This is a genomic window from Nocardia heshunensis, from assembly GCF_054782115.1.
This window is the reverse complement of record NZ_BAAGTC010000004.1, coordinates 796,117-853,787: the sequence shown is the minus strand read 5'-3', so window position 1 is coordinate 853,787 and position 57,671 is coordinate 796,117. Positions and strand designations below refer to the sequence as shown.

Sequence of the window (57,671 nt, the reverse complement as noted above, 5' to 3'; positions counted from 1 at the left end):
TCGTCGGCACCCCGGACGAGGTCGCCGAGCAGATCCAGTCCCGCGTGCTCGATCACGGCATCGACGGCATCATCGTCAATATGGTCACCAACGGCCACGAGGAGGGCTCGGTCGAGCTCGCCGGTCGCGCGCTGTCCCCGCTGGTCAAGGGCTGAGCCCAGCCCCGTCATTCCGGCGTGTAGTTGGCCGGAATCCACACGGGCAGTGTGGATCCCGGCCAAAAGCACGCCGGGATGACGGGCTACTGCTGCGGCTGGAAGCCACCCTGCTGCGGCGGGTAACCGCCCTGCTGGGGCGGCTGCTGCTGCGGGTAGCCCTGCGGCGGGAAGCCTTGCGCGGCAGCGTGATAACCGAAGTCGTCGGCCACCATGGCGGCCAGCTCCAGCAGTGCGCGCCGGGTCGGCTTGCCGACCAGTTCCAGGTCGATCTCCGCGCCCTCGGCCAGGTGATCGTCGAACGGCACCACCTGCACCGCGCGGGTGCGATCCAGGAACAGCTTGCGCAGCTGATCCAGGTCGACCGTGGACGAGCCCTTGCGAGAAGCGTTGACCACCACCACGGTTCGCTCCACCAGCTTGTGGTAGCCGTGGTGGTCGAGCCAGTCCAGCGTCGCCGAGGCGCTGCGCGCGCCGTCGATGGCCGGGGAGGTGACCAGCACCAGCGAGCTCGCCATATCCAGCACGCCGGACATGGCCGAGTGCATCAGGCCGGTGCCGCAGTCGGTGAGGATGATGTTGTAGAACTGCTGCAGGATGCCGATGGCCTTGCGGTAGTCGGCTTCGGAGAACGCCTCCGAGACCGCCGGATCCTGTTCGGAAGCAAGCACTTCCAGGCGACTCGGGGCCTGCGAGGTGTGCGCCCGCACGTCCGAGTACCGGCTGATGTGCCCGTCCTCCAACAGGTTTCGCACCGTGGAGCGGGTCTGCCGGGGTACCCGGTGCGCCAACGTCCCGAGGTCCGGGTTGGCGTCGATGGCGATCACCCGGTCACCGCGCAGCGAGGCAAAGGTGGAGCCGAGACCGACCGTGGTGGTGGTCTTTCCGACGCCGCCCTTGAGCGACAGGATGGCGATCCGGTAGTCCCCGCGCACCGGCTGATTCACCCGGTCCACCAGCTGCCGGTACACCACATCGGCGGCCGACTCGCCCGGATTGATGGAACCGCCGGACGCCTTGTGCACGGCGCGACGCCAGCCGCTGCGCGGCGCGCGCTTGGCCCGCTTGAGCAGGTTCAGATCATTGACCGAATGTCCCGGCGGCAGCTGCTGGCCGAAGCCCGGCTGCTGCCCGAACCCGCCCTGCTGCTGCGGCGGAAAGCCTTGCTGCTGCGGAAAACCCTGCTGCGGCTGCGGATTCCAGCCGGGCTGGAAGCCGACCTGCGGCTGCTGCTGTTCCTGCGGCGGCGCGGCGGGCGGCGGCGACCAGCTGTAGATCGGCCCGCCGGGCTGATCATTGGCGGGCGCGAACTGTCCCGGCTGCCCGGGGCCACCGAAATGTCCCGGCTCCATGGGGTTTTGGCCGTCGACCGGCGCGCCGTTCTCGGCGAACACGCGCCGGACCATGCCGTCGCTGCCGATCTCCTGACGGATCTCGCCGTAGGGGGTGTGATCCACCACCTCGCCCATGGGCGCCCCCGGCGGCGGAAAGCCGTTCGGGGCACCGGGATTCGGCGGCGGCGCGAACTGTCCGGCATCCGGCGGCGCGAAACCGCCGGGCCCCGGGAAGCCGGGTCCGCCGTACGGTCCGGGACCGCCCGGCGCGAAGGGGTTGACGCCGTCCGGCCCACCCGGGAACGGGCCGGGCGCGGCGAACGGGTTGTGCCCGCCGGGCGCCGCGAACGGATTGGGTCCCGTGCCCGGCCCACCGGCCAGGTGCACGGTCTGGTCGATCGAATCCGGTACCGGCGGGAAGAACCCGGCCGCCTGGTCCTCGGAGTCGTTCGCGCCCTTGACCTCGGCGTGCCCGTCCGCCTGCGCCGCGTCCTGCTCGGCCTCGACGTCGGCCACCTTCACGGGGTCGTCGGCGTCCCCCGCGCCCTTGACAGGCTTCGAGGTCGAATTCTGATCGTTCGTAGTCACGTGTCCCCCATCTGCTCGACAGCTCGAACAGAGAGCTCGGCGGCGCTATTGCGTCCCAACGCTAGCATTTCCGAGCCCTCCGGACGCGGTGAGCCCGCCTCGACGAAGTCGAGACGGGCTCTCCTACCTGCGGTTTCATTCAGGCCTTGCGAGCAGCGCGGTTGACCGCGGAGACAACCGCGCGCAGCGAAGCGGTGGTGATCGAGGTGGCGATGCCGACACCCCACGTCACCTGGTCGCCGATCGCGACCTCGACATACGCCGCGGCCTGGGCATCATCGCCCGAGGACATGGCGTGCTCGCTGTAGTCCAGCACCCGCACGTCGTAGTCGATGGTGGCCAGCGCATCGACGAAGGCGGCCAGCGGGCCGTTGCCCTCACCGGAGATGCCCTGCTCGACACCGTTCACCTTGACCACGGCCTCGATGTGGTCGACGCCGCCGTCGATCTCCGAGGCGGTGACCTTCTGGCGCATGCGCTCCAGCGGCAGGATCGGGGTCAGGTACTCCTCGGAGAAGACGTCCCACATCTCCTTCGGGGTGACCTCGCCGCCCTCGCCGTCGGTGATCTTCTGCACGGCCTGCGAGAACTCGATCTGCAGGCGGCGCGGCAGCACCAGCCCGTGATCGGTCTTCATGATGTAGGCCACGCCGCCCTTGCCGGACTGCGAATTCACCCGGATGACAGCCTCGTACGTGCGGCCGACGTCCTTCGGGTCGATGGGCAGGTACGGGACCTCCCACACGATGTCGTCGACATCCGCGCCCTGCGCGTCGGCGGCGGCCTTCATGGCGTCCAGACCCTTGTTGATGGCGTCCTGGTGCGAGCCGGAGAACGCCGTGTACACCAGGTCACCGCCGTAGGGGTGGCGCTCGGCGACGGGCAGCTGGTTGCAGTACTCGACCGTGCGGCGGATCTCGTCGATGTTGGAGAAGTCGATCTGCGGGTCGATGCCGCGGGAGAACATGTTCATGCCCAGCGTGACCAGGCAGACATTGCCGGTGCGCTCGCCGTTGCCGAACAGGCAGCCCTCGATGCGGTCCGCGCCGGCCTGGTAGCCCAGTTCCGCGGCGGCCACGGCGGTGCCGCGGTCGTTGTGCGGGTGCAGCGACAGCACGATGGAGTCGCGTCGCGCCAGGTTGCGGTGCATCCACTCGATGGAGTCGGCGTAGACGTTGGGCGTCGCCATCTCCACGGTCGCGGGCAGGTTGATGATCAGCGGCTTCTGCGGCGTGGGCTGAATGATCTCGGAGACCGCATCGCACACCTCGCGGGCGTAGTCCAGCTCGGTGCCGGTGTAGGACTCCGGGCTGTACTCGTAGCGCCAGTTGGTGTCCGGGTAGCGCTTCTCGACCTCCAGGCACAGCGTGGCGGCGTCGGTGGCGATCTTCTTGACGGCGTCGCGGTCGGCGCGGAAGACGACCTTGCGCTGCAGGATCGAGGTCGAGTTGTAGAAGTGCACGATCACATTGGTCGCGCCGGCGCAGGCCTCGAAGGTGCGCTCGATCAGCTCGGCCCGCGACTGGGTCAGCACCTGGATGGTGACGTCGTGCGGGATCGCGCCGTCCTCGATGATTTCGCGGACGAAGTCGAAGTCGGTCTGCGAGGCGGACGGGAAGCCGACCTCGATCTCCTTGTAGCCCATCCGCACCAGCAGGTCGAACATGCGGCGCTTGCGGGCGGGGCTCATCGGGTCGATCAGCGCCTGGTTGCCGTCGCGCAGGTCCACGGCACACCAGCCGGGGGCGACATCGATGATCTTGTCCGGCCAGGTGCGGTCGGTCAGCGTGACCGGCTCGACCTCTTCGGCGAACGGGCGGTACCGGAACACCGGCATCGACGAGTTCTTCTGCGTGTTCCAGGCGGGCTGGTCGGCGGGCGCGGGCTTGGACGGCGCGGTGATGGTGCGCGTACCGGATACGAAAGCGTCAGCGGGTGACATGGCGATTTATCTCCGAGGGTGTGGCTGGATCCCAGGTGTGGGGTAGACCGGCACGGCAAAGCCCCGCGACGGGAAGCCGGTCCGTATCAGAACCCGTCGCGGCGGCCGAGGAGAAGAGCCCGCTGCATGATGATCGAAAGTTTACAGGGCCGAAATAGCAGCCCGGAAGGTGGGGAGGCGGGAGCCACAGTCCGAGTGTGTCACCCATGCCCGGCGGCCGCGCAGAGTTCGTGAATGAAGCGCATTTTGTCCAGTACCGGATCGGCCAGCACGAAGGGATACGGATCCCGGTGGCCCATGGCCCGATTCATCATATTGAGGGCCCAGGCCAGCGGCAGCCACAGTTCGACGAGGCGATCGAAGGCGGCGTCGCCGATCGGGGGACGCTCCAGGGTGGCGCCGGCCGGGGCGAATCCGAAGGCGGCCGCGGTGTCGAGGGTGTCGCGCATGTGCAGGTAGTGGGCGAAGGTCTCGGCCCAGTCCTCGGCGGGGTGCATGGTGGCGTAGGAGGAGACGTGGGTGTTCTCCCAGCCGGGCGGCGCGCCCTGGGCGTAATGGCGGTCGAGGGCCTGCTGGTAGTCGGCGAAGGGGTCGCCGAACAGGTCGCGGTAGCGGTCCAGGGCGGGATCGGTGACGAGGACCCCGAAGTAGTAGTGGCCGATCTCGTGGCGGAAGTGGCCGAGCAGGGTGCGGTAGGGCTCGGCCATCTCCAGGCGCAGGCGTTCGCGGTGCAGGTCGTCGCCCTCGGCCAGGTCGAGGGTGATGACGCCGGAGTCGTGACCGGTCATGACGGCGTCCTCGGCGCTGGAGAGCAGGTCGAAGGCCAGGCCCCGGTCCGGGTCGGACATCCGGTCGGTGAGCGGCAGGCCGAGCTCCGTCAGTTCGAAGACGAGTCGGCGCTTGGCGGCCTCGGCGTCGCCGAAGGCGCTGAGCCACTTGTCATCCGAGTCGGCCGGGCGGCGGCGGGTGAGGCGGCAGGATGCGCAGAGCTCGTGTTCGGCGCCCTCCGGCGGGGCCGGGACCAACCAGTTGCATTGCGCCGGGTACTGATTCGCGCACATAGCCTGTTCGGCCGGATCGACGAGCAGCAAAGCCCTTGCGGCCAGGCTGAATCCGATCTCGCCGCCGCAGCCGAGGCAGACGGTGTTCTCGAAGGCCAGTTGCTGGCCACAACGGGGGCAGGCGAAATCGCGCATGATCAGACCTCTACCGGGGCAACGTCCACGGAGACCGCGATGGTGGATTTCTTGGCGTCGGTGTAGATGATGCCGCGCAGCGGCGGCACGTCGGCGTAGTCGCGGCCCCAGCCGACGGTGACGTAGCGATCGTCGACGAACTGATTGTTGGTGGGGTCGAAGCCGATCCAGTGGCCGGGCTCGCCGTCGGCGCCGTGGCCGCCGGGCAACCAGACGGCGGCCCAGGCGTGGGTGGCGTCCGCGCCGACCATGCGTTCCTTGCCGGGCGGCGGGTCGGTGGCGAGGTAACCGGAGACATAGCGGGCGGCCAGGCCGCGGGAGCGCAGGCAGGCGAGGGCGAGGCGGGCGAAATCCTGGCAGACGCCGCGGCGGTCGGCGAAGACGTCGGCGACGCGGGTGCTGACGGTGGTGGACCCGGATTCGTAGGTGAAGTCGGTATTGATGCGCGCGGTCAGTTCCTTGACCGCCTCCAGCAGGGGACGGCCGGGCGTGAAGGTTTCGGCGGCGTAGTCGGCGACCTCGGGAATGATCTCCGGCGGCGTCAGATCCAGGGCGAATTCGACTGCGAGCGGGCCGTTCTCGCTGGTGGGCCGGGCCTGTTCCCAGGCGGGCTGATCGGCGGGGGCGGCCGGTGGCGCGATCTCGACGAGGGATTCACCGGTCACCTCCAGGCGGCGGTGTTCGGCGGTGACGTGGAAGTAGAGGGTGGTGTTGCCGTACACGTCGATGCCCACCGAGCGGTCCGAGGGCACCGGGTCGACGCGGATGTCGTGGGTGAGCAGCCGCTGTCCCGGGAACTCGCGCGGCGTGAGATACGCACGGCCGTAAGAGCTGTTGACCACATCCGAGTACACGTAGACGGTGCGGTGCAGCACCCGGAGCCGACGCATGAGCTATCCCACCACCCTGGTGGAGCCCCACAGCGGCTGGATGTCGCGGGGCACCGCGAGCCGGGTCGCCTCGAACGAATCCGACAGTTTGCGCAGCCGCAGGTGCACGCCGTCGAGCAGTTCAGCTAGGTCGGCGCGGCGGCCGGCCGCGTCGGTGGCCTCCAGGTCCGCCGGGTCCACACGGCGCAGCATGCGCTGGGCATCGGCCAGGAGTCGTTGCGGCCGTGAGGATCCCGAGGCGCCGGGCAGGGACAGGAAGTCGTCGTCCAGGCGGTCCAGCTGATAGGCCAGCGAGCGCGGATTGTGCTCGTCGAACAGCAGCAGTCCGGCCACCGCAGCGATGCGGACCGAATCCCGGTGGCGGCGACGGTAACTCACCGCGGAAACGGTGGCGCCCAGCACGGCGTCTGTCACCACCCGGCCGACCTCGGGCGGGTAGGTGTCGGTGAGGGCCGAGGCGAGCAGGGCCGAGAGCGCCAGCGCCCGTTCGATGCGACGACCGATATCCATGACGTGCCAACCGGTGTCGCGGACGGTGGACTCCGCGTCGATGCCGGTGAGCGCGAGCAGACCCGACAGCGTCCTGGAGTGCACGGCCGACAGCGCCGCGCCGCGATCGCCGCGCCCGCCGCGGTATTCGGCCAGCGCACGGTCGATGGCGCCGAGCACCATCCAGGTGTCGGGTGAGAGCTGATCGCGCACGGCGCGTGCGGCTTTGGCGTAGCGCTCCACGGAATACGCGACGGAACCGGCGAGTTCGCGGTCGATGGTCAGCGACACCAGGTAGTCATGATCGCGGCGGGACGCGCCCGGCAGGGCGATCGGGACGGTCGGCTCGTCGGAGTACTCGCGGCGGCGCGACGGCTGTGCTTGGGACTGGACCTGCGACCCCTGCGATTGCGATTGACTCTGCGCCTGACGCCGCCGAGTGCGTCGCCGCTCCGCCTGTTCTCGTTGCGCCACACTCCGCTTCGGCGCGGGCAGGGGCGCTCCGGTCATTCTGCCCAGGGCGGCCATCAGGATCGGCATGGCCTCCGCGCCCTCCATCCACGGCCGGTAGCGGTAGTCCTGGTGGCGGTCGTGGATGGCGCTGAGCAGCCGCACGGTCACCTCGGCGCGCTCGCCGTAGCGGCCCAGCCAGAACAGGTCGTTGAGTACGCGCGGGGAGCTGACGACGTCCACGGGGGTGAGAGCCACGACGCGACGCTCCCGCTCCTCGGGCACCTCGACGGCGGGCACGGCCGGGACGGTGGCGGGGGCGGCCCGCACCCAGACATCCTTGGCGGCGGCCTCACCGATCATGCCGTCGGGTCCGCCACGCTGATGCAGCTGCCCCAAACCGCCCTGCATGACCCGGTATCCGACGCGACCGGCCAGCGAGAAGAGCCGGACCTCGACGGGTGCGGCAGCCAATCCGCCGACGGCGTCGACGGCCGGGGTGACCGAGAATCTGGCCGGATCCTGGCCGACCCACCTCCAACCCTCGGCCTCGATGCGGGCCCGCCACTCCGCCCGCTGGACCGCGGTGAGCAGCGGGCCGAAGACGGTGGTGTCGTCGACCGCGGAACGCAGGATCAGCCGGTGCAGATTGGCGATCAGGTGCGAGCGTTCGGAATCGTCGCCACCCCAATAGGATTCGATGCTCGGCAGGGTGAGTTCCTCGTCGAGCAGCCGGCGCGAGAGCCGGGGCAGGAACGCCGACAGCGCGGGGTTCTCCAGCAGCCCGCTGCCCAGCGTGTTGACGACGGTGACCGCGCCGCGCCGCAGCACCTCCACCAGGCCCACCACGCCCAGCCGCGAATCCGGCCGCAGATCCAGGGGATCGGAGAATTCGGCGTCCACCCGGCGCAGCACCACGTCGACCCGTTTCAGGGTGCCCAGCGAGCGCATCCACAGGCGGCCGTCCCGCACCACCAGGTCGGCGCTCTCGACCAGCGGGAAGCCCAGCACCGAGGCCAGATACGCCTGATCGAAGGCGGTTTCGGAGTGCACGCCCGGGCTCAGCACCACCACCACGGGCTCCTCGTCGGCGGCCTGCGGGGCGGCCTCGATGAGCATCAGGCGCATGGCCCGCACGAAGGGGGTGAGCGGGCGCGGGCTGGCCAGTTCGAAGGCCTCGGGAATGGCGGCGGAGACCACGCGACGGTCGGCCAGCGCGTAGCCCGCGCCGGAGGGGGCCTGCGCCCAGTCGGCGAGCACCCGGAAGCCGCCGTCGCTCCAGCGGCTCACATCGCAGGCGTGCAGGAACAGCTGATGCCGCCCCGGCAGCGAGATGCCGTGTGCCGCACGCACATACCCGCGATGCGCGAACACCACCTGCGGGGGCAGCAGGCCTTCGACGAGGGTGCGGCGCGGGCCGTAGATGTCGGTGAGCAGCTTGTCCAGCAGCCGGGAGCGTTGCGTCACACCGGATTCCAGCGCGGCCCAGTCGGTGTCGGACAGCAGCAGCGGGATCGGGTCCAGCCGCCACGGCGACGGGGTGGCGGGGTCCTCGCCGGTGGTCAGTTCGGTGTAGGTGATGCCGTCGTCCTCGATGAGGCGGCGGACCTGGTTGTCGATGCGGTGCAGGCCCTCGCGGCCCTGATCGAGGAAGTCGGCGGACAGGTCCGCCCACATGGTGCGCAGGCGGCCGTCGCGATCGACGAGCTCGTCGTAGAAGCCGCCGGTGGGAATGCCGCAGGCATCGCGGGCGCCGGTATCGGCCGCGGCGGCACGGTATTTCGCGAATTCGCCGAGCACTTCGCGACGGGCGTCCCCGGGCGGCACCGCGTCGAGCACTGTCACCGCAACCACTTCCCCGGGTATGCCTATCGATCGCCGACGATGCCCCACACGGTCCGCGCCCTACGCAGATCGAGTATCCCGGGCGCACCGATGTCTGTCGCCTGTATAGCCATTTTGGCACGCAAATCCGCGATATCCACCGGACCCGGGGTGTGGCCGGTGGATTCGAAGCGGCGATTGCGCCGCGATTGCGCCACCACCGAATTCACCGGTGGCCCGGCGTAGAACATGCCGCCGGGATGGCTCACGTGATAGGTGCAGCCGCCCCGGGACAGACCGGTCTCGAGTTCGATCACGTCGAAGACCAGTGGCGCGTCGACGGTGATCGTCGGATGCAGGGACTCCGGCGGCTGCCAGGCCCGATAGCGCACGCCCGCCACCTGCACGTCCGCGCGACCGGCCGCGACCAAGGGCAGCGGAAAACCGTTGCAGGTCACCACGTAGCGGTCCCGGTCGGCCCCGGTCACCCGGACCTGCAGGCGTTCCACCGAGGAGTCGACATAGCGGGCGGTCCCGGCGGCGGTGGTCTGTTCGCCCAGGGTGTTCCACGGCTCGATCGCCCCGCGCAGTTCGATTTCCATATCCCCGAGTACCACCGTGCCGAAGCGCGGAAAACGAAACTCGGAGAACGGATCGAGCCAGCTGGTATCGAATTCGATACCGTGCGAGCGCAGATCGGCCGCGACCTCGGCAATATCGGCCTGCAGGAAATGCGGCAGCAGATACCGGCCGTGCAGATTCGCGCCGTGCCGAATCAGCGGTGCGGTGTACGGGTGCTCCCAGAAGCGCAGCACCAGCGCACGCACCAGCAGCGACTGCACCATGGCCATGCGGAAGTGCGGCGGCATCTCGAAGCCGCGCAACTCGACGAGACCGAGGCGGCCGCGCACCGAATCGGGACTGAAGAGCTTGTCGATGCAGAACTCGGCGCGGTGGGTATTGCCGGTGAGATCGGTGAGCAGGTGACGCAATGCGCGGTCCACCGCCCAGGGCGGGGCGACGGGTTCGCCCGACTCGCCCGCGGCGGCGCGGCTGAGCCGAGCAATCTCGGCGAAGGCGATCTCCAACTCGTACAGCGCGTCTTCGCGCCCCTCGTCGACGCGCGGCGCCTGCGAGGTCGGGCCGACGAAGCGGCCGGAGAACAGATACGACAGCGCCGGATGCCGCTGCCAGTAGGTCAGCATCGAGACCAGCAGATCCGGCCGCCGCAGCAGCGGCGAGCGCGCCGGGGTGGCACCGCCCAGTGTGATGTGATTGCCGCCGCCGGTGCCCCGGTCGGTGCCGTCCACATCGAAGGACTCGGTGCTCAACCGGGCCAGCCGGGCCTGCTCGTAGAGCGTGTCCAGCAGGTGCGACTGCTCGCCGAAACCCGTGGTGGGCTGGACGTTCACCTCGATCACGCCGGGATCCGGGGCGATGGACAGCGTGTGCAGCCTGCCGTCCGCGGGCGGCGGATAGCCCTCCAGCACGACGGGCCGCCCGAGGGCGACGACCGCGTCCTCCACCCGGCGCACCAGATCGCAGTAGGCGTCGAATTCGCCGATGGGCGGCAGGAATACGAACAGCCGGCCGTCGCGCACCTCGGCCACCACGGCGGTGATCGGGGCGCGCTCGGCGGATTCCACCACCGCGGGCGGCTCGTCGGTGCCCAGCGGCCGACGCGGCGCGAACGGGTCCGCCTCGGGGCGTGGCGGTGGTGCGTTCCAGGCGATCGACCCCAGTGGTAGGCGTAGACCGGCCGGAGAATCGCCTTCCGTCAACAGGATTCGGCCCCGGCGCAGCCGCCAGTCGGCACTCGCCCAACCGGCCTCGTCGTCGCGGCGGTAGAGCGACAGCACGTAGGCGGCGGGCTCGTCGACCGCGGTGTCCAGCCGCGCCAGCAGATTCCGGCGCGCCGAGAGCGAATCCTGGCCCGCTTCCAGATCCTCGTCGGCCCGGACCGGATCACCGTGCGGGACCGCAGCTTTCGCCGCCAGACGCAGCAGCGCATCCTCGTAGGCGGGGCGCACCTGGCTGTCGGGGAGGCCCAAACCCTGGGCGAGGTGGGCGATTATCGCGCGCGCGGCCTGCGCGTCGGCGGTCTGGGGCAGGTCCTCCACCGTGGTCGCGGAGACCGACAATCCGGACGTAGCGACCCGTTCGACCGGGTCCGCGGCGGTACTGCGCGGCCCCGGCGCATCGCTCGCACCGCGCATCGGCGAGGCATCGATGCGACGGCCTTGCACGCCGTTCTTGCGCCGCCGCGTATCGCCATTGCCCTGTGCCACCGGGCCGTCGGTCGCGATCGGCCCGGCCGTATCGGACGTGTCGGGCTTCGGCTCGGGGTCGATCGAGAACGGGTGGGTGAGCAGTTCCGGATGCCGCCACAGCGGTTCGGCGTCGTCGCGCCAGAGCATGGCGATTTCCCAGCGCGGCAGGGGTTCTCCCGGATACCACTTGCCCTGTCGGTACTGCACCAGCCCGGTCGGGGCGTAGATGCGGCGCAGTCGTTCGGCCAGATCGGCGGCGCGTTCGCGCTTGTGCGGGCCGTCGGCCTCGGTGGTCCACTCGGGGCCGGTCTGATCGTCGAGGGAGACGAAGGTGGGCTCGCCGCCGACGGTCAGGCCGATCCCGGCCGCCTCGGTACGCGCGTCCACGGCCGCGCCCGTGACCTGGATGCGCTCCCACTGAGAATGGGTGTAGGGCAGCGTGACTCGCGGATCCTCGTGGATGCGGCGCACGGTATTGGAGAAGTCGAGGGTGGAGGTGACCGGGTCGGTGGAGCCGGTGATCGCGGCCGAGGACACCGGATGCGGAGTCGCGGCCAGCGGGATGTGGCCCTCCCCCGCGAACAGTCCCGAGGTCGGGTCCAGGCCCACCCAGCCCGCGCCGGGCAGATATACCTCGGTCCAGGCGTGCAGGTCGGTGAAGTCGGCGGGCGGGCCGGAAGGTCCGTCCAGAGACGGGACGTCCTGGGCCAATTGGATGAGATAACCCGAGACGAAGCGTGCGGCCAGGCCGAATTCCCGCAGGATGGAGACCAGCAGCCACGCCGAATCCCGGCACGAGCCCAGGGCGCTGCGCAAGGTGTGGTCGGGTGTCTGCACACCCGGTTCCATCCGAATGGTGTAGCCGACGTCCTGGCGCAGCGCCTGATTCACGGCGATCAGGAATTCGATGGTGCGCGGGCGATCGACAGGGGTGTGGCGGCGCACCCAGTCGAGCACCAATTCGCCGGGGCCGGAACCGTCTTCACCTTCGTCCACCGGTCGCAGATACGGCTCCAGGTCGGAGAGCAGCTGCAGGGAGTAGCCGAACGGGAAGTATTCCGACTGCTCCTCGACGAAGAAGTCGAACGGATTGATGGCGTCCATATCGGCGATCAACCCGACCACGATGGACAGTTCCGGCGTGGGCTCGTGGAAGACCAAGCGCGCCAGGAAGTTCCCGAATGCGTCCTGTTGCCAGTTCACCCAGTGGTTCTCCGGGGTCACCCGCAGCGAGTACGCCTCGATGGCGGTCCGGGTGTGCGGGGCGGGGCGTAGCCGGACCACGTGCGGATGGACGCGCACGGGATGGTCGAAGGAATAGGTGGTGCGGTGCTCGAGGGAAACCTTGATCCCCATCTCTCCAGTTCACCACGGCGAGGGCCTGCCATGCGGGTGTTTTTCCGACAGATCGGACGACACGCGGTGAGCTCCCACAGTTGTCGCACGCGGGTGATATCACCGTAACGACGCGTGAAGGAGGCAGCGGTGCAACCGAACGGATGCGCACTGTGTGAATCGGCCCTCGATCACTGCCACGGGACGTTGATCGTGCACGCCGCGGGCTCGGTGGAATGCACCGAACCGGAGTGTTTCGACACCGGCCGGACACGACACCTGTTCGTGGCCGATTGCTCGGATGTCGCGGGCGGTTGCGACTGCGCCACCCCCGACCTACGGACCGGTCGGCAGCACCGCACCGGCTGACCACTAGCCTGGCCGGGTGAGCTACGACCTCGTTCTCCTGCCCTCCGGTGCCGCCGCGTCCCCGAACGAGGTGGACGACTACCTGACCGCACAGGACGGTCGCCCGGCCGAAGCGGTTGTCGCCGAGATCGCGGCCGAGCTCGACAAGCGCAATGCGGAACTGCCGGAGCTGGACAGCTTCCTGGGCGCCCCCGCGGCCGACGGCGTGCTCGGCGCGGCGCTGTTCGTGTCGACGCCCTACGACGCGATCGGGCACACCCGCGGGCTGTTGTTCGAGCTGGGCACGCCGCACGGCTACGCGGTGTGGGATCCGCAACTGGCCTGGCTCGTCGACCCGGCCGAATCGGTGACCGCGGCGGTCACACACGGCGGCGCGGGGGAATTTCCGTACCTGACAAGGCAACTCGTCGACGAATGGATTCCCGATCTGGGCCAGCCGGGGCCCTATCTGATCGTGGAAACCGGCGATCAGGTCTACATCCAGACCTATCGGCATCCGGACGGGCATTACGACCTGGAATACCGGGACGGTTCTGCGGATAAGCATTTCGCAGCCGCGGCTACGGACTCGCGAATTGTCGCCGATCTAATCTGGGGATGGGCGACCGGAGATCGTTCGGGCTTCACCGCACTCGAATGGCAACAGCTCACGTTCTGAGCCTCGAATAACAGAGAGATTTCAATTTCGGCTCGCCCGCCCATGCAATGAAGGCTACGCGCGTGCAGGAAAGCTAATGTTCAGTTATGAAGCTACGCCCGACATTGAGCGCAGGAACCATGCGTAAAGGGTTGGCAGTAGTGGCCGGATTGGCGGCCACCTTCGCCATCGCGGTGGCTTTGCACGCCAGCGGTGCGGGCGCGGATATCCCCCGGAATGTGCAGCACATCCCGTGCCCCAGGCCGGCGGCGCTGCCTGCACCGCCGACCTGGACGTAGCTTTTACAGTGCCCGGCGGCCGGAAAGTGCCCGGCCCAGGGTCAATTCGTCGGCGAATTCGAGGTCGCCGCCCATCGGGAGGCCCGAGGCCAGGCGAGTCACGCTCAGGCCCGGGAAGTCTCGCAACATCCGGACCAGATAGGTGGCCGTCGCCTCGCCTTCGGTATTCGGGTCGGTGGCGATGATGACCTCGGTGACATCCACCCCGTCGTCCTGATTTCCGATGCGGGTCAGCAGTTCCCGAATGCGGAGTTGATCGGGGCCGATACCCGACAATGGATCGAGCGCGCCGCCGAGCACGTGATAGCGGCCGCGGAATTCGCGGGTGCGCTCGATGGCCTGCACATCCTTGGGCTCCTCGACCACGCAGATCATGGTGCGGTCGCGGCGCGGGTCGGCGCAGATGCGGCACAGTTCCCCGTCGGAGACCGTGCCGCAGACGGCGCAGAACCGCACGCCGTCGCGCACCTTCTGCAGCGCCGCCTGCAGGCGGTCGATCTCCGGCGGCTCCACCGTCAGGAAGTGGAAGGCGATGCGCTGCGCGCTCTTCGGACCGATGCCGGGCAGCTTGCCCAGCTCGTCGATGAGATCCTGAACCGGACCCTCGTACACCTACGCCGCCCGCTCAGAAACCGGGAAGCGCGCCGCCGCCGAAACCGCCCGCGAGCGGACCGAGCCGCTCGGCAGCCAGGTTCTGCGCGGACTCCATGGCGTTGTTGAGCGCGCCGATGACGAGATCCTGCAGGGTCTCGATGTCCTCGGGGTCGACCACCTTCGGGTCGATGGTCAGGGCGAGCACCTCGCCGGTGGCCTTGATCCGGGCCCGCACCAGGCCGCCGCCCGCCTCGCCCTCGACCTCGGATTCCGCGATCTCCTGCTGCGCGGCCATGACCGCCTGCTGCATCTGCTGGGCCTGGGCCATCAAGGCCTGCATGTCGAAACCTTCACCGGGCTGCACGGCGCGTCCTTCCTGGGGGATGGTGATCGCGCTCCAGCCTAGTCGCCGACGCGCGGCGCACCTGTTGACTCTCCCCTCGCTGGAGGGTGTTCGCTAAGGGCATGACAGCGACGGTTCCCATCGGCGAGTTCTCCCGGCTCACCTACCTGACCATCAAGACGCTGCGCTACTACCACGAGATCGAGTTGCTGGAGCCGGTCACGATCGATCCGGGTTCGGGCTATCGGTTCTATTCGACCGAGCAGGTGGACCAGGCGCATCTGATCAAGCGGCTGCGCGAGCTGAACATGCCGCTGCCGGAGATCAAGGCGGTGATGGCCGCGCCGGATCAGACGGCGCGCGACGAGGCCATCCGCGTGCATCTGCAACGCATGCAGGCGGAGCTGGTGCGCACCCGCGACGTGGTGGCCTCGCTCGAGGCACTGTTGCTGCCCTCGGCCGCGATCGCCGTCGAATACCGTTCCATCACAAGTCATCCCGTACTGGCCATGACCACCGAGGTGGCCCGCGACGACTGTGATCAGTGGTGCGAGTACAGCTTCGGGTCGCTCTACGAGCAGTTGGGGGCCGCCGGTCTCGCGCCCGCCGGGCCCGGCGGCGCGACCTACGCACCGGAGTTCTTCGAGTACGACCGCGGCGAGGTGGTCACCTTCGTGCCCATCGAGGCCCGGCATCGGGAGCGCTTCGACTCCGTCCTCGACCTACCCGCCCGCCGCTTCGCCATCACGGTGCACGCGGGCCCGTTCACCGAGTTCGACCGCACCTACGGCGCCCTGGGCAGCCATGTGGCAGAACACGATTCCGCGCTCGCCGAACCCGTTCGCGAGCTCTACCTGGTCGGTCCCGGCGACGCCGAACCGGCCGATTACCGCACCGAAGTCTGCTGGCCGATCGGCCGGCTCTGAAAAGGAGAGCACCATGGCACTGTCCCTCGGCAACATCACCTTCGACTGCCAGAACGCCGCCGCACTGGCGGGTTTCTACGCGCAGCTGTTCGAGCGTCCGGTCGACGAAGGGGCCAACGAGCACTTCGCGACCATCGACAATGACGCCGCCACACCGACATTCATGTTCGTCGCGGTGCACGACAAGAACCCGGGCAAGAATGTGGTGCACCTGGACCTGCATTCACCCGACCAGCCCGCGGAGATCGCGAAGGCGGTCGCCCTCGGGGCCAAGCACATCGCGGACTTCGACGAATACGGCGTGAAGTGGGCGACGCTCAGCGACCCGGAGGGCAACCTCTTCGATATCGCCCAGGATTGAGCGATACCGGGAACTACGCGAGTTCCTTCTTCAAATTCTCGAGCACCTCGGCCTGGATCTTCTTCAGGCCGATCGGTGCGAAGATGCCCTCGAAGATGCCGCCGATGCCGCCGGCGCCCTTCCAGGTGGTGCGCACGGTGACCAGCGAGCCGGCGCCCGACGGGGTCACCGTCCAGGCGGTGACCATCGAGGAGTTCGAATCCCGTTCGGTCACCATGGAATCGGAGACCGAGACCGCGGCCCGCACATTGCGCTGGCGGGACTCGGTGGCCTGCAGCGTCCACTCCGCGACCGTGCCCGCGCCCTGCCCACCCTCGACCACCTTGTAGTCGCGGTAGTGCGAGGAGAGGATCTTCGGCCGGACTGTCTCGTAGTCGGCGATCGCGTCGAGTGTGCGCTTCGGATCCGCCGCGACGACGATCGAACTGGAGGCGCTGACCTGTCCCACCATGTGCTCCTTACTGATTTCGGGCTGACCGGCACTTCTGCCCTGTTACCGCTCGGTCATGCTACGCCGGATCCGGCTCGCCCGGTTCGCTGCGCGACGTCGGGTCGGCCACTTATCCTTGGGGTGCATTACGGGGGAGGACGCCATGCTGATGCGCTTCGCCACCTGGCTGCGGCTCAATATCGACGGGGTCGTGACGCTGGTCATCGCGGCCACGGTCATCCTGCTCGAGGTCCTGGACAAGACCAATGCCAGCTCGAATCTGGTGAGCGGCGCGATCCTGCTGGTGTTGAGCCTGCTGGCGGTGACGATCCTGCGGGACCGCAATCGCGTCACCCGGCTGGTGCAGGAAACGGCGGCGGTGCGGCTGCTCTACGGGGCCGAGGTCGATCAGGCGCAGGCGCGTGCTCGACGCACCTCGAATCGCTGGATCTCCAAGGGCGGCACCGGAACCTCGCTGCGGGTGACCACGCTGAAGTTCTTCCTCGACCGCGCCCGCGCGGAACATCAGCTGATGAATCTGCAGGTGGAGATTCTGGACCCGGGCAACGAGCAGCTCTGCCAGGCCGAGGCGCTGTACCGCAATTCACTGCAACCGGGCGGGGACGCGAACGGGCGGCCGTGGACAGCGGACCGGATCCGCAAACAGTCCTACGGCAGCGTGCTGGCGTGTGCGTGGTACCGCCAGCAGTCGGAGTTCCTCAGCATCGATCTGGCGCTGTCGCCTGCGTTGACCACGTACCGGTGGGACATGTCCGACGAGATCGTCATCGTGAATCAGCGCGGCTCCAACACCCCCGCGCTGATGTTCGAGCACGGTAAGACCCAATACTCGGATCTGGCACGGGAATTGGCGGTGAGCTTCAAACAGGGGCGGCACATCCCGCTGGGCCGCGACACCGAACTGCGGCCGCCCGCCGAACCGACCATCGTGCAGACCCGCCACCTGCTCGAGCAGCTGGGAGTAGGGCTGCCCGTCATGTACACCGACGAGGATGTCACGGAGATCGTGGAATACGCGCTGCGGCCGGTGAATACGTTCTAGCCGGTGAGCAGCAGGCCCGCGGTGGCCGCGCCGGTCGCGGCCACCCCCAGCACCAGGCCGGTGAGCACGAACTTGCGCATCGGCACCCGAACCTCGTGACTGCGGCAGAACTCCAGGCACAGCAGGGTCGCCAGCGAAGCCCACGGGGTCACCACCGGGCCCACATTGGTGCCGATCAACAAGGCCAGCAGCTGATTTCGCTCACCGGTGCCGATCACCGTTTCCCCCGCCGTGTAGGCGGGCAGGTTGTTGAGGACGTTGGACAGCGCCGCACCGGCGCCCGCCGCCCGGAAGATGCCCGGACCGCCGGTGTCCTCGCCGATCAGATGATCCATCAGGGTCGAGAGACCGTGCCGGGACAGTGTGGGCACCACCAGGAACAGCCCCGAGACGAAAACCAGTAGCTGCCAGGGAAACAGCGACCAGCGCAGCGCCGACCGATCACAGGCCGCGAAGACCGCCACCACCAGAACCGCTGCCCCGGCGGCCGCCAACCCGATGCGATCCCCCACGAACGGAATCGCGAGCACGAACAGCAGGCACGCGCCCCCGGCGGCGTACAGCAGCACCCGCTCCCGGGTATCGGCCGGACGGATCGGTTCCGGCACCACGTAGCGGTCGGTCCCGCGCTGGTCGCGCCGCCAGTACCACCACCACAGGCACACCATCGTGACGCCGATCGAAAGCAGCTGCGGCAGCCACATTCTGGCCGCGAACCCGGTGGCATCCAACGCCACCCGATCCGCGGCCAGCAGATTGGTCAGATTCGACACCGGCAGCAGCAGACTCGCGGTGTTCGCCAGCCACAACGTCGTCATGGCCAGCGGCAGCGGCGGAATCCGCGCCGGAACCGCGAGCGCGAGCATGACCGGCGTCAACAGCACCGCGGTGGTATCCAGATTGAGCACGGTCGTGGTCGTCGACGCGAACAGCACACAGAGCAAGAACAATCCGACGTAATTCCCGCCCGCCATGATCGCCAGCCGATGCGCGATCACATCGAACACCTTGGCCCGCCGCGCCAGATTCGCCAGCACGATCACACTGCCCAGAAACAACAACAACGGCGCGATCCGCCGCATGTTGGCCTCGGCTTCGGCCCGCGGCAGCAGTCCCGTTGCCACACACAACAACCCGGCGACCAGCAATCCGATCCGCACAGCATCCAGCCCGCTCGGTCGCCAGCGCATGGCCGATCGGGCCCCCTTTCGGGTCCGGGCGTCCGGAAAATGATCGCAGCGGATCATCCGATCGCGGGATACTGGTGGAGTGACGCTGTGGGGTGGGCAGTCTCGGATCGTATTCCTAAGTTATTCGCCGGCCGATGAGCGGTGGGCGATTTGGCTGGCTTGGCAGTTGGAGCATTCCGAGGCCCGGTATCGGACGGTGCTGGCGGCGTGGGACTTCGATCCGGCCACCAACTACGGGGACTTCGTGCAGCGGGGGGTGCGGGAGTCCGATCTGGTCGTGGCGGTGGTGACGGACAACTACGTGTCGTCACGGCATGCGAATCGGGAGTGGCAGGCCGCCTTGGAGGTGGATCCGGGGAAGCTGCTGGCGATTCGGGTCGGCGAGTGTTCGCTGGAGTGGCTGCCGACGGGCATCGGCTTCCTGGACGGGTACGGGCTCGGCGAGGCGGCACAGTTGCGGCGGCAGGTCGTCGAGCGGGTGGAGCGGCTGCTGTCGGAGCGCTGGACCCCGCGGCGGGCGATCGACGCCCGAGCCGACGACGTCTGGTCTCCGGCAACGGATTCCGATGCGGTCCGGCGACGGCCGCTGTCACCACCGGATTTTCCCGGCGACACCGCGGCACAGCGGTCGCACGCCGGACTGTCGATGCTGCATGTCTCGGGTCCTCGGTTCGGGCGCGGGCTGCCGTCCGCCGACGTCCCCAGCGATCCGGAGGGGCTGCAATCCCACCTCTACGGCGCGGTCACCGATCTGGTGGACGCAGGCGCGCCGCCGCCGGATCTGATCGTGGTCAGCGGTGACCTCACCGAATCCGCGCATCCGACCGAATTCCGCAAGGCCACTTCGTTTCTCAGCGGGCTGCGGGTGCTGCTCAAGCTGGAGCCCGACCGGGTGGTCATCGTGCCGGGCAATCAGGACATCTCCCGGCTCGCCTGCGACGCCTACTTCCGCGAATGCGCCGCCTACGACCGGCTGCCGGTGCAGCCCTACTACGCGAAGCTGAAGCTGTTCGAGCAGCTGTTCACCACCCTCTACCGGGGCCTGGACCATCTCGTCTTCGATGTCGGCCAGCCCTGGACCTTGTTCCCGATCCCCGAATTACGGCTGGTGGTGGCGGGTTTGAACTCGACCATGGCCGCCACCCACGAGGACAAGGACAACTACGGGTGGATCGGCACCCGGCAGAAGGACTGGTTCGCCGGGCAACTGCGCGCCTACGAATCGCAGGGCTGGTTCCGGTTGGGCGTGATCAGCCACGACCCGGCGCCCGGACCCGTGACCTCGCAATACGATCCGCGGGTACTGCGCGACGCGGAGGCGGTCTTCCGGCGGCTGGGCCCGCGGCTGAACCTGCTGCTGCGCGGTCCCAGCCGGGCAGGCCGGTCGGTTGCGCACCACGGCGGCACCCTGCCGGTCCTCTCGGCTCCCGCCCCCGGTCAGGCCGAACTCATCCACCTCACCGCCGACGGACTGACCCGGTATCACCTCGACGACGCCGCCGACCCGCCCGTGCCACAGGCCGTCGACTGGGCGAATTCCGTGGTGGCACTGCGCAGCCGGGCCCCCGTGCGGGAACTCACCGCCCCGCCGCAACCACCGCGGCAGCTTGCCGCCCAGGCGAACGAGACGGTGCGGCCGCACGAGCTGCTGCTCGAACAGGTCACCGAGGTGTGCCAGGTGCGCTACCCGGACGCGCGCATCCGGCGCACCACCTCCGACCCGCCGTACCTGCTGGTCACCATCAATTCGGATCCGGTGATCGAGCAGCTCATCATCGGCGCGCACGTGGGCGAGGTGACCGGGCAGGTCCTCGACGGATTCCTGGGCCCGCAGCCGAAACCCGGCTCCCAGCTCATCTATCTCGGCCCCGATCCCGAGCCGGAGTTGCGCGACCGCGCGGCGGGCGAGGGCGTGCGCATTCGCAGCTTCGCCGACTTCCAGGGCCTCGCCAATCTGGACGGCTATGTGCGCCAGCAGTCGGCTCGACTGCGCGAGGACACCGCGTACGCCGCCGATCTGTATGTGCCGCAGCGTTTCCGGATGCTGGCGCCGCGCGGCCGGGAGGTGCAGACCGATCTGGTCGCCGAACTGCTGCGGCTGGTCGGCGCCGACGACGGCCGATTCGTGCTGCTGCTGGGCGATTTCGGGCTCGGCAAGACCTTCGCACTGCGTGAATTGACCCGGCGCATCACCGAATCCGGCGCGGACCTGGTGCCCATCCTCATCGAACTGCGCAATCTGGACCGCACCAACTCCCTCGACACGCTGCTGGCCGCGCACCTGGCCAACAATGGCGAATCCCGCATCGATCTGCGCGCCCTGCGCTACATGCTCGCGCAGGGCCGGGTGGTGCTGCTGTTCGACGGCTTCGACGAGTTGCTGACCCGGCTGAACTACGACAGCGCCGCCGAGCACATGGCCACCCTGCTGCAGGCCGCGACCGGTCGGGCCAAGGTGGTGGTGGCGGGCCGCACCCAGCATTTCAAGTCCTACGACCAGATCGCGGCGGCACTGCAGACCCAGGACGAACCGCATCCGGACCGCTACATCCTCGGCGTGGAGAACTTCACCCACGAACAGGTGCACGCGTTCCTGGTGAATCGCTATGGCTCCATGCAGAATTCGGGCACGGCCGGTCCTTCGGCCGACTCCCGGATGCGTCTGCTGCGCGGCATCCCCGATCTGCTCGAACTCGCCCGCAATCCACGCATGCTCAGCTTCATCGCCGATCTCGACGAGCAGCGGCTGCGCACCGCGGCCGGGGCGCAGCAGATCATCGGCCCGACCCGGCTTTACCGGGAGATTCTGACCGCCTGGCTGACCTTCGAGATCGACCGCTCCCCCGAACGCGCCAGCTCACAACCCACGCTGCGGATCGACGAACTGTGGCTCGCCGTCACGTATTTCGCGCTGCGGGTCTGGGAGACCGGCCGCCCCTACCTGAGCCTGGCGGAACTGACCGAGGTCGCCAACGCCGCCGTCGAACGCATCGACGCGACCCGCCTCAATGCCGCCCAGTTCGTGCACACCCTCGGCTCCCGCAGCCTCATCGTGCGCGGCGAGGACAACCACTTCGGCTTCATCCACTCCTCGGTGCGGGACTGGCTGGTGGCCGAACACGTGGCCCGGCAACTCGGCGACGGGGTCACCGCGCCCGCGCCGCTGGGCCAGGCCCAATTGGAGCCGTTGGCCGTCGAATTCCTCTGCGATCTGGCCTCGGTCGAATCGCTGCGCACCTGGGTCGAACGGGTGCAGGCGGATCCGGCCGAACACGAGATCACCCGCACCAACGCGGCGCGCGTCGCCGCCCGGCTGCGCATCTCCCCGCACGAGGACCTGCGCGGCCTGAACCTCTCGCGCGAGGACCTGTCGTTCCGCAATCTCGCACGGCTCGACTTCACCGGCGCGGACATGACCGAGACCCGGCTCTCGGGCGCGGTGCTCGACCACGCCGTCCTGCACGGGGTGAAACTCATCGGCGCGCAACTCGACCAGGCGTCCCTGGTGGGCGCCGATCTCCGAGGAGCGGATATGACCGAGGTCCAACTGGTCAGCGCGAATCTGCAGCACGCCGACCTGCGCGGGGCGCGGCTGCACCGGGCGCAACTGGATCAGGCGTCCCTGGTCCGCGCCAATCTCGGGCGCGCCGACCTGACCGGGGCCCGGCTGGCCCGCACCGATCTCACCGGCATGCGGGGGGAGGGCAGCCGCTGGACGCGCGCCGCCCTGCTGGATGTGGTGGGCGTGCCCATCGGCACCGATCTGGCCGGGTCCGGCCGGGTGCCGGGCACCCCGCCGCGCACCGAATTCGCCCCGGCCGCAATCGGTGTCAAGCACGGGGTGGACGCGCAGAGCGGGCGCCTGCCGCGACCGCTGGCCTTCAGCCCCGACGGCGGCACCGTCGCGGTCGGCTGCGATTCCGGCAGCGTGGTGGTCTACGGCGCGGACACCGGACGGACGCTGCGCACCCTGCACGGACATCGCGCCCGCACCTTCGCGGTCGCCTACACCGAGAAGGTGCTCGTCACCGGATCCGCCGACGGCACCGTCCGGATCTGGGACGCCGCCAGCGGCGCGGTGCGAAAGATCCTGTCCGGACACGCGAACTGGCCGTGGCCCCTCGAAACCGACAGCGCCGGAACACTGCTCGCCACCGGCGACGCGGCCGGGACGCTGCGGCTGTGGCAGCTGCCCGACGGCGAACCGGTGCACGAATTCCCGCCGCCGGGCGGGGTGCCGCAACGCATCTACAGCATCGCGCTGGATCGCGACCGGGTGGCGGCCGCGTATCACGATGGCACCGTACGCATCCGGCGGCTCTCGACCGGCCGCGAGATCGGTGGCTTCCAGGGCGCGCCCGGCCCGGTGCGGCGCATCTGCTGGGACCCGGACGGCCAACTGCTGGCCGTCGCGGGCGCGGACGGCGCGCTGGGCCTGTGGGATCCGGACACCGGCACCCTGGTGCACGCGCTGGCCGGGCACCACGACATCGTTTACTCGGTGGCCTTCCACCCGGTCGAGCCGATCCTGGCCAGCGGTGACATTGCCGGGGGAATCCGCCTGTGGGACACCGGAACCGGAGAGCAGCTGACCCACCGCATCGAACACGGCAGCGCCCGCATCCACTGGCTGGGCTTCGACCCCGCCGGGGACATGCTGGCCACCGGCGACACCGCGGGCGCGGTGTACGTGCGCGACGGCCGCACCGGTGCACCCCTGCACCGGCTCACCGGCCATACCGGTTCCATCTGGCCGTTCGCCTTCCGCCCGGACGGTACCCAGCTCGCCGTCGCCGACGACCAGTTCGCGCTACGCATCTGGGATCCCGCGACCGGGGAGAACCTGCACACCCTCAACGGTCACGGCCGCCACGTGCGCGCGGTGTCGTTCAATGCCGACGGCAGCCTGCTGGCCGGGTGCGGCAACGACGGCAGTCTCCGGATCTGGGACGCCGCGACGGGACGGCTCGCGCAACGCCTCGAAGGCAGCGCGGACGGACTGATCACCCTGGAATCCGGGGTGTTCTCGCCGCGGACCGCGAGTCAGCTGGTCACCGTGGGCAATGCCGGGCGGCTACGGGTGTTCGATATCGAGGCGGGCGCCGCCGAGCGCGATATCACCGTCGACTCTGCCCCGGTCTGGGCCATCGCCTACGACCCCACCGCACGGTTCATCGCCACCGCCAACGACGACGACACCGTCACCCTGTGGACCCGTGCGACCGGCGGCGAGCACGCGGTCTGCGCCGAGCATCGCGGCCGGGTGCGCTCCATCGCCTTCGACGCGGCGGGTGAGCGCATGGCCACCGGCTGCGACGACGGCATGGTCCGGGTCTGGGAGGTGGAATCCGGTGAGCTGGTCACCACGCTGTCGGATCCCGAGCCCTCCGGCGGATCCGGCGGGCACCGGGTCTACGGGGTGGTCTGCCACGGGGATCGGGTCGCCGGGATCTCCTGGGACGGCACCGTGCGGATCTGGAGTGTGGCCGGTGGGCCGCCGCTGCATCGGCTGGACCTGCATCGCGGGCGACTGTGGTGCGCGGCGGTGGACGCGGGCTCCGGGCTGCTGGCCACCGCGGGTGACGACCTGGTGATCCACCTCTGGGACATCGCCTCCGGCAAGCATCTGCACACGCTGCACGGGCATCGAAACCGGGTGCGCTCCTTGGCTTTCGACCCCACCGGGCGGCTGCTGGCCAGCGGCGGGAACGACGGCTCGATCATGCTGTGGTCGCTGGCGGAATCGGATATCGCCCCGGAATTGCGGGCCACCCTGCTCGGGCTGCCGGAGGGCTGGGTGGGTTTCACGCCGGACGGACGCTACAAGACCGAGGGGCTGACCTCGGGACAGTTCTGGCACGTGATCGGCATGTGCCGCTTCGAACCGGGCGAATTGGACCCGTATCTCCCCGAAATCTGCCAGGTGGATCTGGATGATCCGCTCTGATCGATCCCTGGGTTCGGCACCGATTGATCCATGGGCACAGCGCAATTGATCATCGCAATCCAATTGTTAGCTGCAGTAAGAATCATCACGACGGGACGGGGAATAGACTCGCAGCACGGCAGGTAGCGCCTGTCGGCACGCATGCAAACTGTGCGTGAAAACCCGCCCCGCCGGTGCTCCCCTGCTGGCCGTACCGGTCGGTGCACGCTAGGTTTCCGAGGGTGGCAGTGAGTCTGTTGGGGAACGGCGGCCGCACACCGGCCGCACATGAATCAGGTTTCGCCGCGCATCGCGCCGGGGTCGATCGGCTTTTGACCTCGTACCGCGCCATCCCGCCGGATGCGAATGTGCGACTGGCCAAGAAGACGTCCAACCTGTTCCGGGCGCGGGCGAGAACCAACGCGCCCGGACTCGATGTGTCCGGATTGACGCAGGTCATCGCGGTGGACCCGGAGGCCCGCACCGCGGACGTGGCGGGCATGACCACCTACGAGGATCTGGTCGCCACCACCCTGCACTACGGGCTGGCCCCGCTGGTGGTGCCGCAACTCAAGACCATCACCCTCGGCGGCGCGGTCACCGGGCTGGGCATCGAGTCCACCTCCTTCCGCAACGGCCTGCCGCACGAATCGGTGCTCGAGATCGACGTGCTCACCGGGGCCGGCGAGATCATCACCGCGACCCGCGACGGCGAGCACGCCGATCTGTTCCGCGGCTTCCCCAATTCGTACGGCACATTGGGGTATTCGACGCGGCTGAAGATCGAGCTGGAAAAAGTTCTGCCCTATGTCGCGCTGCGGTACATCAGATTTCACGACCTGCGCGAACTGGAAGCCGCCATGGCGCAGATCATCGCCGACCGGGCCTGGGACGGCGAAACGGTCGACTACCTCGACGGCGTCGTCTTCACCGCCGACGAGAGCTACCTGGTGCTGGGCCGCCAGACCGACGAGCCCGGCCCGGTCAGCGACTACACCGACATGGACATCTTCTACCGGTCCATCCAGCACGATTCCCGGCAGCCCAAGCGGGATCGGCTGACCATCGCCGACTACCTGTGGCGCTGGGATACCGACTGGTTCTGGTGCTCACGGGCTTTCGGCGCACAGAACCCGAAGATCCGGCGGCTGTGGCCCAAGCAGTACCGGCGCTCCAGCTTCTACTGGAAGCTCATCGCACTGGACCACAAATACGCGATCGGCGACAAGATCGAAGCGCGGCACGGTAATCCGCCGCGCGAGCGGGTGGTGCAGGACATCGAGGTGCCGCTGGAGCGGACCGCGGACTTCATGGAATGGTTCCTGCGCGAGATCCCGATCGAGCCGATCTGGCTGTGCCCCTTGCGATTGCGCGACGATCCCACGAGCACCTCGGATCGCCCCTGGCCGCTCTACCCGCTGGAGCCCGGCCGCACCTACGTGAATGTCGGCTTCTGGTCGGCCGTGCCGACGGTGGCGGGACAGCCCGAAGGTCTGGCCAACCGTGCCATCGAGCACAAGGTGTCCGAACTGGACGGTCATAAATCCCTGTATTCGGACTCCTACTACGACCAGGATGAGTTCGCCGCGCTCTACTACGGCGGCGGCACCTACTCCACCCTCAAGAAGCGCTACGACCCGGATTCTCGTCTACTGGATCTGTATTCGAAGGCGGTGCAACGCAAGTGACCACGTTCAAGGACCGTTCCGATGTCTTCGCCGAGCTCGGAACCAAACTCACCATCGCGGAGATCTTCGAGACCTTGCTCGAGGGTCCGGTCCCCATCCGGCTGACGTGTTACGACGGCAGCAGCACCGGACCGCAGGACTCCGAGTTCGGTCTGGAGATCCTGACCCCGCGCGGGGTCAACTACATCGTGACCGCACCCGGCGATCTGGGCATGGCCCGCGCCTACGTCTCCGGTGACCTCGCCACCACGGGCGTCGAACCCGGCGACCCCTATGAGCTGCTGAAGGCCATGGCGAGCATGAAGTTCCGCCGCCCGACCGCCCTGCAGCTGGTGGTCATCGCCCGGTCACTGGGCTGGGAACTGCTCAAGCCGATCGCCCCGCCGCCGCAGGAGACGCTGCCGCGCTGGCGGCGCATCGCCCTGGAAGGCCTGCGGCACAGCAAGACTCGCGACGCCGAGGCCATTCACCACCACTACGACGTGTCCAATACGTTCTACGAGTACGTGCTGGGCACGTCCATGACCTACACCTGCGCGGTCTACGAGGACCCGGCCTGGACCCTGGAACAGGCCCAGGAGAACAAGTACCGCTTGGTCTTCGACAAGCTGAACCTGAAGCCCGGCGACCGGTTGCTCGACATCGGCTGCGGCTGGGGCGGCATGGTGCGCTACGCCGCCAAGCGCGGCGTCCACGTCATCGGGGCCACGCTCTCGGCCGAACAGGCCGAATGGGCGCAGGCCAAGATCGCCGAGGAAGGACTCTCCGAGCTGGCCGAGGTCCGCCACTCCGACTACCGCGACGTGCGCGAGAGCGACTTCGACGCGGTGTCCTCCATCGGGCTCACCGAACACATCGGCGTCGCCAACTACAAGGCCTACTTCGAGTTCATGCAGTCGAAGCTGAAGGTCGGCGGACTGTTCCTCAATCACTCCATCACCCGGCACGACAACACCCGCACCACCAAGGCGGGCGACTTCATCGACCGGTACGTGTTCCCCGACGGCGAGCTCTCCGGCTCCGGGCGGGTCATCTCCGAGATCCAGAACGTGGGCCTCGAAGTGCTGCACGAGGAGAACCTGCGCCAACATTACGCGCTCACGCTCGCGGAATGGTGCGACAACCTGGTGAAGAACTGGGACGCGGCCGTCGACGAGGTCGGCGAGGGCACCGCCAAGGTGTGGGGGCTCTACATGGCGGGCTGCCAGCTCGGATTCGAGCGGAATGTGGTTCAGCTGCACCAGGTTCTGGGCGTGAAACTGGGCGAGGACAAGGCTTGGACCGTGCCGCTGCGCCCTTGGTGGAAGGCATAGCGTTCTCGTAAAACGAAGCGGGCGTGCGGCTTTCGCCGCACGCCCGCGCTGTCGTGAAATACCGCTTACGAGAGCGGATGCACCAGGGGCAGACCCAGCCGCTCGGTCATCCACGGGAACGACGAGGTAAAGGCCGCGGCGGCGAACTGCCAGGTGTGGCCGCCCTCGGTGGTGTGCACCGTGCAGTTGATGTTCACCTTCTGGCCTTCGGCGCACAGGGCCTCGGCCGCGCCGACCTCACCGGTGTCGTAGACGCCGTCGTGGCCGCCCATGCCCGCGGTCTCGTCGTTCGGGTTGCCCATCATCTGCTGCATGCGCGCCTTGATCTTCGGGTCGTTGGCCATCTCCCGCTGGCGCGCGGGCGGGGTGAGATCGTCGAAGAGGCCGACGGTGTCGGAGTAGTTGCCGTGCTTCTGCATGACCGTGGTGGGATCGAAGTCGGCCCAGGCCTGTTCGCTGCCGCCGAAGAGCCGCTTGACCGTCTGCTCCTTGGTGCCCGCGGTGGGAGCGATGTCACCGGCGATGTCGACGAAGGTGCCGAACAGTTCCGGATGCATGGTGGCCAGGTCGACCGCGCAGGTGCCGCCCATGGACCAGCCGACGATGCCCCACTTGGCCGGGTCCGCGGACGCGCCGAAGGTGGATTCGACGTAGTCGGGCACGTCCTTGGTGAGGTGGTCGGCGGCGTCGCCGCGCGGGCCGTTCACGCATTCGGTGTCGTTGTTGAAGGCGCCGCCGGAGTCGACGAAGACCAGGATGGGGGTCTGGCCGTTGTTGGACGTCGCGAAACTGTCCACGCTGTTCATGATCTGGCCGCTGTTCACCCAGTCCGCGGGCGTGTTGAACTCGCCACCGATCATCATGATCACCGGCAGGGTGGGCGGCTTGTCGCCTTGGAACCAGGCCGGGGGCAGGTACACGTATTCGGTGCGGTGATTGAAATGGCTGCCCGACTCCGGGATGTCCACCGGCACGATCCGGCCGACGTCGGGGTTGGTGTTGCGCAGCGAGGCAAGCGCATCCAGATCGGTCTGATGCGGCAGCGGCTCCGCGGTCAGCGCGGCCCACGCGGCATTGGCCGTCGGGTAGTAGCCGACCCACTGGTTCAGCACCACGCCCACGTTCAGCAATGCCAGCGGCACCGCGATGATCGCCGCGATCCGCTGCCACCAGCTGCCGGTGCGAATGCCCAGCACCGCCGCCGCCAGCACCGCGCCCGCGAGCCCGACCGCGACCCACAGCAGGGCCGGCGCCGGATCCGAGGCCAGGCCCTCGTTATTGGTGTACTCCCACGACGCCCACACCACGCCGAGCGCGAAGACGATGCACAGCGGCACCCAGAGCAGCCACCAGCGGCGGGTGAAGCGGGCGAAGGCCACGATCAGCAGGAATACCGCCGCGAACGTGATGACCTGCGGTAACCAGCCGTGCAGCAGCGAAACTCCGTGATGGAAACCCGGATATCCGGCCTGGGTCTGCTTGGGCATCTGCGGTGCCGGAGGCACGGCAGGTGGGGATTGCAGCATCGACGTCACTGGCACGTCGCGATTCTCGACGGCATTCCTCGAGAAACGCTGTGAATACCCTCAACGCCGTCTGGACACCTCGGTAATACCGACGGAACATCCCGGTAACGCCGCCTGAGATACCGCCCAGTCCGAATGCTCCCGCGGCGCTACAGCAGCGAGTCCAGGAAGCGGCGCGGCAGATCCGAACCGTCCGGGCCACCGGTGTCCAACGGCATCTCGTGGCGCAGGGTCCGCAGGATGTTCAGCACCCCGGGTCCGGCGTCCAGCAGCGGTCGCCGCCAGCCCAATGTGGCGCACCGGATCACCGCCGGGGTCAGCACCGCGATGGATTCACCGAGCCAGCCGGAGGCGGACAGGCATTCGGCCAGCAGCAGCGCGGAATCGAGTTCGGCGCGCGGGCGCTGCTGGTCACGGATGCGCGCGTGCAGCACCCGGGCGCGTTTGACCGCACTGTCGTCGGTACCGAGCGGCGCGAGGTCATCGCTGCCGCGATCCTCACCGCGGTAGTGCCGGGCCAGCAGCGCACGAATGGTGGCGATCTCCTCCGCCTCCGCGGTCAGCGCGGCGGACCCGGTGGCGTGCCGCAGCGGACGGACCATCGGGTCGGTCACCAGCCCCGCCGTCAACGGATCCGCGGGCAGACCCAGGCGCAGCCGCTCGGCGCGCACATGGGCGGCCAGCCGGGTCAGCTTGCGCTCGGCCGCTATTCGCGCACCCTCGGCGAGGCGGGCCGTGGCGGTCTCCAGGTCGCCGCGCACCGCCTTCACCCGGGCTCCGCTCACGAAGATGGTGACCAGGAAATCCACCGGGCCGACCCGGGCGGTGAGCTCGTGGCTCTGATCCAGCAGCCGTTCGGCGCTGTCGAGATCACCGCGCCGGTAGGCGACCTCACCCAGCAGGGCCGCCGCCACCCGCGCCGAATTCGAGCGGGAACCCGCGCGATCGCGCGCGGTCTGCCAGGCCTGCTCGAAACACCGTGTGGCCACCTCGACATCGAGTTGCTCATAGGCGATATCACCCCGGGCGCACAGCCCGAAGACCTCGCCGAGCGGGTCGCCCGACTGCGCGTGGAAGGGCGCGGCAAACTCCTGCATGGCCTGCGCACCCTCGAAGTCGAAGTCGCACAGGCGGACATAGGAAGCCAGATTCGCCGCGGTCGATACCGTCCACGGCGGCAGCTCATCGGCCAGCTTCAGACATTCGGTGAGCTTGTCGAGCACGCCGTCGGTGCGATCGCGCGCCACCTGATCGGCCGCCGCCAGCACCGCGGCCTGACAGCGCTCCCGCACCGCCTCGGTGTCGCCCGGCGAACTGCGCGCCGCCAGCATGTTCGACAAGCGCCCCAGCGCGGTACGGGCCGCGCCCGACTGCTGCAGGTTCACATTCGCCCGCGCCAGCGCCATCAACAGCTTGGAGCGCGAAGCCACCTGCTGCACAGGCAGTTTCGACACCGTGCCGAACAGGGTCGCCAGGCGGGAACTGTCGATCAGATCCATCCCGCCCTTCTCGACCAGATCCAGCGCGAAGTTCAGGTCGGTGGCGACCAGGGCGTGATCCACCGACTGCCGGATCAGATTGTGTGCGGCGAACCAGCGGGAAGCCTTGCCGTGCAACTTCTTCAGCTGCCCCGGGTGGGCGCGGTCGAGCCGGGCGCGCAGATAATCGGCCACCATGGGCTGCATCCGATACCAGCTCGGATCGTCGGAGACGCGGTGCACGAACAGTTCTCGCTGCTCGGCCTGATCCAGCAGATCGGCGGCGTCGCGGGCCCCGGTGAGCGCCTCGGCGAGCGAGGCGTTCACCCGCTCGGGAACCGCTACGGCGGTGAGGAATTCGAGCATGCGCGGCTCGATGGTGCCGAGCATATTCTCGGCGAGGTACTCCCGGATCGCCTTGTTGTCGCCGGAAAGTCCCGCGATGAGCCGATCCACGTCGTGATCGGCGGGCCGCAGCGACAGCCCCGCCAGTTGGATCGCGGCGGGCCAGCCGTCGGTGGCGCTGTGGATCTGTTCGACCTGACGCTCGGTCAACTGCAGACCCATACGCTCGACCAGGATTCGGCGGGTCTCCTCGGCGGTCAGCCGCAGTTGCGCGGAGCCGATCTCCACCAGCTCGTCGGCCACCTGCATGCGGCTCAGCGGCAGCCCCGCCCGCTCGCGGCTGGTGACCACGAAACGCAAATGGTGCGAACAGTTGTCGAGCAGCGACTCCATCGCCCGCTGTGCGCCCGCGTCGGTGATGCGATGCCAGTCGTCCACCACCACAACCACCGGGACGTCGCTGGCCTGCAGCTCGTCGATGATCGCCGACACCGCGTACGGCACCGCCTCGGCGGGCCGTTCCTCCAGCAGCTGCTCGAGCCCAGCGCCGATATCCGGGCGCACCTTGCGGATCGCGGCGACGATGTGCGCCAGCAGCCACACCTCGTTGTCGTCGTCGCGGTCGATGCCGATCCAGGCCACCGCGACCCCGCGGTCGGTCAGCTCGGCACACCACTGCGCGGCCAGCGTGCTCTTGCCGAATCCGGCCGGGCCGTGGATCACCGCCAAGCGGCGGCGGCCACCGGCACGCAGCGTTTCCAGCAGGCGCGGGCGCGGCACCGGCTCCCGGACCGGGGTCGGCGGGCGGAATTTCGTTGTGGCAGTGGGCGGCAGGGTGTTTCCGGTGGCGGGCGGGCGGCTGCTCGGGCCGGTGGACGGCCGCAGGGTCAGCGACGAACTCCGCGGCGGATTCACCACCGTCGAGGTGCGTGGGCGCGTATATGCCTGGGTGGCAGCCGATTCCGAGCCGTCCGCCGGCTGCTCCTCGCCGTCGAGCAACGCCATCTCGTCCGGTACCTGCCCGTGCTCGCCCTGCACCGCGCGCAGCAGGTCACCGAATTCCACGGCGGTGGCGGGCCGATCGCCCGGATCGGGCGCCATCGCGGCCTCGATGGCACCGGCCACATCGGGCGGAATCCGCAACTCCCGCAGGTCCGGAATCGGTTGCCCGGTAATGCGCAGGAACTGCGCGATGACCTTCTCCCCCGCCTGCCGCTCGTAGGCGGCGTGACCGGTCAGCAGGGCGAAGAGAGTGGAGCCCAGACCGTAGACGTCCGAGCGCACCGTCGGCTCGTCGCCCTTGAGGACCTCGGGCGCGGTGAACGCGGGCGAACCGGTGATCAGACTGGTGGAAGTGCGGAAACCACCTGGGATACGGGCGATTCCGAAGTCGGTGAGCTGCGGCTCCCCGTACCGGCTCAACAGCACATTGGCCGGTTTCACATCCCGATGCAGCACCTGTGCGCGGTGCGCGGTCTCGATGGCCCCGGCCAGTTTCACCCCGACCCGCAGCGAGTCCATCCACGACAGCGGCCCACTGTCGTGCACCACCTTCTCCAGGGATCCCCGCGTGGCATAGGGCATCACGATGTATGGGCGCCCGCTCGGCGTCACGTCCACCTGCAGGATGTCGACGATATTGGGATGCCCCGACAACCGGCCCATGGCGTGCTCTTCGCGCAGAAACCGCTCCAGGCCGTCGTCGTCTATCTCGGTGGACAACACCTTCACCGCGACCACCCGGTCCAGGGACCGCTGGGCACAACGGAACACCACTCCGAACCCGCCCCGGCCGATCTCCTCCGCATCGAACAGCCCCATGGCCTCGAGTTCGTCGGTCACGGCGATGGGAACGTATGCCTGCGTAGAGTTTTCGGACGGATCACGGTCTTCGGAGGAGTCACCCGGACGCGCCTGTAGGTTCATCTCCACCACCTCGAACTGCCACCGTCGAACTGGAACGAGCGCGTACCGAACGTACGGGCCGCTTCCGGTGTTCTACCCGCGCACAATCCAACGTAGCGCGGACCAGCACGGCGTGTCCCCGAATCAGCACCCCTGGCGGTAGTCCGTCCCACCCTGTTCATACTTGTTAATCGCCGAAACCCGGGTCGCGTAATCCGCGACCCGGGTTTCGGTTTCAGCTATTCAGCGGTGGGAACCGCCCTGGGTTACTTGCGCAGCGAAGCCGGGACCTCGAAGCGGCTGCCGAACTTGGCGGCCAGCTCGTCGGCACGGGCCACGAAGGCTTCCTGTCCACCCGGGTAGCCCACGATGAACTGGTGGGTGCCACCGGTCCAGGCCGGGAAACCGATGCCGAAGATCGAGCCGATGTTGGCGTCGGCGGTCGAGGTCAGCACGTTCTCGTCGAAGCACTTCTGGGTCTCGATGGCCTCGGCGAACAGCATGCGGTCCTTCAGGTCCTGCAGCGAGACGCCCTCGGGCAGCTCGGTGGAGGTCTTGAAGGTGGAGCGCAGCTCCGACCAGATGCCGGTGGCCTTGCCGTTGACGTAGTCGTAGAAGCCCGCGCCGCCGGCCTTGCCCTTGCGGTCGAACTCGCCCACCAGCTTGTCCAGGATCGAGGCCGTCGCGCCCGAGGCCGCGTCGATCTCGCCACCGGCGGCCACGATGGCCTCGGCGGTCTCCTTGTAGATCTTCTGCATGGTGGTGAAGTTCAGCTCGTCCGACAGCTTCAGCGGCGCGGCCGGGTAGCCCGCCTGCAGACCGGCCTGCTCGATGGTCTGCGGGTCGATGCCCTCACCGAGCATCATGATGGCCTCGTTGATGAACTTGCCGATCACGCGCGAGGTGTAGAAGCCGCGCGAGTCGTTGACCACGATCGGGGTCTTGCGGATCGCGAGGGTGTAGTCGTACACCCGGGCCAGCGCCTCGTCGGAGGTCTTCTCGCCCTTGATGATCTCGACCAGCGGCATCTTGTCGACCGGGGAGAAGAAGTGGATGCCGATGAAGTCCTCGGTCCGCTTCACGCCGTTGGCCAGCAGGGTGATGGGCAGGGTCGAGGTGTTGGAGCCGAGCAGCGCGTCCGCGTCGACGATGTCCTCGATCTCGGCGAAGACCTTGGCCTTCAGATCCGGGTTCTCGAACACGGCCTCGATGACGAAGTCCACGCCCGCGAAGTCGGCCGCGTCGGCGGTCGGGGTGATGCGGTCCAGCAGCGCCTTGGACTTCTCCTCGGTGGTCTTGCCGCGCGAGAGAGCCTTCTCCTCGAGCTTGACCGAGTAGTCCTTGCCGTGGTTGGCGGCCTCGATGGTGACGTCCTTGAGGACGACGTCGATGCCGGCCTTGGCGGTGACGTACGCGATGCCCGCGCCCATCATGCCCGCGCCGATCACGCCGACCTTCTTGATCTCACGCTTCGGCACGTCCTTGGGACGCGAACCGCCGTTGTTGATGTGCTGCAGATCGAAGAAGAACGCCTGGATCATGTTCTTGGCGACCGGGCCGGTCAGCAGGGACACGAAGTAGCGGGACTCGATCAGCGAGGCGTTGTCGAAGTCGACCTGAGCGCCCTCGACCGCGGCGGCCATGATCGCCTTGGGGGCGGGCATGTTCTGGCCCTTGAGCTGCTTGCGCAGGTTGGCCGGGAAGGCCGGGAGGTTGGCGGCCAGGGCCGGGGTGGACGGGGTGCCGCCCGGGATCTTGTAGCCCTTGACGTCCCACGGCTGCACGCCGCCCTCGGGGTTGGCCTTGATCCACGCCTTGGCGGCCGGGACCAGCTCCTCGACGGAGGCGACGGTCTCGTGGATCAGGCCGGAGGCCTTGGCCTTCGCGGCGGTGAACTTGGTGCCCTGCAGCAGGACACCCATCAGGCCGTTGGCGATGCCGAGCATGCGGGTGATGCGGGTGACGCCGCCACCGGCCGGGAGCAGGCCGAGGGAGACCTCGGGCAGGCCCAGCTGCACGGCCTTGATGTCGGCCGCGATGCGGTGGTGGGTGGCCAGGGTGATCTCCAGGCCGCCACCCAGGGCAGCACCGTTGATGGCCGAAACCACCGGCTTGCCAAGGGTTTCCAGACGACGCAGGTCGGCCTTGATGAAGGTGAGCTCCTCCATGATGCCCGCGGCGTCGGCCTTGGTGGTCTGCATCATGTTCTTGAGGTCGCCACCGGCGAAGAAGGTCTTCTTCGCCGAGGTGATGACGACACCGGTGATGTCGTCCTTCTCGGCTACGAGGCGATCGACCGTGGCGTGCATCGAGTCCTTGTAGAGCTGGTTCATGGTGTTGGCGCCCTGGTTGGGGTCGTCCATGGTCAGCACGACGATGCCGTCGGCGTCCTTTTCCCAGCCGATCATGTTCTCAGTCATTGTTTTTCGTTCTCCTGAAAAGTCTCGGGTGGGCGTTAGACGCGCTCGATGATGGTGGCGACACCCATGCCGCCGCCGATGCAGAGGGTGACCAGCGCGTAGCGCGCGTTGCGACGGTGCAGCTCGTCGACCATGGTGCCGGTGATCATGGCGCCGGTGGCGCCCAGCGGGTGGCCCATCGCGATCGCGCCGCCGTTGACGTTCAGCTTCTCGTCGGGGATCTGCAGGTCCTTCTGGAACTTCAGCACGACGGAGGCGAAGGCCTCGTTGATCTCGAACAGGTCGATGTCGTCGACCGTCAGGCCCGCCTTGGCGAGAGCCTTGTGCGCGGCCGGGGTCGGGCCGGTCAGCATGATGGTGGCGTCGGCACCGGAGGTGGCGGTCGCCACGACGCGGGCGCGCGGGGTCAGACCCGAAGCGGCGCCGGCCTCTTCGGAGCCGACCAGCACCAGCGCGGCGCCGTCGACGATGCCGGAGGAGTTACCACCGGTGTGGACGTGGTTGATCTGCTCGACGTAGGTGTAGCGCTGCATGGCGACGGCGTCGAAGCCACCCATGTTGCCGATGCCCTCGAAGGCCGACTTCAGCTTGCCCAGGTCGGCGGCGGTGGTGCCGCGACGCATGTGCTCGTCGTTGTCCAGCACGGTCAGGCCGTTGAGGTCCTTGACCGGGACGACCGAGCGGGAGAAGTAGCCGTTGTCCCAGGCGTTGGCGGACAGTTCCTGCGAGCGGGCCGCGTACGCGTCCACGTCATCGCGGGTGAAGCCCTCGATGGTGGCGATCAGGTCGGCCGAAATGCCCTGCGGGACAATGTAAGCGTTGTACGAGGTCCACGGGTCCATGAACATGGCGCCGCCGTCGGAGCCCATCGGCACGCGGGACATGGACTCCACGCCACCGGCGAGGACCAGGTCGTCGAAGCCCGAGCGGACCTTCTGGGCGGCCAGGTTGACGGCCTCGAGGCCCGAGGCGCAGAAGCGGTTGATCTGCACGCCGCCGACGGTGTCGGGCAGGTTCGCGGTCAGCACCGTGGTGCGAGCGATATCCGCGCCCTGATCGCCGACCGGCGAGACGACACCCAGGATGATGTCCGAGATGCGATCCTCGTCCAGGTTCGGGAACCGGTTCCGCAGCTCCTCGACCAGACCGGTGGTCAGGTCGACCGGCTTGACCGAGTGCAGGGACCCGCCGCGGTTCTTGCCGCGCGGGGTGCGGATGGCCTCGTAAATGTAGGCCTCTGTGGTCATATCGGAGTTTTCCTCTCTTGGGTGCGCCGTCACCGCGTTGTGCGGAACCGTGCCATGGCATTACCTCGCCGACCGGCCAGGACCGGTCGCCTAGACGCTGTACAAACAGCGCCCCGAGCAGGTTTGTCGACGCTCCGGTAACCCGTACGCCTGGGCATACCTTAGAACCTCGCGAAACCGATACTCACGGCCACCCGATCATAGTACCGAAATATGCGAACTCCGGTTAACTTAAGTTGCCCCGCAGGGGAACTGTCAACCCTCCAGAGGTGTGGCGCCCAACTCCGCGCGCAGTAGTGCTAGTGCCACCTCATCCGGGTCGCGGCGCTCTTCCGGAGGCACCGGCGTGGCCGCCTGCTCCAGCATCTCGCGCTCCTCCTCGGGCGTAGTAGCAGGTGGGACGCCGTCATAACCTACCGGTGAGTAGTCCCCCAGCCCGGGATCATCCGGAAGGTCCGGCCCGTCGGGCAGCGGAATGTCGTCCTCCGGCGGGGTATTCCGGACGGCATTCGCCCCCGGCCGCTCCACGGCCGCCGGACCCGGATCCACGGGTGCCGGAGCCGCCGACATGGTGGCGGCGGGCGCCGGACTCCCCCACCCGGTCGCCGCGGGTTCCTCCACGGGGGCCGCGACGGCGGCCTTGGCCTGACTCGGCCGGGAGAACTTCTGCGCGGCCTTCTTCGGCGCGGCGGGCGCACTCGCCGGACCTCCGGTCGCGGCGGCCTTCGCCGGGGCCGCGGCGGCGGCCGAACCGACTTCGAACTTCACCTCGTGGTCGCGGCCCAGCACGGCCCGGACCGCCGACCGCACCGCCTCCAGGTTCTGCGGCTGCGACAGCCGCTGCGCCAGCCCCCCGTTCTGATGCGCGAAGACGATGGTCTGCCCGTCGAGCCGCGACACACTCGCCCCGGACAGCAGTGCCTGCACGGTGGCCCCGAACTCCCGCACCTTGGCACGAATATCGGCCCAAGCCGCCTCGATCTCGGCCAACACGGCGTCATTCCCAGGCGCGACCTCGGCCGCGGCCGCGGAAACCTGCTCAACCGCACCCTGATCCACCTGCGTAGCCGGAGGCACCGGGGTCGCGGGCGCGGCGACCGGGGCGGCCGCGACAGCCTGCTGCGCCGCGGCGACCGGCTCGGGCGCAGCGGCCGATTGCGGTGTGGGCGCGGGGGCGGGCTCGGTAGCAGCGATCGAAGCCGCCTGGTGCGCCACATTGTCAGGTTCGACCGGACCGGCCGCCGGGGCAACGGGTTCGGCCGACACCGAAGGGGGCGCGGATTCAGCGACAACGGGGACCGGTTGTGGCGCAGGACTTCCCGCCACCGGGGCCGACACGGTCTGTGGAGCGGCGGCCGGTTCGACGGTGGCCTCGGGCGCGGCAGCTTCCGACTCGATCGCGGCCGAGACCTGTTGCGCCACAGCACGCTCGGCCGGATGCGTCCCGACCGATTCCGCGGGGACGGCCTGCGCGGGCGTTGCGGCCGGGGTGCTCACCGGCTCGGGCGGGGTGGCCTGCGGCGCAACGGTGTTGGCGATGGGCGACTGGGTTGCGGCCGACACCGGGGCGAGCTCGGGCGGGCGGACGGTCGACCCTCCCACGGCCGGACTACCCGATCCGGCAGCCTCGCCCGGAACGGGCGCAGCGGCCGGAGCAGCCGTTGCCGGGGTCGCGGTTACCGGTGCGGGCGCTGCCTCGGCGGCGGAAGGCGCTGGGTCACCGGTCTTTTCGGCGCGGATCGCGGCCAGGGCCGCGGCGCCGCGACGTCCCGGAGGCGCGGCGGCGGCCGCGGACGAGGCCGGGGTGGCGGGTGCCTGCGGCGCGGGCTGGGCCTGCGGCGGGGCTGTGTGCGCCTGCTGCGGCGCCGCCTGGCCCGGCTGCGGGGCGGCGGGGATTGCGCCGCTTGCGATTCGGCGTTCCAGCTGTTCCAGGCGTTGCAGGGTGGCGGTTTCGGCGTCGGAGGCCGCGGGGAGGAGCATGCGGGCGGCGATGACCTCGAGCAGCAGGCGGGGGTTGGTGGCACCACGCATGTCACCGAGGCCCTCGTGCAGGAGTTCGGCGTGGCGGGCCAGGGTGGCGGCGCCGAGGCGGTCGGCCTGGGCGTGCATGCGCTCGAGCACATCACCGGGGCCGGTGACCAGGTTGCGCTCGGCGGCGTCGGGGACGGCGCGCATGAGGATCAGGTCGCGGAGGCGTTCGAGCAGGTCGGTGGCGAAGCGGCGGGGGTCGTGACCCGCCTCGACCACGCGGTCGATGGTGCCGAACAGGGCCGCGCCGTCGCCGGTGGCCAGGGAGTCGACGGCATCGTCGATGAGGGCGACGTCGGTGACACCGAGCAGCGAGACCGCGCGCGGATAGGTGACGCCCTCCGGGCCCGCGCCCGCCAGCAGCTGGTCCAGCACGCTGAGGCTGTCGCGGGGCGAACCGCCGCCCGCGCGAATCACCAAGGGGTACACCGCCTCTTCGACCTGCACGTTCTCCTGGTCGCAGATCTTGCCGAGCAGGCCGCGCATGGTGGCGGGCGGCAGCAGCCGGAACGGGTAGTGGTGGGTGCGCGAGCGGATGGTGGGCAGCACCTTGTCCGGCTCGGTGGTGGCGAAGACGAAGATGAGGTGGGCCGGCGGCTCCTCGACGATCTTGAGCAGCGCGTTGAAGCCCGCGGTGGTGACCATGTGCGCCTCGTCGACGATGAAGACGCGGTAACGGGATTCGGCCGGGGCGTAGAAGGCGCGGTCGCGCAGTTCACGGGTGTCGTCCACACCACCGTGGCTGGCGGCGTCGAGTTCGATGACGTCGAGGTTGCCGGAACCGCCCGGACCCAGCGCCACACACGACGAACACACGCCGCAGGGTTTGGAGGTCGGGCCCTCCACACAGTTCAGCGAGCGCGCGAGAATGCGCGCCGATGAGGTCTTGCCACATCCGCGCGGTCCCGAGAACAGGTAGGCATGACTGATCCGCCCGGTATCGAGCGCGATGCTCAGGGGATCGGTGACGTGCTCCTGCCCCACCACTTCAGCGAACGTTGCCGGTCGGTACTTCCGGTACAGAGCCACGGGGGAAGGTTACCGGCCTCCACCGACAGCGGGTGATGCGCGCCGGGGCCGGTCGCCCGGTACGTCGCTTCCGTCCGGAGGACCGTCGATCGTGTGACACAAATCACGTCCAATCTCGAGCCCCGCTCAAAACCGACCGACCCGAACGGATATCTCGTTCACGCTCACAGCAAATTCTTAGCGTGTCTTTAGACAGGGATTGCCGAACCCGCCTCACCTGCTACGTCACCAGATACAGACTTACGTTCGGTTTCAACTCCACAGAGCGGACATAACGATCCAGTCAATCGATGCGGCAAGATCGCAATCGTTTGGCTACCGTGGACATCGGCAACTTCGGTAGCCAAACCTTCATCAGGTTGGTTGCCCCGGCCGGTCCCTCATCCCGACCGGGGCACAACCAAATTCCCGGAGGAAATGCCAAGTGCCGTCGCATGACGACATCGCCACAGCCTGGCTCTCCAGTACCGAATTCGCGGGCGACATCGCCGCGGTCGGACTGCTCAGTCGAGCCATCAGCCCGAGCGACTACGACATCAAGCGTGATTCGCTACCGGTGTCGGCCGCCGCCGACCCGGCCACCGCGAACGCCATTCTGGAACTGCTGCAGCGCGGCCAGGTGCCGACCATGGCGGCCATTCGCACCCTCATCGTGCAGAACGACATGCGAGCCGAGGCCGATCGGATCGAGCGGCTGGGCCGCCGCGCGCAGCGCAGCATCGACGACTTCGGGCGGGTACTGGCCAAGGTCACCGACGAATACTGGGTCGCGCACGGCACCGGCCCCACGCGGCGCGACATTCTGCTGACCGAACCCGTCATCGACCTGATCCGCGATCGGGTGGGCGAGATCGCCCCGACCGCCATCAAGCATCTGTGGCTCATCGAGCGCGCGCAGCGCGCGGGCTGGATCGCCTACAACGCCACGCCCCGATCCCTGTGCGCCGGAAGGCGTTTCCATGCCGCCCGGTACGGGAACCGGGTGTCGCTGCGACCGGTGAACACCATCGGCACGCTGGTCACCGCCTATCTGCGCGATCAAATGGCCGAGCAGGGCCGCCCGCCGCGCTGGTCGGTGCTGGCCTACGAACTGCGCGACGACCGTGGGCGGCGGGTGTTCAACGACACAGCCGACGCGCGCATGCAGCAGCAGTGGCTGGTGACCGCCGAGTGGATGGCGCTCGACGACGGCAATCCGGTGCCCGGCCCGCGCGGATTGCGCGCCTTGAACAAGAAGAGCCGGGAACAGCGCAGCTAGGGGTGTTACGGACGGGTTTCCTAACCCGCATATTTGTAACAGCGCCTTAACGTGAGGATTCGGTAACTTCCACGAAACGCGATCGCGCGTGGAAGAGGAGTTCCCGGATGCCAACACCCCATATCGACCCGGCGGCGACGGCCTGGCTGTTGGCCGCCACCGCGCTGGTGCTGCTCATGACGCCCGGATTGGCGATCTTCTACGGCGGCATGGTGCGTTCGAGCGGCGTGCTCAACATGCTGATGATGAGCTTCATCTCGATTCCGCTGGTGACGGTGGCCTGGCTGTTCGGTGGGTACAGCCTCGCGTTCGGGGATGACGCGGGCGGTGGAATCATCGGCGATCTCGGGCATTTCGGCCTCGCGGGGATCAATCCGGACACGGTGTTCGTGGTCGATTCGCAGACCGGGGCAGGGGTGCCGGAGCTCTTGTACGTCACCTTCCAGCTCACCTTCGCGATTTTGACGGTGGCGTTGATCAGCGGCGCGATCGCCGATCGCGCCAAGTTCTCGGCGTGGATGATCTTCGTTCCGGTGTGGGCGCTGATCGTGTACGCGCCGATCGCACACTGGGTGTGGACACCGGACGGCTGGCTGCAGCGCCTGGGCACGCTCGATTACGCGGGCGGCCTGGTGGTCGAGATCGCGTCGGGCGCTTCGGCATTGGCCATGGCGATCGTGCTGGGCCCGCGCGTGGGTTTCAAGCTGGATGCCATGCGGCCGCACAATCTGCCGTTCGTGCTGCTGGGCGCGGGTCTGCTGTGGTTCGGGTGGTTCGGGTTCAATGCCGGTTCCGCCCTGTCCGCCAATGGCATTGCCTCGGCGGTATTTCTGAACACGCTGGTGGCGGGCTGCCTGGGCATGCTGGGCTGGCTGGTGGTGGAGGCGCGCCGCGACGGCAAGCCGACCACCTTCGGCGCGGCCTCGGGCGCGGTGGCGGGTCTGGTCGCCATCACGCCGTCGTGCGGGTACATCAATACGACGGGTGCGGTGGTCGTGGGTCTGGCCGCGGGCGTGGTGTGTTCGTTCGCGGTGAGCTGGAAGTTCAAGGGCAACTACGACGATTCGCTCGACGTGGTGGGCGTGCACTTCATGGGCGGCATCATCGGCACCCTGCTGATCGGTTTCCTGGCTACCCGGGTGATGACCGGCGCGGACAGCAAGCGCGGCCTGTTCTACGCCGGTGGGCTCTCGCAGCTCGGCAAGCAGGCGCTGGGTGTGATCGTGGTGGCGGGCTTCGCCTTCGGGGTGACGTTCCTGCTGGGCAAGGTGCTGGACAAGACCATCGGTTTCCGGGTCAGCCGGGAGGACGAGCTCGGTGGCGTCGACTTCGCGCTGCACGCCGAGACCGCGTATGCCGAAGGCGTGCACGGGCATTCGCCGAGCCGGATCGGTAAGCCGCAGGGGCACTGACCCCATCGGCACGGTGAACCGACCGCGGTCAGTTCACCTTGCTGGCCGGAACGCTGAAGGTATTGCACTGCATGGCACGGTCCTTGGTGTAGCCGATCTCGAACCAGCCGCCCATGTTCTGGGCGGTGCCGTGATCGCGCATGTCGCCGGGACCGTCGCCGCGGTGGTAGGCGTCGTTGGTGGCCACGCTGATCTGCGCGTTGGTCAGTGAGCCGCCATTGTCGGAGGACGACAGGTACATGCCGTCGAAGCACTGGGCCTGCAGTTCGGTGCGGCGCGAGAGTTCCAGGCCGAGGGTGCTGCTGGCCCCGGCGTCCCGGCGCTGGGCATGCACCTTGCCGAGGATGCCCGCCTGCGCCTGCACGTGGTGGCCGTATTCGTGCGCGAAGACCGACAGGTAGACGACCCAGTTGTTGCCGAACAGATCGGTCTGCAGCTGACTGATCGGCATATAGATGGTCATATCCGCCGAGCAGTAGAAGGCGGCGAAGTTGTTCGAGTTGCCGGTGCACAGGGTGGTGATCCCGTTGGTGTCGGCGGACACGTTCAACTTCGGCGGTTCGAACGGCAGATTCATCTTGTCGAACAAGGGTTTCCACGCCGTCTGCAGGCAGTCGGCGGCGGTTTGGAAGAACTTGCGCGCCACCTCGACCTGGGTGCCCCACGGCGTGTACGCGCATTTGGCGGGCAGCAGGGTGTAGTCGGCATTGGTGAGCAGCGGATTGTCCGAGGTGGCCTGGACACCGTGGTTGTCGCCGCCGGAGTCACCGGCATAGGTGGTCTTGACGTTCGAGCCCGCGCTGATGGATGTCAGGCCCGTGGTGATGGCGGTGCGCAGCAGCACGCCGGTCACCAGCAGGATGAGGATGATCAGCAGCGCGCCGACCCGGCCGCGACGCCGCGGGACCGGGCGGGCCACCGGGATCGCACCGGTCGGCGGGGCCACCACCGGTGGCGGCATGGGGGCGCGGTAGCCGGGACGAGCCTGGCCGTACGGCTGCTGGCCGTAGCCGGGCTGCGATGGAAAGCCCTGCTGCGGCGGGTAACCCGGGCGGGGTGCGGACACGCCGGGCTGCTGTGGATAACCCTGGCGCGGCGGCATGCCGGGCTGTTGTGGATAACCCGAGGGCTGTGGATAACCCGGCTTGGGATACCCGGACGGCGGGGTGGGTCGCCCCGGCTGCTGGGGATTACCCTGCGGCCGTGGGTATCCGGGCGGCGGCTGTCGACCGGGCGGCGGCTGCTGGGGACCCGGCGTGCCGCCCTGCGGCGGGACGGCCGGGAACTGCTGGGGCGGGACCGGTGGATTGCCTTGGGGCGGCTGGTTTCCGGGCGGTGGCCCGGGGCGCTGGCCCGGGGGCGTCGGTCCGTGATCGGACGGTGGGCGAGTCATCCCCCGCACCCCCTCGTTTCTCAGAGATAACCTGCCGGCTCCATAGTCCTGCGCCTTGCCGCTGAGGAAGAATAGCAAGCTGGCTAGAGTGCACAGTCATGCAGATTTTCCGGGGGGCCGCCCTCGTCGCGCTGCTGCTCGCGCTGGCCGGGATGGCGGCGCCGTCCGCGGGCGCGCAGGCGAGCGGTGTGGATATCACCGCGGAGGTGAATCTGGGCGACGACGGTCTGCTGCGGGTCACCGAAACCGTGAAAGTGCCTGAGGGCGGGGACTTTCGGCAGGTCGTTCCACTGCGGGTGCAGACCGGCGCGAGCGTGCAGCGCAATTTCCAGGTGACCGATGTGTCCGCCGATGGGGACGGCGAGGCGAATGTCGCCGACGACGTGTTCACCATCCACGCGCGGCCCGGGTCGGCGACCTTCAAATACACCGTGCACAACACCGTCAGTGACGCCACGGGCGCGCAGGTGTTCCAGTGGACCGGCGTGCTGAACACCGATGTCGCGTCCATCGATGCGACGGTGTCGAGCCCGAGCTTCCGCATGGGCATCACCAAGTGCACCATCGGACCGCCGGGAAATCCACAGGACTGCGCCGATATTCGCGTGGAACCGGACGGCTTCGCGCATCTGACGAAGACCGATCTCCACAAGGGCGACATTCTGGATGTGACGCTGCAGCTGCCGCCGAACACCGTGAAGGCCAATGCGGATGTCCACGACAACAATGCGCCCAACGCTTTCTCGCTGACCGGCCCGGTCTACGCCGCCTTCGGGGTGCTGCTCGCGGCGCTGGCACTTGCGGCGGGATACGTGGTGTGGTCGCGGCGTTCGGGTCCGGCGGGGACCGAGGTGCTGGATCCGCTGATGCGCGAGGGCGATCACGTCGTGTTCTCCTCCCCGGAGGGCATCCTGCCCAGTACGGCCGGGCTGCTGCTGGACGGGCACGCCGATGCGCCGGATATGGCCGCCACGGTGGTGGATCTGGCGGTACGCAACTACGTCTGGGTGAGTCGGGAGAGCGAGTCGGATTGGCGCTTCGCCCGGGTGAACCCGGCCGACGAGCAGCTGTCGCGGTACGAACGCGCGGTTTACGCGGCACTGATTCCGGAGGGCTCGGATTCGGTGCTGTTGTCCGAGCTCCGCGGCAAGCTCGACGCGAAGGCCGTGCGTAAGGCCCTGATCGATGATGCGGTGGCCGCGGGTGTCTTCGTCGACCGCACCCGCCGTGGTCTCGAATTCTGGCTCGGCGCAGCGCTGATCGCGCTGGGCGTGATCGCCACCGTCGCGCTGGCCGTGGGCCCACAGCGGCACGCCCTGGTCGGCGTGGCCATTGCCCTGGGTGGCGTCGCCGCGCTGCTGCTGCCGCGCTACCTGCCCGCCCGCACGGTGCTGGGCCGGGAGCTGACCCGGGAAGTGCAGGCCATGCAGCGCGGCTTGGATGCGATTGTGCCGCAGCGGATTCCGGCGGCGGATCAGGAGCTGGTGTTCTCGCGGGCCTTGCCGTTCCTGGTGGCGGCGCGGCGCGGCGACCAGTGGGTGCGTACCTTCCGGGAGCTCGATCCGACGGCGGACGGCAGTCCCGGCGTGTACTGGTTCGGCGGCTTCGAGGGCGATCGCCGGCTGCACGGATTCGGCGCGCATTTCCCGTACTTCATCACCGCCGTGGAGGGTCTGTTCCGGGGCGCGGACCAGCGATGACACGCCCGGATCGACCGATATCCCGACCGATGTACGAGGGGTCGGAGTCCGCTATTGTCGCGCCGTGAGCAATCTCTCAGCAATATCGCTGGCCACGCCGATAGTCATCGAAGTCCCATGACCGACCGTCATCTCGCGCTGAATGCTCAGGATTTGAGCAATCCCACCGCTATCCGTAATACGGATGCCGGTTTCGGCCGCGCGGTGCGGGTCCGGACGGCCGCGCTGCGCGCGGAGTACCTGGTGCAGAATCCGCAGGCGGTGCTCGCCGATGTGGCGTGGTGCTCGCGGGCCATCGCCGGGTACCTCACCCTGGACGATCCGCACGGCGCGACCGACGGGGTGCGGCGGGCGGTCGCGGATTCGGCGGCGGCACAGGCAACCCGGCTGCGGGCGGTCGCCCGGCACGCCGGGCAGGAGCCGCTCGAGGTGACGCTGGCGGGAGCACGGTGGACGGTCCCGGCCGGGGGCGGCGTGGTCGCGCCGCCGACGGTGGCGGATCTGCTCAACGGGCTGTGGCCCGCGCTGATCGGACGCGATCCGGAGCTGCTCGGCTTCCTGCTCGGCGCGCCCGGCAGTCCCGGCTACCCGCTGTCGGCGACCACCCGGACCGGGTATCCCGCGGAGCGCTGCCTGTACCTGTGGGCGGATGCCTGGCAGCGGGTGTGGACCGGTGATCCGGCAGCGGAGACGGTCATCGTCGACGGCATCGAGGCCGCGGTGGATGTGCAGGCCACCGCGGGCGACGACTACGCGCTCACCATCGCCTACTCCGCGCTGTGCCTGCTGGACGCGGTATTGCGCGGTGAGGCCGCCGAATTCGACACCGCCCTGGTGGAGGGCCTGGAATTCCACCGGAGCTTCTGGGAGGCCCAGCCGCGCTGGCTCGATCCGGAGGGCTTCATCGCCTGGCCGCTGCTGGCGGTCGCCTGCCTGGCGGTGGATCGCGGCATGCGGCCGAGCATCGACACCGGATACCTACCAGCCGGATTGCTGTACCGCGCCACGGCAGGCTGAGCGGCCGGCCGGCGGTTCCCCCCGTCATCCCGGCATGTTGTTGGCCGGGATCCACACCGCTGTGCTGGATTCCGGCCAAGAACGCGCCGGAATGACGGGGTCTTTCCCTGCGGTCAGCCGTCGGCGTGAACGGCCAGCGCTCGACGAGCGTAGGCGCGGACGTCGGCGTCGCTGTCGGCGAGCGCGGCATCCAGGGCGACGCGAGCCGCGGCGGATTCGGGCCACGTACTGAGTGTGAGCACCGCGGCCTTACGGATGTCGGGGTGAATGTCGGCAAGGGCGGTGCGCAGCGGCTCGGCGGCGTGGTCGGGTCCCACCGCCGCGAGTCCGCGGGCCGCGCCCTCGCGGATCTGCCAGGCCGAATCACCCAATGCGGCGGTCAAAGTCGCGGTGTCCACCACCGTGCCCAGCCTGCCGAGCGCCGTGAGCGCCGCGGCCCGCACCAGCGGGTCGCGGTCGCCGAGCAGGGTGCGGACGGTGTTCGCCCCGCCCCCGCCGATGGTGGCGAGGCCCCGCGCGGCCGCGATCCGTACCTCACGGTTGTCGTCGTGGGCGGCGGCGGTCAGCGCGTGCCAATCGTCCAGGGACACCAGGCCCTGGACCGCCTGGACGCGCACGCGGTGGTCGGCGTCGACGGCTGCCTTCGCGAAGAGTTCGGGGCTGCCGGTCCGGAGGGCGCGCAGTAGATCCACCACGGCGGCACGCACGATCGGATCCGGGGAGTCGACGTGGCTCGCGAGACCGGCTGCGGCGGGCAGGATTTCGACCAGCTCGCGCAGACCGGCGACGGCGGTCGCGCGCACCCGCGCATCCTGGTCCGCGAGCGCGTCGATGAGCGGGTCCGCGAAACCGTCGGGAGTGTGTTCGGTGAGGACCGACAGCGCGGTGGCCCGCACCCGCGGATCGGGATCGGCAAGGAACGGGGCCAGTTCGGCGACGTCGGGTGCGTCGAGAGCGAGCAGCAGTGCGATACCCGGCGCGACAAGTTCTTTCGCCACCGGGGTCGAGTGGGTGCGAAGCTGTGCGTCCAGGCTCGGCGGCGTCCCGAGGACCGTCGGTTGCTCCACGGCGATGACTGCGGGGTCGTCCGATGGCAGGTCGTCGAAGCCGGGAACCGGGACGAAATACGGTGCGACCGGGCGCTTCAGGAATTCCATCTCCCCGTCGGCGCCCTTGCGCAGGTTCAGGTGGTAGCGCCATTCGACATCGTCGCGTTCGGGCAGGTCGGCGCGCTCGTGGTAGAGCCCCCACCGGGATTCGGTGCGGGTGAGTGAGGAGCGGGCCGCCATTTCCGCGCAGTCGCGAATGAAGCTCACCTCGGCGCAGCGCATGAGTTCGTGCGGGGTGCGGGCGCCCATCCCGTCGAGATCGTCGCGCATGCGGTCGAAGGTCTCGATGGCCAGGGAGAGTTTGGTGGCCGTCTTGGGCGGGGCCACATAGTCGTTCACGAAGCGGCGCAGCTTGTATTCGACCTGGGGTTGCGGCGGACCGTCGGGGTGGCGCAGCGGCCGGTAGACGAGTTCGTGGGCGGCGGCGAGCTGATCGGCGGGCAGGTCGGCCGGTGCGGGGACCTCGTCGAGGGTCGTGGCGGCGTGTGCACCCGCGAGATCGCCATAGACGAACGCGCCGATCATGTAGTTGTGCGGGACGCAGGCCAGGTCACCGGCGGCGTAGAGGCCCGAAACCGTCGTGCGGGCATGTTCGTCGACCCACACGCCGGAGGCGGAATGTCCACTGCACAAACCGATTTCGGAGATGTGCATCTCGATGTCGTGGGTGCGGTAGTCGTGGCCGCGATTGGCATGGAAGGTGCCGCGGGTGGGGCGTTCGGTGGTGTGCAGGATGCCTTCGAGGGCCTCGAGGGTCTCCTCGGGCAGGTGTGAGACCTTCAGATAGATGGGCCCGCGCGCGGATTCGATCTCCCGCTTCACCTCGGCCATCATCTGCCCGGACCAGTAGTCCGAGTCCACGAAGCGTTCGCCGAGCGCGTTGACCTGGTAGCCGCCGAACGGATTCGCGACGTAGGCGCAGGCCGGGCCGTTGTAATCCTTGATGAGCGGGTTGATCTGGAAGCATTCGATACCGGAGAGCTCCGCGCCCGCGTGATAGGCCATGGCGTAGCCGTCGCCCGCATTGGTGGGGTTCTCGTAGGTGCCGTAGAGGTAGCCGGAGGCGGGCAGGCCGAGCCGACCGCAGGGACCGGTGGCGAGGATAACGGCCTTCGCGGCGACGGCCACGAATTCGCCTGTGCGCGTGTTCAATGCGGCCGCACCGACCGCGCGGCCGTTGTCGGTCAGCACCCGCACCGGCATGAGCCTGTTCTCGATCCGGATGCGTTCGCGCATCGTGCGTTGCCGCAGCACGCGATACAGCGCCTTCTTGACGTCCTTGCCCTCCGGCATGGGCAGCACGTACGACCCGGACCGGTGCACGCGGCGCACCGCGTACTCGCCGTAGGCGTCCTTCTCGAACTTCACCCCGTAGCGTTCCAGCCGCTGCACCATGGCGAAACCGCGGGTGGCGGTCTGATAGATGGTGCGCTGGTTGACGATTCCGTCATTGGCGCGGGTGATCTCGGCGACGTAGTCCTCGGGTTCGGCCTTGCCGGGGATGACGGCATTGTTGACGCCGTCCATCCCCATGGCGAGCGCGCCCGAGTGGCGGACGTGCGCCTTCTCCAGCAGCAGCACGTTCGCGCCCGCTTCGGCGGCGGTGAGCGCGGCCATGGTGCCCGCGGTGCCGCCGCCGATGACCAGCACATCGCAGTCCAGGCGGGTGGTGTCGTCGAGATCGGGGATGTCCATCAGTTCAGAGCCTCCGTGAGCTCGCCCGAATGATCGAGGGCGGCAATGATTTCGGTGCGTAGGGCGGAGCGGTCGACGCCGGATTCGCGCGGGCGGGGGACGTCCCGCAGGGTGCGCAGCGGTGCACCCGCACGGCCCAGCACCGCGATGCGGTCGCCGAGCAGCAGCGCCTCGTCCACGTCGTGGGTGACGAAGACGACGGTCGCCGGGTGCGTGCGCAGGGTATCGATCAGCAGGCGCTGCATGGTATTTCGGGTCTGGGCGTCGAGCGCGCCGAAGGGTTCGTCCATCATGACCGCGCGCGGTGCACCCGCCAGCCCACGCGCCAACTGCACGCGTTGCCGCATGCCGCCGGACAGGGATTTGGGCAGGAAGTCGGCGAATCCGGTGAGCCCGATCTCGGCGATCCACCGGTCGGCCAGGGAGCGCCGCCCGGCGCGGGGTTCGCCGCGCAGCCGCAGCGCCAGTTCGATATTGGCGCGCACCGTCTTCCACGGCAGCAGCGCGTTGTCCTGGAAGACGACGGCGCGGTCGCGGTCGGTGCCGGTCACGTCGATCCCGTCGGCCAGCACCCGGCCCGAGTCCGGCCGCAGCAGTCCGGCCAGGGCCCGCAGCACGGTCGACTTTCCGCAGCCGGAGGGGCCGGTGAGGATGAGGATCTCGCCGGGATGCACGGTGAGCGACAGGTCGGTGATCACGGGCGCGCCGGTGTAGGACAGCGCCACCCGGTCGAGGGTCAGTTCCATTCCGGTCGTGGTCATTTCACCGTCTCCTCGCCACGCGGCAGCCAATGCGTGACGCGCCTGCCGATGAATTCCACTGCCGCCGAGGTGGTGTAGCCGAGCACGCCGATGGTGATGATCCCGACGAACACGCCCGGATAATCGACGATGGTGTATGCCTGCCAGGTGCGATAGCCGACACCCAAACGGCCCGAGATCATCTCGGCCGACACCACGCAGATCCAGGCCACGCCGATCCCGGTGGACAGTCCGCTGAACACGCCGGGCAGGCTGCCCGGCAGCACCACCCGCCACAGCACGTCGAACCGCGTGCCGCCCTGCGTGCGCACCGATTCTTCCCAGATGGTCGGCAACGCCCGCACCGCGTGCCGGGTGGCGACCATGACCGGGAAGAACGCGGCCAGGAAGGTGATGAACACGATCCCGGCCTCGTCGTCGGGGAACAGCAGGATGGCGACGGGCACGATGGCGATGGCCGGAATCGGCCGGGCCAGCTCGGTCAGCGGGCCGAGGATGTCGGCGAACCAGCGCGAACGACCCAGTGCCACACCGCTGCCCACGCCCAGCACGGCCGCCAGGCCGAATCCGGTGAGGATGCGGATCAACGACTGCCCGAGGTCGAGATAGTAGGCGTCGGTGCCCAGTTGATGCTGGAACGCCCGCACGATCTGGGTGACGGTCGGCAGCGTATCGAACCGCACCCACACCCGAATGTGCTGCGAGGTCAGCCACTGCCAGACCCCGACGGCCGCGAGCACGGAGGCGATCCGAACCAGCCGCGAGACCCACGCCGACCGCCCGGCCCGCGCCCGCGCACCGGTGGCCGGACGCGCCGTATCCGTGCGCGAAATCTCCAGCGGCGCGACGGTGGTGGCGCTCATCGCGGCACCACCCACCGGGTCGCTGCGCCCATCCGCACGGTCCTCACGACCGCACCTCGGTCACGGCCTGGTCGTAGCCGACGACCTTGCCGGTGGGGTGCTGCGCCAGGTAGCGCTGGACGGCGGCCTGCGTGGTGAAGGGCAGGTAGTTGTCGCCGTCGTGCACCCACAGCGCCTTGTCGGCGAACCAGCGGGTGCCGAGCTCGGCGTCGGGGACGTAGGCGGCGCGGACCGTCTTGCCCTGTGCGCGAGCCTGTTTCACCGCGCGCAGCAGCGCGTTGGCGTCGCCGACCGATTGGGTGGCGGTCTCCCCGGCGAGCCACAGTTCGCCGCCCGCACCCGGCAGCGGGTTGGCGTTGTTGCCGAGTTCGGCGTCGTAGTTCAGTCCACGTTCCTGGTACGCCTGCTTCAATGCCGCCGGGTCGACGAACTTGTCGATATCGAGGTCGGCGAAGTCGCCGATCGACTTCAGGTACGGCACATCGCCTTTGAAGGCGGCGATGAGCGACGGCTTCAGCGTGGTGTCGAAGGAGGTTCCGCCCGGCCCGTTGTAGAGGTACACGACCTCCGGGGCCAGCCCGGAGTTGTCGGCGACCACCTGCGCCGCCGCCACGGGGTGCTGGTGGATGAAATCGGTGGCGTCCAACTGGGCCTGCAGGAAGGCATCGAGCACCTCCGGGTGCTGGGCGGCGTAGTCGCGACGGGCGACGACGCCGTGGAAGGTCGGGACATCGAGTTCCGCGCCGTCGTAGAGCAGCTTGGCCTTGTTCTGGAACACCAGCAGGCCGGGCCAGGCCACGAACTGCGACAGCGCCGCCACCTGACCGGATTCCAGTGCGGAGGAACCGATCTGGGGCTGCTGGTTGAGCACCTCGACCCCGTTCTTGGGATCGATACCGGCGCGGGTCAGCGCCTGCACGAGCGTGCCGTGCCCGGCGGAGCCGACGCTGGCCGAGACCTTCTGCCCGGCCAGGTCGGTGATCGACTGCGCCTTGGAGTCCGGCGCGACCACCACCATGTTCAGCGCGCCCTTGGGGTTGTAGCCGGTGATGGAGACCAGTTCGGTCTTGGCGCGCTCGTTGGCCTGGGTGCGAGATCCGTTGATCAGCAACGGGTAGTCGCCCATCGAGCCGATGTCGATCTTCTCCGCCACCATCTGCGCGGTGATGGGTGCGCCGGTGTCGTAGTCCTGCCACTCGACCTGGTACTTGTGGCCGTTGTTCAGGTTGTTCAGGCGCTGCTCCAGAAAGCCCTTGGCCTTCAGCAGGGTTCCGGCGGTGACGGTGTTGATGGTCTTGGACTGGTAGCCGATGACGACCTTGACGGTGTCACCGCCGCCGGTGCTCTCGAGCGAGCAGCCCGACGCGGTCAGGGCGAGGGCCGCGGCGAGCGCGGCGATCCGGGTGGGGTGGATTTCACGAAAGGTCCACAGCATGACATTTCCTCAACGCAGCAGGTAGGGCATATTGACGGTGACCGCGCCGGTGGGACAGCGCGCGGCGCACGGGCCGCAGTACCAGCACTCGTCGACGTGCATGAACGCCTTGCCGTTGTCGGGGTTGATCGCCAGCGAATCCAGCGGGCAGATCTCCACGCACAGCGTGCAGCCCTGGATGCAGAGCGATTCGTCGATGGTCACCGGGACGTCCGCCCGCTGCTCGATAAGGGCCATCAGGCCAGGCTCCAATCGTCCGGCGGCCGGATCAGGCTGCCGCGCATGGTGATCCGGTCGCCGCGCATCCGGATGTATTCCAGGTCGACCGGGCGGCCGTCCTCGAGTTTGGTGAGCCGTTCGAGCAGCAGCAGGGCGCCGCCCTCGGGCATCTGCAGGGTCATGGCCGAGTGGGCGTCGGCGGTGATGGCCTCCAGCGCCAGGTCCGCGGACCCGAGCGGGCCGCCGCCGATCTGCTCGATCAGGGCGAAGACGTCATTGGTCTCCAGGTCCCGGGTGATGACCTCGTCGCCGATGTCGGGGACCAGGTAGGTGAGGTCCAGGCTGAGCGGCAGGTCGCCGAGGTAGCGCAGGCGCTCGATGTAGACGGCCTGCTCCCCCGGCGCGAGCCGCAGCTTGCGGGCGACCGCGGGCGGCGGGGTGACCCGCCGCGCGGCGCGCACCTCGTTGTGCACCTCGCCGTGGCCGCGCAGGGTCTCCTTCAGACCGAGCAGGGCGTCGAGGCCGTGGTCGTATTTGCGGCGGGCGACATGGGTGCCGACCTTCGGGGCGCGCTCGATCAGGCCCTCGTCCTTCAGCAATGCGAGCGCGTCGCGGACGGTATTGCGCGACACCGCGAATTCGGCGGACAGTTCGGGTTCGCCCGGCAGGGCGCGGTCGAAGGTGCCCGCGTGAATCTGCTGGCGCAATACATCCGCCACCTGACGGGCGCGATCGGCGCGCCGTTCGGGGGCGCGCAACGGTACCGGTTCCGGCGACACCTGAACTCCTTCCATGCCCTTCGATCTGCGATTACTGGGCCGTTGACCTGCGATTTCAGAACTGTAGCGGCGGAAAGACGGGCTGCTCGGGGCTCACCATCGCCCGGTGCGGGCGGTGCGCGTTTGCGCCGCCCGCACCAACGCGCGGCCTGCTGGAATGCCCGCGATTCGGGCTATTGCGCCACCCCGGTCGCGGTCGGTCGCCTTGAAATCAGGGTGAGCGGAATAAGCGGGTCGATTTCTCGAGATGTGAGAGCGTGACGTGGCGTGCGCCACTCTTCGCGGGTTTCCGCCATCACCCCGATGATGGCGTGAAATATCAACAGACGCAAAAGATTCGGCGGTTTCGAAGGTTGCCCGAAGGGTTTGAGGCAGGAGCCTCGAACGGTGCCCGGGTTGCCGGGGCGAGCGCGCACGCCTTCCGTTCGACGTGATCGCAATGATACTTTGATCCCATGTCTGCCAGTCGCCCTCTCTCCGCGCCGCGGGTCACCTATGTGACCGTCGCGCTGGGCGTTCGGCTGCCGCGGCAACGGGAACTGTGTTGTTCCTGCCGCACCGCAGCCGAGTTCTGAGCCCGATTCCCCAGGCGTGATCCGCCTCCTCGAATACGGGTTCCTCGCTGCACAGCCCTCATGTAGGCATACGTCCCCCTGAAGCCAGGCGGGACCGCAGCAAGGATTCCAAAAGTGTCCAGTCCCATCCTTGAACGTCCCCACGGCACCGCTACCGCCGCCACCGCGCGGCTGGCTCCGGCCCGTCCCGCGGTCCCGCCGGAGCTGCGCATCACCGACAACCCGGCGGCCGCGGTCCTGCGCGCCGCCACCCGTGGACCGATCTTCCGCGATATCGCCGCGCAGACCACGGGTTTGAGCATCGCCACCGTGAATCGCCAAGTGTCCGCGCTGCTTTCGGCCGGACTGCTGCGCGAGCGCGCCGACCTCACCGCCTCCGGCGCGGTGGGCCGCCCGCGCGTCCCGTTCGAGGTCGATACCGACACGTACGTGACGCTGGGTGTGCACATCGGCTTCACCGTCACCCGCATCGTGGCCGCGGACCTGTCCGGCCGCATTCTCGGCGGCCTCGAAATCGCCACGCCCCAAACGGGTCAGGACGCGGCGCTGACCATAGTGGCCCGCAGTGCCAAGGCCTTCCTCGACCGTTTGCCGCGGCGGCGGCCGCTGTGGACCGGCGTGGCGCTGGCCGGCCGGGTGGATCCGGCCGCGGGCGTGGTCGATCATCCGCGCCTGGGCTGGACGGCCGCACCGGTGGCCGCGGTGTTCAGCAGCGTGCTGGATCTGCCGGTCTCGGTCTCCGCGCACGTGGAGGCGATGGCCGCGGCCGAGCTGCTGCTGGCCCCGCGCGAGCCGGGCGAGGAGGCCCGGCCGGGCAGCAGCCTGCTGGTCTACGCGCGGGAAACCGCCGGTGTGGCAGTGACTCTGCACGATCGGGTGCACACGCCCGCCAATGGCCCGGGTTCGATCGCGCATCTGCCGACCGGCTCGGACGTGGATTGCACCTGCGGCCGGCGCGGTTGCTTGGAGGCCACCATCGGTGAGCGCGCCCTGCTGGAGCGCGCGGTGCGCAAGGGCGTGCTGCCCAAGCCGGAGGCCCCGCGCCGTCCGGCCATCACCGATCTGTACCGGGCCGCCGACACCGGGAACACCGCCGCGCGTGAGCTGCTCATCGAGCGGGCCGAAATCCTCGGTCGCACCGCGGCTCTGGTGCGCGACATGTTCAATCCCGACCGGGTGGTGCTGGGCGGTCAGGCGTTCACCGGCTGGCGACCCGGCATGGAGCGGGTGGCCAAGTCGTTCGCGGAGTCGACCACGCTGCCCGCCGCCGATCTGCGGATCAGCCGTTTCGGTGGCCGGGTGCAGGAATTCGCGGCGGCGGTGACCTCGGTGAGCGTGTTCTACGCCGATCCGCTGTCGGCGATGCGCCGCGCCACCCGCACCACGCGCTAGCGCGAAACCGCGAAATCCCCGCCGGGACTTGCCCGGCGGGGATTTCTCTTACCTGTCGGATCGGGTTGGTTGTGGGGTCGAGCCGGGCGGTCCACGGCCCGGCCCGACCCCGATCCCGCACCGGCGCGAGGCCCTGCGCGCGGTGCGGGGTGCCGCCGCCTGTCCCGGAGTCCCCTTCCTGGCAGGCGGCGGGGTCTCAGGCGGCGCGCACCTGCGGGGTCAGCCCCCATTCGCGCGCCAACAGTTCGTGCGAGCGCAATCGGTCGGCGTGCTCGAAAGCCACACTGGTGACCACGATCTCGTCCGCCCCGGTGAGCTTGCGCAGCGCCTGCAGGCGAGCGGCCACGGTGTCCGGCGCGCCGACGAACTGGGTGGTGACCCGGTCGTCGACCAGGCGGCGCTGCTGATCCGAGAGCGGCGGCGCGGCCTCGGGATCCAGGTACTCGGCGGCGCCCGCACCGCTTCGGATGCTGTAGACCCAGTGGCCGTAGCTGGACGCCAATCGCTGTGCGGCGGCATCGGTTTCGTCCACCACCACATCGGCGGACACCACCAGATATGGGCGCGGGAAACGCGCCGAGGGGCGGAAGGCCGCGCGATACGCCTCCACCGTCTCCACGATGGTCCCCGGCGAGACGTGGTAGTTCGCCGCGAAGGGCAGGCTCAATCGTCCTGCCAGCTGTGCGCTTTCGCCGCCGCTGCTGCCGAACAGCCAGGGCTGGATGTCCGCGCCCTCGCCGGGGGTCGCGTGCAGGTCGACGCCGTCGGGGGTGACGTAGGTGCCGTCCAGCAGCGCGAGAATGTCCTCGACCTGGTCGGTGTAGGGCAGCGGTTGCGCGCCGGGCAGGTGCAGTGCGCCCAAAGCCGCCTTCACCCTGGAGAAGTCGAGCAGCTGGCCGGGGAAGAACGGCGGTGGCAGCACCACGCCATCGCGGACCTCGGTGGGGCGATCCGAGGCGGGCACCGGCGGCACGCCCGCCGAACGCACCTGGTCACCGCGATGCCCGGAGCGGCCCAGCCCCAGGTCCAGGCGACCCGGGTACAGGGCATCGATGGTGCCGAACGCCTCCACCACCGAGATCGAGGTGTGGTGGCCGAGTTGCACGGCCGCCGATCCGACGCGAATGGATTCCGTTGCGGCGGCAATCAATCCGATGAGGGTCGTCGGCGCGGCGCTGGCGACCTTGACGAAGTGATGCTCGGCGACCCAGAACCGTTGATAGCCCAGGCGTTCCACGTGCCGGGCCAGGTCGACGCTGTTGCGAATCGCCTGTTGCGGGGTGGATCCCTCGCTGATGGGTGCCAGATCCAGGACCGAGAGTGGGATGGTCATGCGGCGTGCTCCTTTCGCGGATCCTGTTCGCCCGCTTCGACGGCGAGCGGCAATCGGTTCTCGGCCGGTGCGAGGGGGCAGGTGGCGTAATCGGTGAACGCGCAGGGCAGATTGACCGCGCGATTGAAGTCGAGGGTCAGGGTGCCGTCGGCGGCGGGCCGGGTCAGATCGAGCCGCCGCGCCCCGCCGTAGGTGGTGACACCGCTGGTCGCGTCGGTGAACAGCACGTGCAGGCCGAGCGCCTGGTTGCCGAAGACGACGAAGGTGCGCTGCTCGCCGCCGAGCTCGAAAGTGACCGTGCCGGTGGCGGTGTGGTGGTGTTCGAGACCGGCCACCACCGCGCCGGTGGTCACGACGCGCGCCACCTCGAACGGCTGGAAGGAACCGGTCACGACCCACGTCGGATCGGGCCGGTAGGACGGAATCTCGGTGAAGGCGGCCAGGGTCGGCGACTCCGGATCGTGCACGCGCAGGGCGAACAGGCCGCTGCGTCGGATCACCTCGATGACGCGCTCGCCGGTGCGCACCTCCAGGCCGGGCGCACCCTCGCCCGGGGTGAGCACCACGGAGCCCGACAGCCCCGAACCGTCGAGCGACAGCTCACCCGGTTCGACGGTGACGTGGACGTGCTCGCCCTCGGCGCGCCAGCGGCCGGGCAGTCCCTCGACGATCTCGTCCTTGTCGTCGAGCCAGTGCAGCGCGGTCAGGCTCAGCCAGCCCAGCGGTTGCCGCGCCCAGGCGGCGCGTTCGGCGCGGAAGGTGGACCACTGCTGGTCGAATTCGGTGGCGGTAGCGGTCATGAGGCGCGTACTCCTTCGGTGCCGTGGTGTGGATGGCGCAACCCGAGGTGGTGCCGCAGGGTCGGGCCGGTGTACTCGGTGCGGAAGCTGCCCAGGGACTGCAGTTCCGGGACGACCTTGTCGACGAACTCGTCGAGTCCGGTCGGGGTCAGGTAGGGGACCAGCACGAAGCCGTCGGCGGCATCGGACTGGACGTAGCGGTCGAGCTCCGCGGCCACCTCGCGCGGCGTGCCCACGAACTGCTGGCGGGCGGTGGTGGCGATGATGAGCGCGCGGATCGACAGGTTCTCGGCCGCGGCGCGGGCCCGCCAGGCGTCCGCGATGGCCCGGGGGTCCTTGG

General features: G+C 68.8%; 40 protein-coding genes (2 of these 40 only partly in view). 15 read left to right on the top strand and 25 right to left on the bottom strand.

Annotated features, from left to right (window positions below; all coding sequences use genetic code 11):
- Nucleotides 1-155, top strand: partial view of an LLM class F420-dependent oxidoreductase gene (locus tag ACYVN4_RS16490; protein ID WP_460721915.1) — the 3' portion only. 835 nt of this gene lie to the left of the window's left edge; only the last 155 of its 990 coding nucleotides appear in the window; its start codon lies beyond the left edge, outside the window; it ends in the stop codon at nt 153-155.
- Nucleotides 156-241: 86 nt separating this feature from the next.
- Here ACYVN4_RS16490 and ACYVN4_RS16485 read toward each other — a convergent pair whose 3' ends face one another.
- The 6 genes from ACYVN4_RS16485 to ACYVN4_RS16460 all read right to left on the bottom strand — a co-directional run bounded on the left by ACYVN4_RS16485 (nt 242) and on the right by ACYVN4_RS16460 (nt 12,494).
- Entirely contained in the window at nt 242-2,077 is a 1,836-nt protein-coding gene (locus ACYVN4_RS16485) for a MinD/ParA family ATP-binding protein (RefSeq protein ID WP_460721913.1), read from the bottom strand.
- 139 nt (nt 2,078-2,216) lie between these two features.
- On the bottom strand, nt 2,217-4,019 hold the full coding sequence (leuA, locus tag ACYVN4_RS16480) for a 2-isopropylmalate synthase (RefSeq protein ID WP_460721911.1): 1,803 nt from the start codon (nt 4,017-4,019) through the stop codon (nt 2,217-2,219).
- A gap of 200 nt (nt 4,020-4,219) precedes the next feature.
- Entirely contained in the window at nt 4,220-5,215 is a 996-nt protein-coding gene (locus ACYVN4_RS16475) for a zinc-binding metallopeptidase family protein (protein WP_460721909.1), read from the bottom strand.
- A gap of 2 nt (nt 5,216-5,217) precedes the next feature.
- Nucleotides 5,218-6,105: a transglutaminase family protein gene (locus ACYVN4_RS16470; protein ID WP_460721907.1), complete on the bottom strand. Its 888-nt coding sequence runs from the start codon at nt 6,103-6,105 to the stop codon at nt 5,218-5,220.
- Between the two features lie 3 nt (nt 6,106-6,108).
- Entirely contained in the window at nt 6,109-8,889 is a 2,781-nt protein-coding gene (locus tag ACYVN4_RS16465; RefSeq protein WP_460721905.1) for a circularly permuted type 2 ATP-grasp protein, read from the bottom strand.
- A gap of 23 nt (nt 8,890-8,912) precedes the next feature.
- Nucleotides 8,913-12,494, bottom strand: a complete 3,582-nt coding sequence (locus tag ACYVN4_RS16460) for a transglutaminase family protein (RefSeq protein ID WP_460721903.1) — start codon at nt 12,492-12,494, stop codon at nt 8,913-8,915.
- A gap of 129 nt (nt 12,495-12,623) precedes the next feature.
- Between ACYVN4_RS16460 and ACYVN4_RS16455 the strand changes: the two genes are divergently transcribed.
- The 3 genes from ACYVN4_RS16455 to ACYVN4_RS16445 all read left to right on the top strand — a co-directional run bounded on the left by ACYVN4_RS16455 (nt 12,624) and on the right by ACYVN4_RS16445 (nt 13,778).
- On the top strand, nt 12,624-12,842 hold the full coding sequence (locus ACYVN4_RS16455) for a hypothetical protein (RefSeq protein ID WP_460721901.1): 219 nt from the start codon (nt 12,624-12,626) through the stop codon (nt 12,840-12,842).
- A 16-nt stretch (nt 12,843-12,858) separates the two neighbouring features.
- On the top strand, nt 12,859-13,500 hold the full coding sequence (locus tag ACYVN4_RS16450; protein ID WP_460721899.1) for a hypothetical protein: 642 nt from the start codon (nt 12,859-12,861) through the stop codon (nt 13,498-13,500).
- Between the two features lie 86 nt (nt 13,501-13,586).
- On the top strand, nt 13,587-13,778 hold the full coding sequence (locus ACYVN4_RS16445) for a hypothetical protein (protein WP_460721897.1): 192 nt from the start codon (nt 13,587-13,589) through the stop codon (nt 13,776-13,778).
- A 3-nt stretch (nt 13,779-13,781) separates the two neighbouring features.
- Here the strand turns inward: ACYVN4_RS16445 and recR are convergent, their stop codons facing one another.
- Nucleotides 13,782-14,390 carry a recombination mediator RecR gene (recR, locus tag ACYVN4_RS16440; protein WP_379354924.1) on the bottom strand — a complete coding sequence of 203 codons (609 nt, stop codon included), beginning with the start codon at nt 14,388-14,390 and terminating at the stop codon, nt 13,782-13,784.
- 13 nt (nt 14,391-14,403) lie between these two features.
- A complete protein-coding gene (locus ACYVN4_RS16435) occupies nt 14,404-14,736 on the bottom strand; it encodes a YbaB/EbfC family nucleoid-associated protein (protein ID WP_379354926.1) in 333 nt (110 codons plus the stop codon).
- A 101-nt stretch (nt 14,737-14,837) separates the two neighbouring features.
- Between ACYVN4_RS16435 and ACYVN4_RS16430 the strand changes: the two genes are divergently transcribed.
- Nucleotides 14,838-15,641 (top strand): MerR family transcriptional regulator, encoded by an 804-nt coding sequence (locus ACYVN4_RS16430; protein ID WP_460721894.1) that lies wholly within the window; start codon nt 14,838-14,840, stop codon nt 15,639-15,641.
- 13 nt (nt 15,642-15,654) lie between these two features.
- Entirely contained in the window at nt 15,655-16,002 is a 348-nt protein-coding gene (locus ACYVN4_RS16425) for a VOC family protein (protein ID WP_460721892.1), read from the top strand.
- A gap of 13 nt (nt 16,003-16,015) precedes the next feature.
- Here ACYVN4_RS16425 and ACYVN4_RS16420 read toward each other — a convergent pair whose 3' ends face one another.
- Nucleotides 16,016-16,450, bottom strand: a complete 435-nt coding sequence (locus tag ACYVN4_RS16420) for an SRPBCC family protein (protein ID WP_460721890.1) — start codon at nt 16,448-16,450, stop codon at nt 16,016-16,018.
- A 145-nt stretch (nt 16,451-16,595) separates the two neighbouring features.
- On the opposite strand from ACYVN4_RS16420, the gene ACYVN4_RS16415 reads away from it, so the two are divergent.
- A complete protein-coding gene (locus tag ACYVN4_RS16415; RefSeq protein ID WP_460721888.1) occupies nt 16,596-17,495 on the top strand; it encodes a hypothetical protein in 900 nt (299 codons plus the stop codon).
- Here the strand turns inward: ACYVN4_RS16415 and ACYVN4_RS16410 are convergent.
- On the bottom strand, nt 17,492-18,685 hold the full coding sequence (locus ACYVN4_RS16410) for an ArsB/NhaD family transporter (protein ID WP_460721886.1): 1,194 nt from the start codon (nt 18,683-18,685) through the stop codon (nt 17,492-17,494). The two genes, ACYVN4_RS16415 and ACYVN4_RS16410, sit on opposite strands and share 4 nt — an antisense overlap.
- Before the next feature lie 79 nt (nt 18,686-18,764).
- Between ACYVN4_RS16410 and ACYVN4_RS16405 the strand changes: the two genes are divergently transcribed.
- The 3 genes from ACYVN4_RS16405 to ACYVN4_RS16395 all read left to right on the top strand — a co-directional run bounded on the left by ACYVN4_RS16405 (nt 18,765) and on the right by ACYVN4_RS16395 (nt 27,612).
- Entirely contained in the window at nt 18,765-24,632 is a 5,868-nt protein-coding gene (locus ACYVN4_RS16405; RefSeq protein WP_460721884.1) for a WD40 domain-containing protein, read from the top strand.
- A gap of 227 nt (nt 24,633-24,859) precedes the next feature.
- Nucleotides 24,860-26,299 carry an FAD-binding oxidoreductase gene (locus ACYVN4_RS16400; RefSeq protein WP_460722710.1) on the top strand — a complete coding sequence of 480 codons (1,440 nt, stop codon included), beginning with the start codon at nt 24,860-24,862 and terminating at the stop codon, nt 26,297-26,299.
- Nucleotides 26,296-27,612 (top strand): class I SAM-dependent methyltransferase, encoded by a 1,317-nt coding sequence (locus tag ACYVN4_RS16395; RefSeq protein WP_460721882.1) that lies wholly within the window; start codon nt 26,296-26,298, stop codon nt 27,610-27,612. Before ACYVN4_RS16400 ends, ACYVN4_RS16395 begins: the two co-directional genes overlap by 4 nt.
- Nucleotides 27,613-27,677: 65 nt before the next feature.
- Here the strand turns inward: ACYVN4_RS16395 and ACYVN4_RS16390 are convergent, their stop codons facing one another.
- The 5 genes from ACYVN4_RS16390 to ACYVN4_RS16370 form a co-directional block, all read right to left on the bottom strand.
- Nucleotides 27,678-29,138 (bottom strand): alpha/beta hydrolase, encoded by a 1,461-nt coding sequence (locus ACYVN4_RS16390; protein ID WP_460722708.1) that lies wholly within the window; start codon nt 29,136-29,138, stop codon nt 27,678-27,680.
- Nucleotides 29,139-29,287: 149 nt separating this feature from the next.
- The gene (locus ACYVN4_RS16385) at nt 29,288-32,803 is read right to left on the bottom strand and encodes a protein kinase domain-containing protein (protein ID WP_460721880.1); all 3,516 of its coding nucleotides are present in this window, start codon (nt 32,801-32,803) and stop codon (nt 29,288-29,290) included.
- A gap of 329 nt (nt 32,804-33,132) precedes the next feature.
- Nucleotides 33,133-35,286: a 3-hydroxyacyl-CoA dehydrogenase NAD-binding domain-containing protein gene (locus ACYVN4_RS16380; RefSeq protein ID WP_460721878.1), complete on the bottom strand. Its 2,154-nt coding sequence runs from the start codon at nt 35,284-35,286 to the stop codon at nt 33,133-33,135.
- Between the two features lie 35 nt (nt 35,287-35,321).
- On the bottom strand, nt 35,322-36,533 hold the full coding sequence (locus tag ACYVN4_RS16375) for an acetyl-CoA C-acetyltransferase (protein WP_460721876.1): 1,212 nt from the start codon (nt 36,531-36,533) through the stop codon (nt 35,322-35,324).
- Nucleotides 36,534-36,788: 255 nt separating this feature from the next.
- Nucleotides 36,789-39,590, bottom strand: coding sequence for a DNA polymerase III subunit gamma and tau (locus ACYVN4_RS16370; protein ID WP_460721874.1), 2,802 nt, complete (start codon nt 39,588-39,590; stop codon nt 36,789-36,791).
- 424 nt (nt 39,591-40,014) lie between these two features.
- On the opposite strand from ACYVN4_RS16370, the gene ACYVN4_RS16365 reads away from it, so the two are divergent.
- Both ACYVN4_RS16365 and ACYVN4_RS16360 read left to right on the top strand, forming a co-directional pair.
- Nucleotides 40,015-40,848, top strand: coding sequence for a hypothetical protein (locus tag ACYVN4_RS16365; RefSeq protein ID WP_460721872.1), 834 nt, complete (start codon nt 40,015-40,017; stop codon nt 40,846-40,848).
- Nucleotides 40,849-40,955: 107 nt separating this feature from the next.
- On the top strand, nt 40,956-42,260 hold the full coding sequence (locus ACYVN4_RS16360; protein WP_460721870.1) for an ammonium transporter: 1,305 nt from the start codon (nt 40,956-40,958) through the stop codon (nt 42,258-42,260).
- A gap of 28 nt (nt 42,261-42,288) precedes the next feature.
- On the opposite strand, the gene ACYVN4_RS16355 is transcribed toward ACYVN4_RS16360, so the two are convergent.
- Nucleotides 42,289-43,653, bottom strand: coding sequence for a neutral zinc metallopeptidase (locus tag ACYVN4_RS16355; protein WP_460721868.1), 1,365 nt, complete (start codon nt 43,651-43,653; stop codon nt 42,289-42,291).
- A gap of 98 nt (nt 43,654-43,751) precedes the next feature.
- Here ACYVN4_RS16355 and ACYVN4_RS16350 point away from each other — a divergent pair, with 98 nt between their 5' ends.
- Nucleotides 43,752-45,353 (top strand): DUF2207 family protein, encoded by a 1,602-nt coding sequence (locus ACYVN4_RS16350; RefSeq protein ID WP_460721866.1) that lies wholly within the window; start codon nt 43,752-43,754, stop codon nt 45,351-45,353.
- 117 nt (nt 45,354-45,470) lie between these two features.
- Nucleotides 45,471-46,370 (top strand): immunity 49 family protein, encoded by a 900-nt coding sequence (locus ACYVN4_RS16345; protein ID WP_460721864.1) that lies wholly within the window; start codon nt 45,471-45,473, stop codon nt 46,368-46,370.
- Nucleotides 46,371-46,483: 113 nt separating this feature from the next.
- Here the strand turns inward: ACYVN4_RS16345 and ACYVN4_RS16340 are convergent, their stop codons facing one another.
- Genes ACYVN4_RS16340 through ACYVN4_RS16315 form a run of 6 tightly spaced genes read right to left on the bottom strand, consistent with a single transcriptional unit; the run spans nt 46,484 to nt 53,246 of the window.
- Nucleotides 46,484-49,174: a fumarate reductase/succinate dehydrogenase flavoprotein subunit gene (locus ACYVN4_RS16340; RefSeq protein ID WP_460721862.1), complete on the bottom strand. Its 2,691-nt coding sequence runs from the start codon at nt 49,172-49,174 to the stop codon at nt 46,484-46,486.
- Entirely contained in the window at nt 49,174-49,935 is a 762-nt protein-coding gene (locus ACYVN4_RS16335; protein ID WP_460721860.1) for an ABC transporter ATP-binding protein, read from the bottom strand. The genes ACYVN4_RS16340 and ACYVN4_RS16335 overlap by 1 nt, the downstream gene beginning before the upstream one ends.
- Entirely contained in the window at nt 49,932-50,798 is an 867-nt protein-coding gene (locus tag ACYVN4_RS16330; protein WP_460721858.1) for an ABC transporter permease, read from the bottom strand. The genes ACYVN4_RS16335 and ACYVN4_RS16330 overlap by 4 nt, the downstream gene beginning before the upstream one ends.
- A gap of 43 nt (nt 50,799-50,841) precedes the next feature.
- Nucleotides 50,842-52,233, bottom strand: coding sequence for an ABC transporter substrate-binding protein (locus tag ACYVN4_RS16325; protein ID WP_460721856.1), 1,392 nt, complete (start codon nt 52,231-52,233; stop codon nt 50,842-50,844).
- A gap of 9 nt (nt 52,234-52,242) precedes the next feature.
- The gene (locus tag ACYVN4_RS16320; protein WP_460721854.1) at nt 52,243-52,470 is read right to left on the bottom strand and encodes a 4Fe-4S dicluster domain-containing protein; all 228 of its coding nucleotides are present in this window, start codon (nt 52,468-52,470) and stop codon (nt 52,243-52,245) included.
- Entirely contained in the window at nt 52,470-53,246 is a 777-nt protein-coding gene (locus ACYVN4_RS16315; protein WP_460721852.1) for a GntR family transcriptional regulator, read from the bottom strand. The genes ACYVN4_RS16320 and ACYVN4_RS16315 overlap by 1 nt, the downstream gene beginning before the upstream one ends.
- A 674-nt stretch (nt 53,247-53,920) precedes the next feature.
- On the opposite strand from ACYVN4_RS16315, the gene ACYVN4_RS16310 reads away from it, so the two are divergent.
- Nucleotides 53,921-55,198 (top strand): ROK family protein, encoded by a 1,278-nt coding sequence (locus ACYVN4_RS16310; RefSeq protein WP_460721850.1) that lies wholly within the window; start codon nt 53,921-53,923, stop codon nt 55,196-55,198.
- Between the two features lie 196 nt (nt 55,199-55,394).
- On the opposite strand, the gene ACYVN4_RS16305 is transcribed toward ACYVN4_RS16310, so the two are convergent.
- The 3 genes in view from ACYVN4_RS16305 to ACYVN4_RS16295 are tightly spaced (each overlapping or abutting the next) and all read right to left on the bottom strand, a layout consistent with a single transcriptional unit that may run on beyond the window.
- The gene (locus tag ACYVN4_RS16305; RefSeq protein WP_460721848.1) at nt 55,395-56,531 is read right to left on the bottom strand and encodes an LLM class flavin-dependent oxidoreductase; all 1,137 of its coding nucleotides are present in this window, start codon (nt 56,529-56,531) and stop codon (nt 55,395-55,397) included.
- Nucleotides 56,528-57,331: a DUF1684 domain-containing protein gene (locus tag ACYVN4_RS16300; protein WP_460721846.1), complete on the bottom strand. Its 804-nt coding sequence runs from the start codon at nt 57,329-57,331 to the stop codon at nt 56,528-56,530. Before ACYVN4_RS16300 ends, ACYVN4_RS16305 begins: the two co-directional genes overlap by 4 nt.
- Nucleotides 57,328-57,671 carry the 3' portion of an NtaA/DmoA family FMN-dependent monooxygenase gene (locus ACYVN4_RS16295; RefSeq protein WP_460721844.1) on the bottom strand. It continues 1,021 nt past the right edge of the window, so the window shows 344 of its 1,365 coding nt (coding positions 1,022-1,365); the start codon falls outside the window, past its right edge; the stop codon is at nt 57,328-57,330. The genes ACYVN4_RS16300 and ACYVN4_RS16295 overlap by 4 nt, the downstream gene beginning before the upstream one ends.

Coding starts and splice junctions, on each gene's coding strand:
- leuA (WP_460721911.1), bottom strand. CDS start 4,019: ATGTCACCCGCTGACGCTTTCGTATCCGGTACGCGCACCATCACCGCG.
- ACYVN4_RS16475 (WP_460721909.1), bottom strand. CDS start 5,215: ATGCGCGATTTCGCCTGCCCCCGTTGTGGCCAGCAACTGGCCTTCGAG.
- ACYVN4_RS16470 (WP_460721907.1), bottom strand. CDS start 6,105: ATGCGTCGGCTCCGGGTGCTGCACCGCACCGTCTACGTGTACTCGGAT.
- ACYVN4_RS16460 (WP_460721903.1), bottom strand. CDS start 12,494: ATGGGGATCAAGGTTTCCCTCGAGCACCGCACCACCTATTCCTTCGAC.
- ACYVN4_RS16445 (WP_460721897.1), top strand. CDS start 13,587: ATGAAGCTACGCCCGACATTGAGCGCAGGAACCATGCGTAAAGGGTTG.
- ACYVN4_RS16430 (WP_460721894.1), top strand. CDS start 14,838: ATGACAGCGACGGTTCCCATCGGCGAGTTCTCCCGGCTCACCTACCTG.
- ACYVN4_RS16425 (WP_460721892.1), top strand. CDS start 15,655: ATGGCACTGTCCCTCGGCAACATCACCTTCGACTGCCAGAACGCCGCC.
- ACYVN4_RS16415 (WP_460721888.1), top strand. CDS start 16,596: ATGCTGATGCGCTTCGCCACCTGGCTGCGGCTCAATATCGACGGGGTC.
- ACYVN4_RS16410 (WP_460721886.1), bottom strand. CDS start 18,685: ATGCGCTGGCGACCGAGCGGGCTGGATGCTGTGCGGATCGGATTGCTG.
- ACYVN4_RS16390 (WP_460722708.1), bottom strand. CDS start 29,138: ATGCTGCAATCCCCACCTGCCGTGCCTCCGGCACCGCAGATGCCCAAG.
- ACYVN4_RS16380 (WP_460721878.1), bottom strand. CDS start 35,286: ATGACTGAGAACATGATCGGCTGGGAAAAGGACGCCGACGGCATCGTC.
- ACYVN4_RS16375 (WP_460721876.1), bottom strand. CDS start 36,533: ATGACCACAGAGGCCTACATTTACGAGGCCATCCGCACCCCGCGCGGC.
- ACYVN4_RS16360 (WP_460721870.1), top strand. CDS start 40,956: ATGCCAACACCCCATATCGACCCGGCGGCGACGGCCTGGCTGTTGGCC.
- ACYVN4_RS16355 (WP_460721868.1), bottom strand. CDS start 43,653: ATGACTCGCCCACCGTCCGATCACGGACCGACGCCCCCGGGCCAGCGC.
- ACYVN4_RS16350 (WP_460721866.1), top strand. CDS start 43,752: ATGCAGATTTTCCGGGGGGCCGCCCTCGTCGCGCTGCTGCTCGCGCTG.
- ACYVN4_RS16345 (WP_460721864.1), top strand. CDS start 45,471: ATGACCGACCGTCATCTCGCGCTGAATGCTCAGGATTTGAGCAATCCC.
- ACYVN4_RS16340 (WP_460721862.1), bottom strand. CDS start 49,174: ATGGACATCCCCGATCTCGACGACACCACCCGCCTGGACTGCGATGTG.
- ACYVN4_RS16335 (WP_460721860.1), bottom strand. CDS start 49,935: ATGACCACGACCGGAATGGAACTGACCCTCGACCGGGTGGCGCTGTCC.
- ACYVN4_RS16330 (WP_460721858.1), bottom strand. CDS start 50,798: ATGAGCGCCACCACCGTCGCGCCGCTGGAGATTTCGCGCACGGATACG.
- ACYVN4_RS16325 (WP_460721856.1), bottom strand. CDS start 52,233: ATGCTGTGGACCTTTCGTGAAATCCACCCCACCCGGATCGCCGCGCTC.
- ACYVN4_RS16320 (WP_460721854.1), bottom strand. CDS start 52,470: ATGGCCCTTATCGAGCAGCGGGCGGACGTCCCGGTGACCATCGACGAA.
- ACYVN4_RS16315 (WP_460721852.1), bottom strand. CDS start 53,246: ATGGAAGGAGTTCAGGTGTCGCCGGAACCGGTACCGTTGCGCGCCCCC.
- ACYVN4_RS16305 (WP_460721848.1), bottom strand. CDS start 56,531: ATGACCATCCCACTCTCGGTCCTGGATCTGGCACCCATCAGCGAGGGA.
- ACYVN4_RS16300 (WP_460721846.1), bottom strand. CDS start 57,331: ATGACCGCTACCGCCACCGAATTCGACCAGCAGTGGTCCACCTTCCGC.